We start from the raw sequence: 54,924 nt of genomic DNA, 5'->3' as shown, positions 1-54,924 counted from the left end.
CTTGTCGAATCGGTCCTGGACCATATCTCGGACGCCCTGGTAAGGGGCGAACAGGTGAAGATCTCGTCCTTCGGCACGTTCAGCCTGCGCGACAAGAACGAACGGATCGGCCGCAACCCCAAGACCGGCGAGGAAGTGCCTATCACCCCCCGCCGCGTCCTGTCCTTCCGCCCCTCGCACCTGATGAAGGACCGCGTGGCGGCCGGAAACAAGGGCTAGGGGCGTTCCGACCCGATGACGAAAGGCGCAGACGCATTCCGGTCGATTGGCGAGGTTGCCCGCCTGCTGGGCGTGGCGCCCCATGTCCTGCGCTATTGGGAAACGCAGTTCTCGCTGCTGAAGCCGATGAAACGTCCCGATGGGCGGCGCTATTACCGCCCCGACGACGTGCGGCTGGCGGCGGGCCTCTGCACCGTGCTGCGCGACGAAGGACTGACCATCCGGGGCGCGAAGATGCTGATGGCCCGCGACCGGGGCGCCGCGCTGCGGGAACGCGGATCGCTGCGCTTGGCCGATCTGCCCGAACCCGACGATACCCTGATCGACAGCCCCCAGGACGACGGCCAGCCGGACAACACCCTGCGTCAGGACGGCCCGCCGGACGATCCACAGCCCGCATCGGGGCCGAAATCCCGCCATCGCCGGCGCCCGGCGGCAACGGCCGGTCATGCGGCCCATGGTCGCCCCGCGCCCGGTTGGCTGGGACGGCTAGTGGCGATGAACGCCCGCCTGCAAGAACTTCGCCCCGCCGATCCCCTGGTCCGCACGGGACGGCAGGCCCTGGCGCAGTTGCGCGACGGCTTGGCGCGGATTTGCTGACATCTCGGGCCTTTGCGGCGCATATTTCCGTCTTGCGGGCCTTGTGCAGGCAGGCAAGATCGCTCTATACGGTGCGCGTCGGGCCGTGGCGCAGTCTGGTTAGCGCGTCCGTCTGGGGGGCGGAAGGCCGAGAGTTCGAATCTCTCCGGCCCGACCATTTCGAAAACGCCCATCCCTTGCCGGGGGTGGGCGTTTTCGCATGAAAGGTTTCGGCATGAACGGCGTTCTTCCCGACAGCGGCATCCGCGCCCTGATCCAGTCCGGCGCGATCACCGCGGACCCGGCGATCATCCCGGAACAGATCCAGCCCGCCAGCCTGGACCTGCGTCTGGGCGATGTCGCCTATCGCCTGCGCGCCAGCTTCCTGGCCGGGCGCGGCCAGCGGGTGATGGACCGGCTTGCCGATGTGCAGATGCACCAGATGGACCTGACCGGCGGCGCGGTGCTGGAACGCGGCTGCGTCTATCTGGTCCCGCTGATCGAACGCCTGTCCCTGCCCGCCGGGCTGACGGCGGTCGCCAATGCCAAATCCTCGACCGGCCGCCTGGATCTGCTGACGCGGCTGGTGGCCGATGGCGGCACCGAATTCGACCGCCTGCCCGAAGGCTATGACGGCCCCCTCTATGCCGAGATCTGCCCGCGCAGCTTTTCGGTCCTGGTCCGCCCCGGGATGCGCCTGAACCAGTTGCGGCTGCGGCAGGGCCAGGCGGTGCTGTCGGACGACCAGCTGCGCGACCTGAACGCCCGCGAACCTCTGGTCGGCGGCCAGGCGCTGATCGACAACGGCCTGGGCTTTTCCGTCGACCTGAAGCCCGGCCGGGGCGACCTGGTCGGCTATCGCGCCCGCCCCCACAGCGGGGTGATCGACCTCGACCGGATCGGCGCCTATGACGCGCGCGATTTCTGGGACGAATTGCGCGCCGACCGGGGGCGGCTGATCCTGGATCCCGGCGCCTTCTACATCCTCGTCAGCCGCGAATCGGTGGCGATCCCGGCCGATTACGCGGCCGAGATGGCCCCCTATCTGGCGATGGTCGGCGAATTCCGCGTCCATTACGCGGGCTTCTTCGACCCTGGCTTCGGCATCGGCGAGACCGGCGCCGGCGCGCGTGGCGTGCTGGAGGTCCGCTGCCACGAGGCGCCCTTCGTGCTGGAACACGGCCAGGTCGTCGGGCGTCTGGTCTATGAACGCATGGCCGCCCGCCCCGACCGGCTGTATGGCGCAGGCATCAAGTCGAACTACCAGGGCCAGGGCCTGAAGCTCGCCAAGCAGTTCCGCTAGGCCCTCTCACCTTTGTCCAAATATCCTCGGGGGGTCCGGGGGGCGAAGCGCCCCCGACCTTGGGGCTACACCATCCCCGTCTGCCACAGCCGCACCTTCAGCCCGCCATGCGCCACGACCGGACCCGATTCCAGCGGCAGGCCGGTGGCCTTGGCCAGCCCCCCTTCGCTGGTCACGATCCCCATCCGCCAGCCTTGCAGCCGTTCGCGGAACACCGCGCCCATGGCCGCGTGCAGCCCGAACAGCGGCCCCTTGTTGCCGATCCGTGCGCCATAGGGCGGGTTCACGATGACGATGCCGGGGGGACCGTCGGGGCGTTGCAGATCGCCGATGGCGCGGCAGTCGAAACGAGTCAGCCCGGCTACCCCCGCCCGCTCGGCATTGGCGAGGCTCATGCGGATGGCCCCTGCATCGCGGTCGCTGCCGAAAAACTGCGCGGGCGCCGGACGCGGCGCGGCGGCGGTGCGCATCGTCTCCCAGGCGGCCGCATCGAAGCTCGCAAGCTGCTGGAAGCCGAAACTGCGGCTGCGGCCCGGAGCCAGGCCTGCCGCGATCTCGGCGGCCTCGATCACGAAGGTGCCCGACCCGCACATCGGATCCAGCACCGGCTGGCTGCCGTCGAACCCCATCTCGCGCAGGAACATCGCGGCCATGGTCTCGCGCATAGGGGCCTTGGCGACGGCTTCCTTGTGGCCGCGCTTGTGCAGCGATTCGCCCGTCGTATCCAGGCTGATCGTCACCAGATCGTCCTCGATCCGAACCTTGACGACCAGGGCCGCGTCGGGGGCCAGCGGCGCGCCCAGTTCCTCGGCGATGGCGCGTTCGATCCGCTGGGTTGCCGCGCCCGCGTGATAGATGCGGCTGGCCTTGCAGGTGGTTTCCACCCGCACCGGCACGTCGCGCCGCAGGACCGTGGCCCAGGGGAACTTGCGCGCCCGCTTGTCCAGTTGCGCCAGATGCAGCGCGCGAAAGCTGCCCACCCGCACCAGCACCCGCGTCGCGCCGCGCAGCCACAGGTTCGCGCGCCAGACATCGGCCCAGCCGCCGGTGATCGTCACGCCGCCCGGTCCCACCACCGGCTGCCAGCCCAAGGCAGCGGCCTCGGCGGCCAGAGGGGCTTCCAGGCCCGGAGTCGCCACCAGGAAAATCTCGAATCTCTCATCCATTGCGCAGCCCTAACGCGGCCGGCCAGCAAAGGCGAGTGTCAGCGCCCGATGCGGCGGGTCAGGCGGGCGGCGCGGCGGGCGCGCTTGACCGCCTGGCGCATGTCCTTGGCCTGCCGGGCCGAAGCGCCACCGGATTTGGCAAGGCGGTCGACACCCTTGTCGATGCCCCGCCCCGCAAGGCGGCGGCCCAGCAGCCGGGACAGCAGGGCAATGAACTTGGCCAGGGTCATGGGGTCATTCGTCCTCGAACAGGTCGTCACCGGGTTCCGAGGCGCCGACATCGTCGTCCCCTTCGGGCAAGGCAAGGGGCATATGCAGCCCCTCGACCGGAGGGCGCGATTCCAGCAATCCCGCTGCGCGCAGTTCGGCCAATCCCGGCAGGTCGCGGGCCGATTCCAGGCCGAAATGATCCAGGAAGGTTTCCGTCACCACGAAGGTCGCAGGCCGTCCCGGCGTCATCCTGCGGCGGCCGATGCGGACCCATTCCATCTCGATCAACTGGTCCAACGTGCCGCGCGATACGGCGACGCCGCGAATCTCCTCGATCTCGGCGCGGGTGACGGGCTGGTGATAGGCGATGATCGCCAGCGTCTCGATGGCGGCGCGCGACAGGCGGCGCTGTTCGACGGTTTCCGTCTGCATCAGGAACGACAGGTCGGGCGCGGTGCGGAAGGCATAGCCGTCGCCGATCCGTTCCAGCACCACGCCCCGCCCGGCATAGATCCGGCGCAGCCCTGCCAGAGCGTCGGCCGGGTCGCAACCGGCGGGCAGGCGTGCGGCCAGGTCGCGCACGCTCAGCGGCTGGCCGGATGCGAACAGGATCGCCTCGACCATGCGCTCCTGCTGCGCCAGGGGCGGAAAGTCGATGTCGGCGGTGGCGGCAGCGGGATCGGTCACGGCTGGTCGGTCACGGGTTTGCGGCGAAAGCTGATCGGGGCAAAGGGGCCCGGCTGCCGTATCTCGATCCTGCCCTGCCGCGCAAGCTCCAGCGAGGCCGCGAAGGTCGCCGCCGTGGCGGAGCGGCGGCGCGCGCCCCGGCTGGCCCAGCCGTCCGGCAGGAAATCGGACAGGTCGGTCCAGTCGCCCGCATAGCCGATCAGGGCGCGCAGCCGGTCAAGCGCCTGTTCCATGGTGAACACGTCCTGCCGATCGAAGGCATAGGGGCGGAATTCGTCGCGCGTCTTCAGCCTTGCATAGGCGCGCATCAGATCGATCAGCCCCGCCTGCCATTCGGTGCGCCGCTTCTTCGCCACGGTTTCCGGCGACCCGCGCTGGAACCGGCTGATCCCCAGCCGATCCCGGCCCATCAGCTGCGCCGCCGCCTGCCGCATCGCCGCCAGCCGTTCAAGCTGAAAGGCCAGATGCGCGGCCATTTCCTCGGCCGAAGGGCCCTCGGCCTCGGGGTCGGGGGGCAGCAGCAGGCGCGATTTCAGGAAGGCCAGCCATGCGGCCATGACCAGGTAATCGGCGGCAAGCTCGATCCGCAGGCTGCGGGCCTGTTCGATGAAGGCCAGGTATTGCTCGGCCAGATGCAGGACCGAGATCTTCATCAGATCGACCTTCTGCACCCGCGCCAGCGTCAGCAGCAGATCCAGCGGGCCTTCATAGCCGTCCACATCGACGATCAGCGCTTCCTCGGCACGGCGATGCGCGACGCTGTCGGCGTCGGACGCGGGACCATGAACGGGCCGCAGATAGGGGATGTCGCTGGCGGCGCGGGCCACGGGGTTCCTTTCGGTCATGGCCGCCAGAGTCGGCCCTGCCCTGGCCGGAGTCAAGACGCCCCCCTTGCAGGGGGCTTTCAGCCCCCGTCCCTTCGAGCCTGTCCCAGAGGATGATTTCATGAAGAAGAAGCGTCAGGCGATGGCGCCGGTCAGGCTGCGCCATTCGGCCATCAGCGCGGCGAAATCCATATCCTGCGGCGCGCGGCGCTGCGCCAAAGCGGCGGCCGCGCGGCGCTGCGCGTCCGGGGTCATCGCCCCAGCGGCGGCCACCACCGGCTCCATGTCGGCGATGGTGCCGTTGCAATGCAGCACCAGATCGCAGCCCGCCGCGACGGAGGCCGCCGCGCGCTCGGCCTGGGTTCCCGACAGAGCGTTCATGGTGATGTCGTCGGTCATCAGCAGCCCGTCGAAGCCGATGCGGTCGCGGATCAGGCCGATCATCCGGCGCGAGGCGGTGGCAGGGGCGTCATCCAGGGCGGTGAAGCGGATATGCGCGGTCATCCCCATCGGCAAGTCGTTCAGCGCGCGGAACGGGACGAAGTCCATCGCCTCGAGGTCCGCCGGGGGCGCGGCCACCATGGGCAGGTCGTGATGGCTGTCCGCCACGGCGCGGCCATGGCCCGGCATGTGCTTCATCACCGGCAGCACGCCCGCCGCCAGCATCCCGTCCGCCGCCGCGCGGCCCAGGGTGGCAACGGTGTCGGGGTCGGTGCCGAAACAGCGATTGCGCAGGAACGGATGCGTATCGGCCTGCGCCACGTCCAGCGTCGGGGCGCAGTTGCTGTCGATCCCCACCGCGCGCAATTCCCGACCGATCAGGGCATAGCGCAGCCACATCGCGCGCGGCCCGACGGCGGCCTGATCCAGCGGCGCGGGCCATTCGGTCCAATGCGGGCCGCGCAGGCGCTGCACCCGCCCGCCTTCCTGATCGACGGTGACGACCGCATCGCGGCCCACCGCCTCGCGCAGGTCGCCGGTCAGGCGGCGCAACTGGTCAGGGTTGTCGACATTGCGGCCGAACAGGATGAAGCCCCAGGGATCGGCCGCACGGAAGAAATCCCGCTCGGCCGCAGTCAGTTCGGTCCCGGCGATCCCGCCGAGGATCGTGGCGTTGGCAGGCATCAGTTCAGGGCAAGGCAGTCCGTGCCGGCCGATTTCAGCGCGGCGCAGAACTGGCGCGCCTCGGACAGCGATTCGAAGCCCGCGACGCGCAGCCGCCAGAAGGTGCGGCCGTTCGACTGATGCTGCTGGATCACCTGCTGCTTGCCGCCGAAAACGACATGCTTGTTCATCAGCCGGTTCCATTCGCTGGCGGCGATGGCGTTGCTGTCGAAGGCGCCCAACTGGACCTGCGGGCCGCTGGCCTGGGAAACCGGGGCCGGGGCGGGGGCGGCCGGTTCCGGGCGGCTTTCGGCGGCGACGGGACGGGCATCGGTGGCGGTGGTCCCGGCCGAGGCGACGCGGGTGCTGCGCGGGCGCGGCGCGGGCCGGGTCGAGGCCGTCAGCACGCCGGGATTGGCCTCGGCCTGAGCCAGCGCCAAAGCCTCGGCGATGGCGGCGGCCTGGGCGGGGGCGCCGTTTTCGTCGGTCAGCGCCTCGTTCACCGGGCCTTCGCTGGCCGGGGCGTCGCTGATGGCGGCATCCTGCACGGCGCTGTCGGCCAAGGCCAGGCGCTGCGCCTCGGCCTGGGCTTCGGCAAGGGCGCGGGCCTCGCTGTCGGACAGCGGCACGATCGGTTCGCCGTCGAAGCTGAGCGGGGTTTCCGACACCGCCGAGGGCTGGCGCGGCGTGGCGCCCAACTGGCCCATCGCCACATCCTCGTCCGACAGGCCGACCGGCGCGGGGGCGATGGCGACCTGCTGGGTCGGCTGGTGATCGGCGCCTTCGGCCACGGTGTTGACCGCATAGCCGGTATAGTTCGTCAGCTCCCCGCCGGGATCCGAGGGCGCGGTGCGCGCGTCGCCGACGATGGCGCGGATCACCGGCACGCCCGACACGTCGCGCGACACCAGTTGCCAGCCCCAGACCATCAGCCCCACCATCAGCGCGACCGAGGCGACCGCGCCCAGGTAATGCGTCAGCCGGGCGAATCGGGCCGTCAGGCTGTCATTGCCCTGGGGATCGGCCGCGAATCGGGCCTGATCCTCTTGCGGCTGATCCCAGCCGCCCTGGTCATACGAGAATTCGCGCTTCACCTTGTGACGCGAGAACACATAGCCGCCTTCGCGGAAATCCATCACTGCCATAGCCTGCCTGCCTGCCGGTTGATCCGACTTGAACTTGACTGCCCGTTCCAACCGGCGGGGGCGCTTTGTGCGTTCAGCGCATTTCCTTGACCGGCGTGACCCCAAGGATAGCGAGACCGCTTGAAATAACAACGCCAACTGCACGCACCAGCGCGATTTTTGCTTGGGTCGTGTCTGGATTGCCATCCTGCACGAAGCGCAGGGACGGGTCGTCGTTGCCGCGGTTCCACAGCGAATGCAGGTCCGAGGCGATCTCATAGAGGAAAAAGGCGATCCGGTGCGGCTCGTGGGCGCGGGCCGCGTGTTCGACCAGCCGGGGCCATTCGGCGACCTTCCGCGCCAGATCCAGTTCGGCCGGATGGGCCAGCCGGGTCAGATCCGCCGATGCCAGGGCCGAATCGCTGACGTCGACCCCCGAATCGCCCGCGCGGCGCAGGACCGAATGGACCCGCGCGCTGGCATACTGGACATACCAGACGGGGTTGTCCTTGGACTGCTCCAGCACCTTGGCGAAATCGAAATCCAGCGTCGCGTCGTTCTTGCGCGTCAGCATGACGAAGCGCGTCACGTCGGCGCCCGCCTGTTCGACCACATCGCGCAGCGTGACGAAGGTGCCCGCGCGCTTGGACATCTTGAACGGCTCGCCGTTCTTGAACAGCTTGACCAGCTGGATCAGCTTGATGTCCAGCGGCACCCGCCCGTCCGACAGCGCCTTGACCGCCGCCTGCATCCGCTTGACATAGCCGCCGTGATCGGCGCCGAACACGTCGATCAGCGCATCGAAGCCGCGTTCGATCTTCGACCAGTGATAGGCGATGTCGGGCGCGAAATAGGTCCAGGCGCCGTCCGATTTCTGGATCGGCCGGTCCACGTCGTCGCCATGCGCGGTGGACCGGAACAGCAACTGCTCGCGCTCCTCCCAGTCTTCTGGCAGCTTGCCCTTGGGGGGTTCCAGAACGCCGCGATAGATCAGGCCCAGGCTTTCCAGGCGGGCGATCGCGGCCTCGATCTGGCCGGTGCCGTACAGCGCCTTCTCGCTGGAATAGACATCCATGCGCACGCCAAGCGCCGCCAGATCGTCGCGGATCATCTCCATCATCGCCTGGGTCGCGAAATCGCGGATTTCGGCCAGCCAGTCGGATTCGGGCTTGTTCAGAAGACTGTCGCCGTACTTGGCCTTCAGCGCCTCGCCCACCGGGATCAGATAGTCGCCGGGATACAGTCCCTCGCGGATTTCCGGTTCCAGCCCATTGGCTTCGCGGTAACGCTCGTAGGCCGAACGCGCCAGCACATCGACCTGCGCGCCGCCGTCGTTGATGTAATATTCGCGCGTCACCTGGTGGCCCGAGAACGCCAGCAGGTTCGCCAAGGCGTCGCCAAAGACCGCCCCGCGCACATGGCCCACATGCATCGGGCCGGTGGGGTTGGCGCTGACGAATTCCACGTTGACCTTCTGGCCCGTGCCGATGGTGGACCGCCCGAAATCCTCGCCCTCGTTCAGGGCGGCGGCGACGACCCCGCGCCAGACGGCGGGGGACAGGCGCAGGTTCAGAAAGCCCGGACCCGCGACCTCGGCCGCAGCGATGCGCGGATCGGTCAGCCGGGCGGCCAGCCGGTCGGCGATGTCGCGCGGCTTCATTCCGGCGGGCTTGGCCAGCACCATCGCGGCATTGGTGGCCATGTCGCCATGAGCCGGATCGCGCGGCGGTTCCACCGCGACATTGGCGAAATCCAGGTCCGGGGGCAGCTCGCCCGCCTGCGTCATCTGCTCCAGCGCGGCCAGCACGACGCCGCGCAGATCGGTGAATAGGTTCATCATCGCTTTCCTGACTGTCCCCTGCGGGTTAGCGTCTGGGGCGGGGCGCGGTCAACACAAAGCCCCGAACCGCGGCCTTTTACGCAAGGTTTTCCGGTGAAAACATTGACGTGGCCGTCCACTTGGTCTAAGGCGCTGCATGGTCCGCATCCGGCGGGCCGACTGAAGGGGCGTGCCAGTCTGCGTCCCATTGCAGGCCGCACCCAGCCATCCGGGCTTCGCGGCGGTGGAACGCATCGCGTCGGGGTCCGGCGCGCAAAGCCTTGGAAAGCCCCTAAATGACGAAATTCTCCGATCTGAAGCTTGATCCCAACGTGCTGAAGGCCATCGCCGAGGCCGGGTACGAGACGCCGACGCCGATTCAGGCGGGCGCCATCCCCCCCGCCCTGGAAGGCCGCGACGTGCTGGGGATCGCGCAGACCGGCACCGGCAAGACCGCCAGCTTCGTGCTGCCGATGATCACCATGCTGGGCCGGGGCCGCGCCCGCGCACGGATGCCGCGTTCGCTGGTCCTGTGCCCGACCCGCGAACTGGCCGCCCAGGTGGCCGAGAATTTCGACACCTATGCGAAACACACCCGCCTGACCAAGGCGCTGCTGATCGGCGGCGTCAGCTTCGGCGAACAGGACAAGCTGATCGACCGGGGCGTCGACGTGCTGATCGCCACGCCGGGCCGCCTGCTGGATCATTTCGAACGCGGCAAGCTGCTTTTGACCGGCGTGCAGATCATGGTCGTGGACGAGGCCGACCGGATGCTGGACATGGGCTTCATCCCCGATATCGAACGCATCTTCCAACTGACGCCCTTCACCCGTCAGACGCTGTTCTTCAGCGCCACCATGGCGCCGGAGATCGAGCGGATCACCAACACCTTCCTGCACGCCCCCGAACGGATCGAGGTCGCGCGCCAGGCCACCACAAGCGAAACGATCACTCAGAAGCTGGTCGAACTGACCCCCAGCCGCCGCGACATGGCCGCCAAGCAGAAACGCGACCTGCTGCGCGCCCTGATCGACGGAGAGGGCGAGGGGCTGAAGAACGCCATCATCTTCTGCAACCGCAAGACCGACGTGGACATCCTGGCCAAGTCGCTGGCCAAGCACGGCTACGACGCGGCGCCGATCCATGGCGACCTGGACCAGAGCCACCGGACCCGCACGCTGGACAATTTCCGCGACGGCAAGCTGAAATTCCTGATCGCCTCGGACGTGGCGGCGCGGGGGCTGGACATTCCGGCGGTCAGCCATGTCTTCAACTATGACCTGCCGTCCCATGCCGAGGATTACGTCCACCGCATCGGCCGCACCGGCCGGGCGGGCCGGTTGGGCAGCGCCTTCAGCATCGCCACCCCGTCCGACGAAAAATACCTGGCCGCCATCGAAAACCTGGTCAAGCAGACCCTGCCGCGCGCGGCCCTGCCGGAAGGATTCACCGTGTCCGAAACCGACCGCAACGCAGGCCGCGACGACCGCCGTCCGGGCCGCGACAAGTCTCGTGGCCGCGACAAGCCCCGCAGCCGGGACGAGGAACGGCGAGAGGACCGCGCGCCCGAACCGCCTCGCGAGGAAGCCCGCCGCGAACCCGTCCGCGAGGAACGGCGCGACGAGCGACCCCAGGATCGCGGCCATGACCGGCGCGACCCGTCCCGCGACCGGCGCAGCCGGCGCGAGGACAATCGTGGCCCCGCCGTGATGGGCATGGGCGACCACGTTCCCGAATTCATGCTGGTGGAACTGCGCCGCGCCCTCGCCTCGACCTCGCCGGACAGCGACGACCGGCCGCGCCCGGCCGAGGCAGCCGCCCAGCCCGAGGCGGAAGGCAAGGCCGACAAGCCGCGCCGCAGCCGCAGCCGCCGCAAGAAAGCCGAGCCTGCCGTGGAAACCGCAGCGGTCGAAACCCCCATCGACGCCGTAGCGCCCGAGGCCGCGCAGGACGCCCCCGCACCAGAAACGCCAGCAAGTGACCCCGTGGAACCGGCCGCCGAGGCGCCGACGCCCGAAGCCCCGGAAGCTGCCGCGGAACCCGTGGCTCAGGAAGCGCCGAAGCCCAAGCGCACCCGCCGCAAGAAGGCCGAGGTCGAGGCAGAGGCTCAGCCCGAAACCCCGGCCGAGCCTGCCGAAAAGCCCAAGCGGACGCGCCGCAAGAAAGCCGAACCCGCTGCGGACGCCCCCGCCCCCGAGGCGGAAGCCGAAGCGGCGCCGAAGCCCAAGCGCACCCGCCGCAAGAAGGCCGAGGAACCCGCCCCTGTGGACAGCGCCGAAGCCGAGGCCTGATTTCCCGCCAATGCCCGGCCGTCCGCCCCTGCGGCAGCTCTGGATCCCGCTGGCCCTCGGGCTGGTCGCGGCGCTTGGCCTGCCGCCCTTCGGCCTCTGGATCGCCACGCCCCTGGCCCTGGCGATCCTGATCCACCGCGCCGCGCGACGGGACGGGGTCTTCCTGCCGATGCTGGCGGCAGGGTTCGGCTGGTTCGCCCTGTCGATGTCCTGGATCGTCGAGCCGTTCCTGGTCGAGCCTGAAATCCATGGCTGGATGGCGCCCTTCGCCCTGGTCCTGATGGCCTTGGGCGGGGCGCTGTTCTGGGCCGTCCCAGCCGCGCTTGCCGCGCGCCTGACCGTGCCCGGCCCGCGCCGGGCCATCGCCATCGCGGCGGCGCTGCTGCTGTCGGACTGGCTGCGCGGCTGGATCTTCACCGGCCTGCCCTGGGCGCTGATCGGCCATGCCTGGATCGACACGCCCCTGGCGCAGACGGCGGCCTGGACCGGGGCACTGGGCCTTGGCGCGATCACCCTGACCCTGGCGGCGCTGCCCGCGCTGATCCGGCCGCTGCCCGCCGTGGTCTTGGCGGTCGCCTTGACCGGCGGGCTATGGAGCGTTGGTCTGGCACGACTGTCCCAGCCCCTGCCCCCGGACAGCCCCGCGCGCCTGCGGATCGTCCAGCCGAACGCCCAGCAGGATCTGAAGTGGGATCCCCAATGGGCGGCGGTGTTTTTCCAGCGCCTTCTGGACCTGTCGGCGGAACCCGGCCCCCGGGACGTGGTGATCTGGCCCGAAACAGCCGTGAATTTCCTGCTGGAGGATGCCGACCCGGTGCTGCCCGCGATGGCGCAGGCGGCGGGCGCGCCCCTGGTCCTGGGCATCCAGCGGCGCGACGGCAGCCGGTTCTACAACAGCCTTGTCACGCTGAACCCCGACGCCACCATCGGCGCGGTCTATGACAAGTTCCACCTTGTCCCCTTCGGCGAATACGTCCCCTGGGGCGACGCCCTGGCGCGGATCGGCATCGGCGCCTTCGCCGCCCAGCAGGGCAACGGCTATTCCGCAGGCCCCGGCCCCGTGGTTATGCAAGTCCCCGGCCTGCCCGACTTCCAGCCGCTGATCTGCTACGAGGCGATCTTTCCCCAGCACCTGCGCGGCCTGGACCAGCGGCCCGCCTGGCTGCTGCAAGCCACCAACGACGCCTGGTTCGGGAAATTCTCCGGCCCCTATCAGCACCTGGCCCAGGCCCGGCTGCGCGCCATCGAATCCGGGCTGCCGCTGATCCGCGCCGCCAATACCGGCATCAGCGCGGTGATCGACCCGCATGGCCGGATCCGCCAGTCGCTGCCCCTGGGCGTGGCGGGCAAGATCGACGCCGCCCTGCCCGCGCCCCTGCCCCAAACGCCCTGGATGCGGTGGGGCAACGCCCCGGTGGTCCTGCTGGCCGCTCTCATGCTCGGCTTGGCGATCACCCGCCGCCGGCCCGACCGAAACCTCCTCGCCTGACCGAATCTTCTGTGCCCAAATATCCGCGGGGGAGTCCGCGCAGCGGACGGGGGCGGCAGCCCCCCCGCCACCTTCAGTCCTTGAAGAACCGGCTGTCCTTCACCTGGTCCCAGGCCCAGACCACCTCGGCCAGCCGGTCCTCGTCGGAACGGTCGCCGCCGTTCATGTCGGGATGCAGATCCTTGACCAGCGACTTGTACTGCTTGCGGATCTCGACCCGTGTCCAGGTGTCCTTGGCTTCCAGAATGTCCAGGGCCTTGCGCTCGGTCGGGGGCAGCTTGCGGCTGGCCTTGGCGCGCGCCTCGGGGGCGGTGCCGTTGGCGCCCAAGATTTCCAGCGGATCGCTGACGCCGTGGCGCGCCCATTTGTCCTCGGCGGCGGCGCGGCCAAAGGGCTTGGTCGGGCGTTCCCAGACGGTCGCGTTGTCGATGAACTGCTGGAATTCCTCCTCGGACTGGCCTTGGAAGTAGTTCCAGTTCGCGTTGTATTCGCGGACATGCTCCTTGCAGAACCAGAAATAATCGTCCAGATGCCGAGGGTTCTTGGGCGCGCGGTACTGGCCAGGCTCTTCGCAGCCCTGCTTGTCGCAGATCCGGGTCGAGGTCTCGAAGGCCCCCGACATGCCGCGACGGCCCTTGGTCTTGCGCTTCTTGTCCTTCGCGGCCGAAATGTCGAAGCCGAACGGGTCGTTACTGCTCATTGTGGGGCACCTTTGCGACTCGGAGGCGGCAGTTTAGGGTTTTTGACGCGACATGAAAGGTCTTGACGAATGATTGCCGATGAAATGCGCGACAGGCTGGCCGCGCTGCGCCCCACCCGGCTGGAGGTGGTCGACGAAAGCGAAAGCCATCGCGGCCACGCCGGATACCGCGACGGCGGTCAGACTCATTTCCGCATCCGCATGGCCAGCCCCGATTTCGCCGGGCTGGGCCGGGTCCAGCGGCACCGGCTGGTGCATCAGGCCCTGGGCGACATCGTGCCCCGCATCCACGCGCTGGCGCTGGAATTGTCCGAGACCTGATCCGTTAGCGCCGACAGCCTTGCCGCTGTCACGGCGCGCGCGTAGAACGCGCCCGAACTGTCGGAAAGAGGGATCGACATGACCGCCCCCAAGGATTTCAACGACCGGATGCTTTCGCTTGGCTTGGCCCGCGTCAGCGAGGCGGCGGCCCATGCCTCGGCCCGGCTGATCGGGCGCGGCGACGAAAAGGCCGCCGACCAGGCCGCCGTGAACGCGATGCGCGACCAGTTGAACATGCTGGACATCAAGGGCGTCGTGGTGATCGGCGAGGGCGAGCGCGACGAGGCCCCGATGCTGTATATCGGCGAGGAGGTCGGCACCGGCCAGGGACCGGAGGTGGACATCGCCCTTGATCCGCTGGAAGGCACGACGCTGACCGCCAAGGACATGCCGAACGCGCTGACGGTGATCGCCATGGCCCCGCGCGGCACGCTGCTGCACGCGCCCGACGTCTATATGGAAAAACTGGCCATCGGGCCGGGCTATCCGACCGATGTGGTCAGCCTTGAGATGACTCCCGCGCAGCGGGTCCGCGCCCTGGCCGAGGCGCGCGGCGTGAAGGACAGCGACATCACCGTCTGCATCCTGGAACGCCCGCGCCACGAGGATCTGGTGGCCGAGGTGCGGTCCACCGGCGCGGCGATCCGGCTGATCACCGACGGCGACGTGGCGGGCGTGATCCACTGCGCCGAGGCCGAACTGACCGGCATCGACATGTATATGGGTTCGGGCGGCGCCCCCGAGGGGGTTCTGGCGGCCTCGGCGCTGAAATGCATGGGCGGGCAGATGTGGGGCAAGCTGCTGTTCCGCAACGACGACGAAAAGGGCCGCGCGCGCAAGGCGGGCATCACCGATCTGGATCGCATCTATGCCCGCGACGAGCTGGTGACGGGCGACGTGATCTTTGCCGCGACGGGCGTGACGAACGGGTCCATCGTGGCTGGGGTCAAGCGTGAACCCGGCTATCTGACGACCGAGACGATCCTGATGCGGTCCAAGACCGGCTCGGTGCGGCGGATGATCTATCGCAACCCGATCAGGTAAGGGGGCCTTGCCCCCCAAGAGGGTATTTGGACAAAGAAGAAGGTGCAGGCGTGGCGTTTCTGGGGATCGAGCGATCGCTGACAAATCGGCGATGGGTCGGCCCGGACGCCGAAACCGACCGGCTGGCCGAGGGTCTGGCGCAGCGCACCGGGCTGCCTTTGCCGGTGGCGCGCATCCTGGCCGAGCGCGGGGTCGAGGCCGAGGGCGCCGAGGGCTTCCTGACGCCGCGCCTGCGCGACCTTCTGCCCGACCCGCTGTCGCTGCGCGACATGGGGATCGCGGCGGAACGATTGGTCGCGGCTGCGGTCAAGGGCGAACGCATCGCCATCTTTGCCGATTACGACGTGGATGGGGGGTCGTCGGCGGCGCTGCTGCTGGACTGGCTGCGCCAGCAGGGCCGCGATGCGACCCTGTATATCCCTGACCGCATCGACGAGGGCTATGGTCCGAACGCGCCCGCCATGGCTGCCCTGGCCGCGGATCACGACCTGATCGTCTGCGTCGATTGCGGCACGCTGAGCCATGACGCCCTGGCCGCCGCCACGGGCACCGACGTGATCGTGCTGGATCACCATCTGGGCGGCGAGACCCTGCCCCCCGCCCTGGCGGTGGTGAACCCGAACCGCGCGGACGAGGACGGCTCTCTGGGTCATCTCTGCGCGGCAGGCGTGGTGTTCCTGACGCTGGTTCAGGCGGGACGCGTCTTGCGCGGCATGGGACAGCCGGAACCCGACCTGATGGCGATGCTGGATCTGGTGGCGCTGGCGACGGTGGCCGACGTGGCGCCGCTGACCGGCGTGAACCGGGCCTTCGTGCGGCAGGGGCTGGCGATCATGGCCCGCCGCCGCCGCCCCGGCCTGGTGGCGCTATCGGATGTGGCCCGCCTCGACGGGCCGCCCGCCGCCTTTCACCTGGGCTTCCTGCTGGGGCCGCGCATCAATGCCGGGGGCCGGGTGGGCCGCGCCGATCTGGGCGCGCTGTGCCTCGCCTGCCGTGATCCCCGCGAGGCGGGGCGGCTGGCCGCCGAACTGGACGGGCTGAACCGCGACCGCCGTGCCATCGAATCCGCCGTCCGCGACGAGGCCCTGGCCCAAGTCGAAGCGCGGGGTGATGCCCGCTTGTCCTGGGCCGCCGGTCCCGGCTGGCATCCAGGCGTCGTGGGCATCGTCGCCGCGCGCGTGAAAGAGGCGACCGACCTCCCCTCGGTCGTGATCGGGGTGGAGAACGGCATCGGCAAGGGATCGGCGCGTTCGGTGCCCGGCGTCGACCTGGGCCGCGCGATCCACCGGCTGGCGGATGAAGGCCTGCTGCTGAAGGGCGGCGGCCACATGATGGCCGCTGGCCTGACCGTGGCCGAGACGAAGATCCCTGCGGCGATGGAACGGCTGGCGGACCTGATCGCCGCCGATCTGGCCCAGCGGACGGGCGCGCGCGACCTGCGAATATCCGGCCTGCTGGAAGGCGCGGGCGCCACGCCGCAGATGTACCGCCAGCTTGAGGACGCCGGGCCTTACGGCCAGGCCGCCCCGGCGCCGCGCTTCGCCTTCGCCGACCAGTTGATCGACAGCGCGCAGACCATGGGCGACAGCCACCTGCGCCTGTCCTTCCGCAGCGCGGGCGGCCCGGCATTGGAGGCCGTGGCCTGGGGGGCGATGACCGGCCCGCTTGGCCCCGCGCTGATCAGCGCGCGGGGGCGGCGGTTCCATCTGGCAGGCAGGCTGGATCTGTCGACCTGGAACGGCCGCGAACGCCTGCGGCTGCGGCTGGAGGATGCGGCGCCTCTGTGACTGGTCAGCCGCGGCAAGCCCCGCTAACCTGCCCCCGACAATCGACAAGGGGACCGCGATGAAACTGACCTGGCTTGGACATTCCGGCTTTCGCCTGGAGATCGAGGATGCCGTGATCCTGATCGACCCCTGGATTTCAGGCAACCCGGTCTTCCCCGAGGACGCCCGCACTGACGCCATTGCGGGTGCCACCCATGTCCTGCTGACCCACGGCCATGGCGATCATTCCGGCGACACGCTGGCCATCGCCAAGGAACTGAAGATTCCCGTCGCGGGCATCTATGACCTGATCAACAGCTGGATCACCCATCACGACATCGAGGGCATCGGCTTCAACAAGGGCGGCACCGTCGATCTGGGCGGGGCCAAGGTGACGATGGTCAACGCCACTCATTCCAGTTCGCTGGACGGCGCGGACGGGCCGATCTATGCGGGCCACGAATCGGGCTACATGATCGCGGGCGAAGGCCATGTGATCTATGTCTCGGGTGATACCGACATCATGGCGGACATGGGCTGGATGGGCGAATACCACCGGCCCGATATCGGCATCCTGTCCGCCGGGGGCCATTTCACCATGGACATGCGCCGCGCCGCCTGGGCCGCCAGGAAATATTTCGACTTCAAGACCGTGATCCCCTGCCATTACAAGACCTTCCCCCTGCTGGAACAATCGGCGCAGGCGCTGATCGACGGGCTGCCGGGGGTGCGGGTAATCGAACCCCAGGTCATGAAGGCGATCGCGTTGTGAGTTTCCAGACCTTCGACGCCCCGGCGGGCGGCGGCGACCACGCGGCCCGGCTGGCGCAACTGCGCGCCCGGCTGGCAGCCGACGGCCTGGACGCCTTTATCATCCCCCGCGCCGACGCCCATCAGGGCGAATACGTGGCCGATGCCGATGCGCGGCTGGCCTGGCTGACGGGCTTCACCGGCAGCGCGGGCTTTGCCGTCGTGACGCCCGACCGCGCGGGCGTGTTCATCGACGGACGGTATCGCGTGCAGGTCAAGGCGCAGCTGGATCTGGACCATTTCACGCCGGTCCCCTGGCCGGAAACCAAGCCCTCGGACTGGCTGCGAGAGGCCTTGCCTGCGGGCGGACGCCTGGGCTTCGATCCGTGGCTGCACACCCGCCAGGAAATCGAGACGCTGGACAAGGCGCTTGCCGACAGCGGCATCGGCCTGATCGCGGTGGACCGCAACCCGCTGGACGCGATCTGGACAGACCGCCCCGCCCCGCCGGTGGGCCGGGCGCGCGCCCATGACGACGCGCTCGCGGGCGAAACCTCTGCCCAAAAGCGCGCCCGGCTGGCCGCGCAACTGCGCGACGAAGGGCAGGCGGCGGCGCTGCTGACTCTGCCCGATTCGATTTCCTGGCTGCTGAACATCCGGGGCAGCGACGTGCCCAAGAACCCCATCGTGCAGTCCTTCGCGGTGCTGTCGGATGACGGTCATGTCGCCCTGTTCGCGGACCCGGCCAAATTCGACGACGCCCTGCGCGCCCATCTGGGCAACCAGGTCGCGATCCTGCATCCCGAGGGCCTGCCCGCCGCGCTGCTGGATCTGGAAGGCCCGGTTCGCCTCGACCCCGCCTCGGCCCCCGAGGCGGCGTTCCGCCTGCTGGACAGCGCCAACACCCGGATCGCCCCCGCCACCGACCCGGCGATCCTGCCCAAGGCGCGCAAGAACGCCGCCGAATTGGAGGGGATGCGCGCCGCACATCTGCGCGACGGGGTGGCGATGACGCGGCTGCTGGCCTGGCTGGACGCGCAGGATCCGGCGGACCTGACCGAGATCGACGTGGTGGAAAAGCTGGAAGCCCTTCGCCGCGAGGCCGGGATTACCGATATCAGCTTCGACACGATCTGCGGCGCCGGGCCGAACGGCGCGATCGTCCATTACCGCGTCACCCGCGCCACCAACCGCCGTCTGGCAGCGGGCGAGGTGCTGCTGATCGATTCCGGCGGACAATATCCCGACGGCACCACCGACATCACCCGCACGGTGGCCCTGGGGTCGCCGCTGCGGGACGCCGTGGCCCCCTATACAGCCGTCCTGCGAGGCATGATCGCGATCAGCCGGGCGCGCTTTCCGAAAGGTGTGGCGGGCGCGCATCTGGACGCCTTGGCGCGGCAATACCTATGGTCGCAGGGCCTGGACTACGATCATGGCACCGGCCACGGCGTGGGCGCCGCCTTGTGCGTCCACGAAGGCCCTGCCCGCATCAGCCGGGCCAGTACCCTGCCCCTGGAAGCCGGGATGATCCTGTCGAACGAGCCGGGCTATTACCGCGAAGGCGCCTTCGGCATCCGCATCGAAAACCTGATCGCCATCACCGAGGCGGAATCCGAACCGGGCCGGGCCATGCTGGGGTTTCAGACGTTGACGCTGTGTCCCATCGACCGCCGCCTGATCGACATCGCGGCGCTGTCGCGGGACGAAATAGACTGGCTGGACGCCTATCACCTGCGTGTCCGCGATGGGCTGTCGCCGCACCTGAACGATGAAACGCGCCGATGGCTCGAAAAGGCGACCCTGCCCCTGGAGACTTCTTCTTTGTAAAAATACCCTCGGCGGTCCGGGCACGGGGCTTCGCCCGTTCGTCGCAGAAAAACGTCCACTGGACCTTTCCTCCGGGCGCTTCTTACCCCCCGCCACCGCGGGGCGCAAATCACAGCGCGTCGAGGATCCGTGCCGCCTCGTCCTTGCAGGGCGTCAGTGCCCCCCGATCCTCGCCCGGAAAGAACCGCGCGCGCACGGCGGTCGGCATCGGCGCGGGCTGGGCGATGACGACGCGCGGCCCGACCGCAGCGCTTTCGGCCTGCCAACTGCGGGCCAGGGCGATCTGGCCCGCCTTGGTCGCGCCGTAGGCCCCGAAGAACTTCTCCCCGGCGCGCGGATCGTCGAAGAACAGCGCGGTTCCCTGACGGGCGCGCAGCAGCGGCTCCAGCAGCGCGATCAGCCCGCGCGTCACGTCCATGTTGACCAGCACCGACTTCGCCCAGTCCTTGCCGTCCACATGCGGCGCGGGGGCCAGGGGCGCGGCGTGGACCGCGCAATGCGCCCACAGATCCAGCCCGCCCCAGCGGCTCAGCGCCGCCTGGGCCAGTTGCTGCATGGCGGGCGCCTCGGCCACGTCCATCGGCGCAAGCGTCGCGCTGCCGCCCGCGCGGCGGATGCGGTCGTCCAGTTCCTCCAGCGCGCCGACTGTCCGCGCCACCGCCAGAACGTGATAGCCGCGCGCGGCCAGATCCTCGGCCAGGGCAGCGCCCAGGCCGCGCGATGCGCCGGTGATCAGCGCGATTTTGGGTGTCTCTGTCATGGCTTGTCCCTTGCCACCGGCCCGGCGCCTTCGCAAGGCGCGCCATGCAAAAAGGCCCCCGAAGGGGCCTTTGAAAACCTGCGACCGATCAGCGCGCGCCTACGTCCACATAATCGCGCTTGCCTTCGCCCACATAAAGCTGGCGCGGGCGGCCGATCTTGTTCTGCGGATCGGCGATCATTTCCTTCCACTGCGCGATCCAGCCCACCGTGCGCGACAGCGCGAAGATCGGCGTGAACATCGAGGTCGGGAAGCCCATCGCCTCCAGGATAATGCCGGAATAGAAATCGACGTTGGGATACAGCTTCTTCTCGATGAAGTACTCGTCCTCCAGCGCGATCTTTTCCAGCTCCTTCGCCACTTGCAGCGTCGGGTTGTCACGGACGCCCAGCAGGTCCAGAACCTCGTCGGCGGATTCCTTCATCACCTTGGCGCGCGGGTCGAAGTTCTTGTAGACCCGGTGGCCGAAGCCCATCAGCTTGAACGGATCGCTCTTGTCCTTGGCGCGGGCGATGAATTCGGGAATCCGGTCCACCGTCCCGATCTCGCGCAGCATTTCCAGCGCGGCCTGGTTGGCCCCGCCATGCGCCGGACCCCACAGGCAGGCGATCCCCGCTGCGATGCAGGCGAAGGGATTGGCCCCCGACGACCCCGCCAGACGCACGGTCGAGGTCGAGGCGTTCTGTTCGTGATCGGCGTGCAGCGTGAAGATACGGTCCATGGCACGGGCCAGGGCCGGATCCACATGGTATTTCTCGGCCGGGACCGAGAAGCACATGTGCAGGAAATTGCTGGCGTAATCCAGTTCGTTCTGCGGATAGACGAAGGGCTGGCCGATCGAATATTTATAGGCCATCGCGGCGATGGTCGGCAGCTTGGCGATCAGCCGGATCGAGGCGACCTCGCGCTGCCAGGAATCGTTGATGTCGGTCGAATCGTGGTAGAAGGCCGACATCGCGCCGACCACGCCCACCATGGTCGCCATCGGATGCGCGTCGCGGCGGAAGCCGCGGAAGAAGTTGTGCATCTGTTCGTGCACCATCGTGTGACGGGTCACGCGACGCTCGAAATCCTCCATCTGCTCGGCGGTGGGCAGATCGCCGTACAGCAGCAGGTAGCATACTTCCAGGTAATGCGACTTGGCGGCAAGCTGTTCGATGGGATAGCCGCGATACCACAATTCGCCCTTGTCGCCGTCGATGAAGGTGATGGTCGAATCGCAGCTTGCGGTCGAGGTGAAGCCGGGGTCATAGGTGAACACATCCGCCTGCCCGTACAGCTTGCGGATGTCCAGCACGTCCGGTCCCTGGGTGGGATGAAGGATCGGCAGCTCGTATTCGGCGTCGTTGATCTTGAGTGTGGCGGTCTTCGCGTCGGCCATCCAAAGCGTCCTTTCCGGCTGGGCCGGGCCGACCTTTGCGCGCGCGGGGGGCGACTTCGCAGGGACGACCCTGGCATGTAAGGGCAGGCGTCAGCCTGCCAATTCCGTCTGGTCCTGAAGCCGGGCCAGCGATTCCTCGCGGCCTAGCGCCGTCATCATGTCGAACACGCTGGGGGTCGTCGTCCGGCCGGCCAGGGCGGCGCGCAACGGCGCCGCAAGTTTGCCCAAGCCCACGCCGTTCTCCTCGGCGACCCGCTTGGCCGCCCCCTCCAGCTCGTCTCGGGTCCAGCTAACATGCTGCACTGCGGCAGTCAATGTGGACAGCATACCACGGGATACCGTGTCCAGAGACTTCGACGCTTTTTCGTCCATCTCGACCGGCCGGTCGATCAGGGCGAATCGCGCCTGGTCCAGCAGTTGCGGCAGGGTTTTCGCCTTTTCCTTCAACGCCGGAAGCGCTGCGGCGACCCGATCCCTTTGACGCTGCGTCAGCGCAGGCGCCCCGGTTTCCGACAGGAAGTCGTCCAGGGCAGCCAGCAGATCCGCATCCGCCATGGCGCCGATATGGTGGCCGCTCACATGCTCCAGTTTCTTGAAGTCCAGCCGCGCGGGCGCCCGACCGATGCCCGGCAGGTCGAACCAGTCGCGCGCCTGGGCGTCGTCGAACAATTCGTCGTCGCCATGGCTCCAGCCCAGCCGCGCCAGGTAATTGCGCATCGCCGCAGGGGGATAGCCCAGGGCCGCGAATTCATGCAGGCCGACGGCGCCGTGGCGTTTCGACAGCTTCTTGCCGTCCTCGCCGTGGATCAGCGGGATATGGGCGAAGACCGGGCGCGGCCAGCCCATCGCGTCGAAGATCTGCACCTGCCGGAAGGTGTTGGTCAGATGGTCGTCGCCCCGGATCACATGGGTCACGCCCATGTCGTGATCGTCCACCACCACCGCCAGCATATAGGTGGGTGTGCCGTCCGAACGCAGGATGATCATGTCGTCCAGCTGGTCGTTGGCGACCCGGACCTGGCCCTGCACGGCATCGTCGATGACCGTCTCGCCGTCGCGCGGCGCGCGCAGGCGGATCGCATAGGGGCGGTCCGGCAGGTCGGTCGCGTCACGCCAGGGGCTTTGGAACGGCTGGCGGGGGTTGGCCTCGCGCCAGGCGGCGATTTCCTCGGGCGTGGAAAAGCACTTGTAGGCTGTACCGTCGGCCAGCATCTGGCGCGCGACGGCGGCATGGCGGTCGCGGCGCTCGAACTGGCTGATCGGATCGCCGTCCCAGTCGAGGCCCAGCCAGGTCAGCCCCTTCAGGATCGCCTCGGTCGCCTCGGGGGTGGACCGGGCGCGGTCGGTATCCTCGATCCGCAGCAGGAACTTGCCGCCCCGGCCGCGCGCGTAAAGCCAGTTGAACAGCGCCGTGCGCGCCCCGCCGATATGCAGGTATCCCGTCGGGGACGGCGCGAAGCGGGTGACAACCTGGGTATCGGACATGGCGGCCTTCCTTGGGTCGATGCGGCATTAACACTTTGGTAAGCAGTCCATGCCATCCTTCGCGGCAGGAATAGAGAAGCCGGTGCGAAAGGACAAGAATGGCCGCCGCCCAGGGCGACATCACCGCGCTGCCGGGGTTTTCCGGCGCGCGGGCCGCGCCGCGTCCTGCGGCAGCGCGGCCCGCCCGGATGGCGGCCACGCAGCGCGCCGGTCTGTTCGCCTGGGTGCCGGTCTGCATGGCGGCGGGGATCGCGCTGTGGTTCGCCCTGCCCGTTGCGCCAGGCGTCAGTATCTGGACCGCGCTTGGCCTGCTGGCATTGGTGGCGCTTGCGGCGGGACGGGTCGCGCTGCCTTGGGCCGAAGGCGGGCGGATCGGCTGGCCGCTGGCCGACGCGCTGCGGATCGGGTCCATGGCGCTGTTGCTGGTCATCCTGGGCTTCGGCCTGATCGGGCTGCGGTCGGCGATGGTTGCCGCGCCGGTGATGGAATGGCGCTATTACGGCCCCATTGAGGGGCGGCTGGTGGACATCGACCGTTCCGCCCGCGACCGGATCCGGCTGACGCTGGACCGGGTGGTGCTGCGGGACACCGCGCCCGACCGCACCCCCGACAAGGTGCGGCTGTCGCTGATGGACCAGACCGACCCGCTGCCGCCCCTGGGCCAGCGGGTGATGCTGACCGGCCATCTTGGCCCACCGCCCGCCCCGGCCTCTCCGGGCAGCTTCGATTTCCGCTGGCTCGCCTGGTTCGAGGGGCTGGGCGCGGTCGGCTATACCCGCACCCCCATCATGACGGTCGAACCGGCCGAGGGCGGGCTGTGGGCCATGCACCGCGCGCGCATGGCGGTCAGCCGGGCGATCCAGGACGGCATCGGCGGCCAGGAAGGAGCCGTCGCCTCGGCCCTGATGACCGGCGACCGCTCGGGGATCGAGGAAGCCACGAACGAGGTCATGCGGGCCTCGAACCTGTATCACATCATCTCGATCTCGGGCCTGCACATGTCGATGCTGGCGGGCTTCGTCTATACCGCCCTGCGAATGGCCCTGGTGCTGGCGCAGGGCCTGGGCGCGCCCCTGCCGCAGGCGGTCCACAAGCTTGCGGCGCTTGGCGCGCTGGCCGCGTCGGCCGCCTATCTGTGGCTGTCGGGTGGCGGGGTCGCCACCGAGCGGGCCTTCGTGATGGTCGCGGTGATGCTGCTGGCGATCATCGCCGACCGGCGGGCCATATCGCTGCGCACCATCGCCCTGGCCGCGACCATCATCCTGATCTATTCGCCCGAGGCCGTGACCCAGCCCGGCTTCCAGATGAGCTTCGCGGCCACCGTCGCGCTGATCCTGTCGGCCGGTCCCTGGGCGCGCGTGGCCCCGAACCTGCCCTTCTGGCTGCGGCCGGTGGCGATGCTGATCGTGTCGTCGCTGGTGGCATCCATCGCCACCTCGCCGCTGGCGGCGGCGCATTTCAACCGGATGGCGCAATACGGCCTGCTGGCCAACCTTCTGGTGGTGCCGGTGATGGGCGCCCTGGTGATGCCTGCGGGCGTGATCGGCGCGCTGCTGGCCCCGATCGGGCTGGCGGGTCCGGCGCTGTGGGTGATGGGCCTGGGCACCCGCTGGATGCTGTGGGTCGCGGATTATGTGGCGGGCCTGGGCGGCGCGGTCACCGCCCTGCCCCTGCCCCCCGCGCCGGTGATCCCGCTGATGTGCTTCGGCGCCACGCTGGCGGTGCTGTGCTGGCAGGGACTGGCCCTGCGGCGCAGCCTGACGGGCGCGGGATTGCTGGCCGGGATGGCGATGCTGGCGGCCTCGGGCGCGATCTGGCTAACCGCCAGCCGCCCGCTGCTGCTGGTCGCACCCGAGGGCGAGGCCGTCGGTCTGATGACGGCGCAGGGCCGGGCAGCTTCAAAACCTTCGGGCGGGGCCTTCGTGGTCACTACCTGGCTGCAAGAGGACGGCGACATCGCCACGCAAGAGCAATCGGCCGCCCGCCCCACCTGGCAGGGCGACAAGCGCGACCGCATGGCCGCGCTGCCGCAGGGCTGGCAAATCTGGCATTTCACCGGCAAGGGGGCCGAGACCCGCGCCCCCGCCGCCTGTCAGCCACGGCGCATCGTCGTGGTCGCGGCAAGGGTCAAGGGGGGCGACTGGCCCTGCCTGATGCTGGACTAGTCGCGCTTGCGGGAAACCGGGGCCATGGCCATCGGCTTCGATGACGACGGCCCGGTCCTGCGCGGCGTCAACGCCGCGCGCCGCGATCCGGGCTGATCAGATCCCCGCGTCGATGATCGCGCGGGCCAGGACCGGCACCGTATGCTGGTTCAGCCCGGCGATGTTCAGGCGCGAATCGCCGACCATATAGATCGCCGCGTCGGTTTTCAGCTTCTGGACCTGTTCCGGCGTCGCGCCCAGACGCGAGAACATGCCGCGATGCTGGCCGATGAAGTCGAAACGGTCGCTGCCCGATAGATCGCGCAGTTCGGACGCCAGTTGCGCGCGCAGCCCCAGCATGGTGTTCCGAACCTCCTCCAGCTCGGCGGCCCAGTCGGCGCGCAAGGCCTCGTCCGTCAGGATGGTGCTGACGATCCGGGAGCCGTGGTCGGGCGGGAAGGAATAGTTCTGGCGGTTCAGGAACGCCATCGAGCCTTGCGCCAGATCGCGCGCGGCACTGTTTTCCGCCAACGCGAACAGGATCCCGGTGCGTTCGCGATAGATGCCGAAGTTCTTGCTGCAGGACGCGGCGATCAGCACCTCGGGCAGGCGGGCGGCGATCAGGCGGGTCGCCTCGGCATCGGCGTCAAGCCCGTCGCCGAAGCCCTGATAGGCCAGGTCGATCAGCGGGATGGCGCCGGACTTTTCAAGGATCGCGGCGATCTCGGCCCATTGCTCCGGCGTCAGGTTCGCGCCGGTCGGGTTGTGGCAGCAGCCGTGCAGCAGCACGATGTCGCCCTTGCCGGCCTTGGCGATGTCGGCCTTCAGCCCATCGAAATCGACGCCGCGCGTTTCAGCGTCGAAATAGCGGTATTCCACGAAGGGCAGGCCCATGAACTTCATGATCGACAGGTGGTTGGGCCAGGTCGGGTTCGAGACATGGACCGTCACCCCCGGATTGGCCAGCCGCGCCAGTTCCAGCGCCTGCCGGATCGCGCCGGTGCCGCCCACCGTCGCCAGCGACGCCAGCCGGTCCGAGGGCACGTCCCGCAAAACCATCCGCGCCATGGCGTCGCGGTAATCCGTTTCTCCGGCCAGCCCCGTATAGGCCTTAGTCGTCTGGGTTTCCCAGATCCGCTGTTCCGCCGCCTTGACCGCCCGCATGACCGGCGTCACCCCCTGCGGATCCTTGTAGACGCCGACGCCCAGGTCGATCTTGCCCTGCCGGGTATCGGCCTTGAATTCCTCGATCAGCTTCAGGATCGAATCGGGGGCTTGCGGTTTGAGGTTCGACAGCATCAGGCGTCTCCGGTTGCGATGGGCAGGTCGGGGAAGCTGCCCCATTCGGTCCAGCTTCCGTCGTAAAGCGAGTGGTTGCGGTGCCCGATCCGCTCCAACGCCAGGGACAGCACGGCGGCGGTAACGCCGCTGCCGCAACTGGTGATGACGGGCTTTTTCAGATCGACCCCGGCGGCCTCGAATTCCGCGCGCAGGGACTCGGGCGCCTTCATCGTGCCGTCGGCGTTCAGCAGCCGCCCGAAGGGGACGTTCTTCGCGCCGGGGATATGGCCGGAGCGCAGGCCGGGGCGCGGCTCGGGCGCCTCGCCCCGGAACCGTTCGGCGGCGCGGGCGTCGACGATGTCGTGATCGCCCAGCTTGCTGGCGGCGGCGACCTGGGTCACGTCGCGCACCAGCCCCGCCTGGCGCTGCACGGTGATGTGGCGGTCGCGCAGGATCGGCGGCATGTCCTCGGTCGGGCGGCCCTCGGCCTGCCACTTGGCGAAGCCGCCGTCCAGCACCGCCACGTCGGTCTTGCCCATCAGCCGGAAGGTCCACCAGACCCGCGCGGCGCTGCGCACGTCGGAATTGTCATAGATGACGACCTGATGCCCGTCGCCCACGCCCATCGCCCGCATCCGGGAAATGAACAGTTCCACCGGCGGCGCCATGTGCGGCAGGGCGGACCGCTTGTCGGAAATCGCGTCGATGTCGAAAAACCGCGCGCCGGGAATATGCGCCGCGTCATATTCGACCCGGCCGTCGCGGCCGGTGGCGGGCATGTGCCAGCTTGCATCCAGGATGCGCAGGTCGGGATCGGTCAGATGCGCCGCCAGCCATTCGGTCGAGACCAGCGTTTTCGGATCGTCCTGCATGGCCCTCTCCGCTCATGATGCGGGCCTGATCTACAGGGCGATGCCCGCCCGCGCAATGGCCTGTCAGCCCTGCTTCAGCAGCCGCTGCTTCTGGCGGTTCCAGTCGCGCTTGGCGTCGGTTTCGCGCTTGTCGTGGTTCTTCTTGCCCTTGGCGACGCCGATCTTCAGCTTCACGATGCCACGGTGGTTGAAATACATCACCAGCGGCACCAGCGTCATCCCCTCGCGCCCGACGGCCTGCCACAGCCGGGCCAGTTCCTTGCGGCTGACCAGCAGCTTGCGCTTGCGGCGTTCCTCGTGCCCGAACACGCCGGCCTGCTTGTAGGCGGCGATATAGCCGTTGATCAGCCACAATTCGCCATCCTCGACCGAGGCATAGCTTTCGGCGATGTTCGACTGGCCGGTGCGCAGGGACTTCACCTCGGACCCCGTCAGGACGATCCCGACCTCGAGGTCGCTTTCGATGAAGTAATCGAAGCGCGCCCGCCGGTTCTCGGCGATGATCTTGTAGTTCTTGTCAGGATCCGTGGCCATGAAGGGTCAGATAGGGGCACGACAGGGATGTGTAAAGACAGACAGATGCGTTGCCGGACCCTGCTTTGCTACGCAGGCGCGATCCCGGCCGGTTTCTTCCCGGACCAGCCCGCCGGGAAAGAGAAAACGGCAGGCTGCAAGCCTGCCGCTTCATTTCACAGCCAGAAGGCGTCAGACGCGTTTCTTCCGGCGACGAAGTGCTGCCAGACCACCTACGCCGCCCAGCAGCAACAGGGCCGAAGCAGGCAGCGGGACCGGGGCAGGTTCATTGGCGACCAGGAACAGGCTATCGGGTCCATCGTTCAGATCCTCCCAGTTCACTGCAAAGCTTACCAGATCCGTCAGCGCATATCCGGCCAAGCTGGTAAATCCGGTAAGCAGGTAATCGGCAAACCCGACGCCGTTGTTGTTGTTCCCCACATTGCCGGTGGACCCCATGTAGCTGTCCACCACGCCGCCGTTCACGGACATCGTGAAGAAGGCAAGCGTCTGCGGCGTGTTCGTATCGTTTACGTCCACCCCGACAGCAAACCCGCCGGGGAACAGATCCAGCAGGGATCCAACGGTATAGGTGGGCGACGCCGCGCCAACCGTGTCTATGTTTCCGCCGTTGTTGTATACGGTGTAATCGAACCCTCCGGGCTGTTGCGGGCAATTGACGCCGCTGATGATGCACGGGCTGTTCTGGGCGTGCTGGTAGGTATTCTCCGTTACAGACACCAGATCCAGCGTGGCCGCATTCGCGATGTTGCCAAACATCGCAAACGCCGAGACGGCTGACGCCGCAAAAACGGTTTTCATACTAAGCACAACTAGCCTCCTCCCAGCAGTTTGCATTCTGGCAGTGTGAGGTCATATGCGCTGCCTCCCAAGCGTTAATCGTTAAAGACCCGCGTCTTGCAATCGGAAGCGGATAAATCCCGATATTTCGACCACCTCAGGGTAGAACCATGTTCATACTTATTAGCTCATATCGGAGAGACCTTCCCAATGTGGGCCAACACCCGAATCATTCAGCGACCGGCAAGCCTCTGATCCAAGTCCCGCATCCTGCATCGGGCAGAACCCAAATACCCCCGATCCAGAGGGGCAGACATGGCAGAACTGGCGGTTGAACTCGAACCACCGGCAAGGCAAGACTTGCTGCCACCATGCACCCCGGCCCTCGCAATCTCATCACCGACATCCCCGGCCTGCGCGTCGGCAATGCCGCCGATCCGCGCCTGAAATCCGGCGTCACGGTGCTGACCGGCGACAAGCCGTTCACGGCGGCCGTCCATGTCATGGGCGGGGCGCCGGGGACGCGGGAAACCCACCTGCTGGCCCCTGACAAGCTGGTAAGTCAGGCCGATGCGCTTGTCCTGTCGGGCGGGTCGGCGTTCGGGCTGGCGGCCTGCGACGGGGTGATGGCGGGGCTGGCTGCTGCGGGACGCGGCTTTGCCGTGGGCGCGGCGCGGGTGCCGATCGTACCGGGCGCCATCGTCTTCGACCTGCTGAACGGCGGCGACAAGGCGTGGACGCAGAACCCCTATCCCGCGCTTGGCGGGGCTGCCTTCGAGGCCGCCGGCGCGGATTTCGCCATCGGCACGGCGGGCGCGGGGACCGGGGCCACGACCGGGAACCTCAAGGGCGGGCTGGGATCGGCCTCGGCGGTGCTGGCCAGCGGCGCGACGGTGGGCGCCCTGGTCGTGGTCAACGCACTGGGCCGCGCCACGGTCGGCGAGACCCGGCATTTCTGGGCCGCACCGTGGGAACTGGATGCGGAATTCGGCGGGCTTGGCCTGCCAGCCGTCTTTCCGGCCGATCACGAGCCGCAGCCCGCCAAGCGGATGGGAGAGGCCACCACCATCGCCATCGTGGCCACCGACGCGGCCTTGGACAAACCCGCGCTGCAACGGCTGGCGACCGCCGCGCATGACGGCATGGCGCGCGCGCTTGTCCCCAGCCATACGCCCCTCGACGGCGATCTGGTCTTTGCGGTCTCGACCGGCGCAAGGCCGCTGGCCGATCCGGTCGCCGATTCGTTCCTGCTGGGCCATGCCGCCGCATCCTGCCTGGCGCGGGCGATTGCGCGGGCGGTCCATGCCGCCAGCCCCCGGCCGGGCGACGGCCAACCCTGCTGGCGCAACCTGCGCGCCTGAAAAGGGCGACGTGCAAGCCGCACGCCGCCCCGTCAGAGAGAGAGGGTCGCCAAGAGGGAAGCTTGACGATGCCTGTCCAACGCAGCCGATTGCCATTGGTTCACCGCTTTCGCCCTATGCGCGATTTTTTTCCGATCCGCGCGGCCCTGCGGCGATCTTTTGACATCGCCGCGACCGCGTGCTGATCATGGGCCAACCCGAGGAGAAGCCCGATGACCAAGCATTCAACCGACCTGAAGACCCTGCTGCGCGACCCCTCGCTGCTGGAAACCCGCGCCTTTGTGGCGGGCGAATGGGTCGATGCGGCGGACGGGGCCACCTTCGACGTGCGGAACCCCGCGCGCGGCGACGTGATCGCCCAGGTCGCCGACCTGAGCCGCGCCGAGGTCGCCCGCGCCATCCAGGCCGCGGCCGAGGCGATGAAGGGCTGGGCGGCCCGCACGGCCAAGGATCGCGCGCAGGTGATGCGCCGGTGGTTCGACCTGATGATGGCGAACCAGGACGACTTGGCGCGCATCCTGACCGCCGAAATGGGCAAGCCCTTCCCCGAGGCCAAGGGCGAGATCGCCTATGGCGCCAGCTTCATCGAATGGTTCGGCGAGGAAGCCAAGCGCGTCTATGGCGAGACGATCCCTGGCCACTTGCCCGACAAGCGCCTGACCGTGATCCGCCAGCCGATCGGCGTGGTGGGATCGATCACCCCCTGGAACTTTCCCAACGCCATGATCGCCCGCAAGGTCGGTCCCGCCCTGGCCGTGGGCTGCGGCTTCGTCGCCCGCCCCGCCGCCGAAACCCCGCTGTCGGCGCTGGCGATGGCGGTGCTGGGCGAACGCGCGGGGCTGCCCAAGGGGATCCTGTCGGTCGTCACCTCGTCACGGTCCAGCGAGATCGGCAAGGAGTTCTGCGAAAACCCGCTGGTGCGCAAATTGACCTTCACCGGCAGCACCGAGGTTGGGCGGATCCTGCTGCGCCAAGCCGCCGACCAGGTGCTGAAATGCTCGATGGAGCTGGGCGGCAACGCGCCCTTCATCGTCTTCGACGACGCCGATCTGGACGCGGCGGTCGAAGGCGCGATGGCGTCGAAGTTCCGCAACAACGGCCAGACCTGCGTCTGCGCGAACCGCATCTATGTGCAGGCCGGGGTGTATGACGCCTTCGCGCAGAAGCTGGCGGCGGCGGTCGACACACTGCGCGTGGGCGACGGGCTGGAGGACGGCGTGACCACTGGCCCGCTCATCAACGAGGACGCCGTGGAAAAGGTCGAGGAGCATATCCGCGACGTGCTGGACGGCGGCGGTCAGGTCGTCACTGGCGGCGAACGGATCGGGGGGCTGTTCTTCAAACCCACTGTCTTGACCGGCGTCACCGAGCGCATGAAGGTCGCGACCGAGGAAACCTTCGGCCCCCTCGCCCCCCTGTTCCGCTTCGACACCGAGGACGAGGTGATCGCCAAGGCCAATGACACGATCTTCGGCCTGGCCTCGTATTTCTACGCCCGCGACATCGGCCGCATCACCCGCGTGCAGGAAGGGCTGGAATACGGCATCGTCGGCGTGAACACCGGCATCATCTCGACCGAGGTGGCGCCCTTCGGCGGCGTCAAGCAGTCGGGCCTGGGCCGCGAGGGCAGCCGCCACGGCATCGAGGACTATCTGGAATTGAAATACATCTGCCTGTCGATCTGACAGATCGCAACGATTTCCGCCGCTTGAGGGAACACAAGGCGGGCCGGGCGCATTGACAGGCGAAGCCCCGCCCGTCCGGTTCCAGCGGGGTCATCTGGAAAAAGGGGAAGTGCATGGAAGGTTTTGGCTGGATTCTGTCGATCATCCTGGGCGCCATCGCGGGCTGGATCGCGGAAAAGATCATGAAAAGCGACCACGGCCTGCTGCTGAACATCATCCTGGGCATCGTCGGCGCGCTGCTGGGCAACTGGCTGGCCCGCGCGATCTTCGGCACCACGGCAGGCGGCGCCATCGGGCAATTGGTCATCGCCGTCATCGGCGCCTGCATCCTGATCGCCCTGGGCAGGCTGATTCGCCGCAACACCTGAAGCAACAGGATGGAAAAAGGCCGGTGCGGAACGCCGCACCGGCCTTTTTCATGCGCGGACGGGATGCGCGATCAACGGTCCCGGCCGTCCTCGTCCTCGTCATCCTCGTCCCGGTCGGGCAGGTTGAAGAAGCTGTCGGCGTTCAGATCAGGCTCGGGCGCCTTGTCCTCGTCCCGCGTCAGCGAGAAATTCTCCAGCCCCGCGATGGACGAGGGCAGGCGCGGCTCGTCGCTCATGGCCAGCGAGGTTTCGGTGCTGACCAGCTTGCGGCGTTCGTCATCGCTCATCACCTCGCCCGAACCGCTTTTCTTGGCGGCCTTCTGGACGGCGGCGTCCAGTTCGGTCTGGCGGCACAGGCCGAGGGCCACCGGGTCGATGGGCTGCATGTTCTGGATGTTCCAGTGCGTGCGCTCGCGGATCGAGGCGATGGTCGGCTTCGTCGTGCCCACCAGCTTGGCGATCTGCGCATCGGCCAGCTCGGGGTGGAACTTCACCAGCCACAGGATCGCATTGGGGCGGTCCTGCCGCTTGGACAGCGGCGTATAGCGCGGCCCGCGGCGCTTTTCCTCGCCCTCGGCGGCGGGGTTGTGCTTCAGGCGCAGGACATAGGTCGGGCTGGCCTCGCCCTTGCGGATTTCCTCGGCGTCAAGCTGGTTCGAGGCCACCGGGTCATAGCCCTTGACCCCCGCCGCCACGTCGCCATCGGCGATGCCCTGCACTTCCAATTCGTGCAGGCCGCAGAAATCGCCGATCTGCTTGAAGCTCAGCGTGGTATTGTCCACCAGCCAGACGGCGGTCGCCTTGGCCATCAGCGGCTTGCTCATGTCAATCTCCTTCGCATGTCTGCCCCGAACAATAGGCGGCTTCGCCGGAAAAACGGCTTTTGGCGGCTGCCATTCCTCGTTTTCGGGGGGAATTGACAGGTGATATAGCGATTCTGCCGCGCGGGGAAAAGAGGATTCGCATCCTCGCCATGGACGACGCCCCCGCCGCCATGCAAGGTGGCGGCATGAAACACGCGCTGCTGTTCCTGATGCTGCTGGCCGGCCCCGCCCGATCCGACGGGGTGGCGGGGGATTTCGACTATTACGTGCTGTCGCTCAGCTGGCAGCCAAGCTGGTGCCGCACCACCGGCGACGGGCGGGACGCGCGCGAGTGCCGCCGGGGCAGCGGCCGGGACTTCACCGTCCACGGGCTCTGGCCGCAATACGAACAGGGCTGGCCGGATTACTGCAGCACCGACGAACGCGACCCGTCCCGACGCGAGACGCAGGCGATGGCCGACATCATGGATCCGGGCCTGGCCTGGCATCAGTGGCAAAAGCACGGCCGCTGCTCGGGCCTGTCGGCGCGCGACTATTATGCGACGCTGCGCGCGGCTGCCGAAGGGATCGCCATCCCCGCGCCCTTCGACGATCTGCCGCGCGACATCACCCTGCCCCCCGCCGTGGTCGAGGACGCCTTCATCGAGGCGAACCCGGATCTGGCGCTCGACGGCATCACCGTCACCTGCAAGGCCGAAGCCCTGGCCGAAGTCCGCATCTGCCTGACCCGCGACCTGCAACCGCGCGACTGCGCGCCGGACGTGCGGCGGGACTGTTCCCGGCCGCGCGTCCTGATGGAACAGGTGCGCTGAAACAGGGGGGCGCTGCCCCCGTCCTTCGGACTCCCCCGGGATATTTTCGCACAGAAGATGGTGGCGTTCAGAATTTCTTAATCTGTTGGCGTGATCATGGGCGGGCGGTACAGGCGGGGACGCCGATGACCGCCACAGGAGATGCCACAGACCTTGGGGACGAGCGCCCGCAAGGTCTGTGTGCGTGCCTGCATCTTCTGTGCTTCAAATATCCCCGCCGGAGGCTCCTGCCGGTGCCTCAGTCGGCATCGCCCGCCACCTTCAGCACGATCTTGCCGATGTGCTGGCTGCCTTCCATGCGCCGATGGGCCTCGGCCGCGTCCTTCAGCGCGAATTCGCTGTCGATCGTGACCCTGACAGTCCCGGCCGAGATCAGCGGCCACAGGCTCTTGCGCAGCGCCTCGGCGATCTCGGCCTTGGCGGCATCCGATTGCGGGCGCAGGGTCGATCCGGTGACGGTCAGGCGCTTGGCCATGATCTGCGCAAAGTTCAATTCGACCTTCGGGCCTTCCAGGAAGGCGATCATCACCAGCCGCCCGTCCGGGGCCAGGGCACGGATGTTCCTGGGGATATAGCTGCCGCCGACCATGTCCAGGATCAGATCGGCGCCGTCCTCGGCCGCGATGACCTTGGTGAAATCCTGCGTGCGATAGTTGATGGCGGTAGCGCCCAGGGCCGCGATGGCCGCGCATTTCTGGTCGCTGCCCGCCGTGGCGAAAACGCGGGCGCCCAGGGCACGGGCGACCTGGATCGCCATCATGCCGATGCCCGACGTCCCGCCATGGACCAGGAAGCGCTCGCCCCCGGTCAGGCGGCCGCGCGTGACCACGTTCGACCAGACGGTGAAGGCGGTTTCCGGCAGGCAGGCGCCGTCGCGCAAGGACAGCCCATAGGGGATGCGCAACGCATGGTCGGCATGGCAGACCGCATATTCGGCGTAGCCGCCGCCCGGCAGCAGCGCGCAGACCTGTTCGCCCTTTTTCCAGCGGGTCACGCCCGCGCCCATGCCGACGATCTCGCCCGAGGCTTCGAGCCCCGGCAGGTCGGAGGCGTCGGAGGGCGGGGCATAGCTGCCCTGGCGTTGCAGCACGTCGGGGCGGTTGACGCCGGCATAGGCCACCCGGATCAGAATCTGGTCGTGGCGCGGCACGGGGACCGGACGGCTGGTCACGCGCAGCATGTCTGCATCGCCGGGAGCGGCGATCTCGACCGCGGTCATGGCGTCGGGGAACATTCTCTCTCCTTACGGGCGGGTACGGCCGGGCAGGTCTCGCGACTGCGGCGCGCGGATCCAGCCCAGGGTCATCGAGGCCAGCGTCGCCGCCCCCGGCAGCTTGCGCAAGGTCGATTTGACCTGTTCGAACCGCATCACCCCGTCGATGCGGCGGTCGATGAAGGCGCGGGTTTCCGCATGGTCCGGCGAATCGTCGCCCAGCCAGAACAGCACCGTGGCGCTGATCACCGCCGACAAGGTGGCGCGCTTGGAGTACCAGTTCACGTCGCGCGAGGTGTCGCCGAGACCCGTCCAGATCACATCCGCCGTTTCCCAGACCAGCCGCGCGGCCAGCGCCGCGTTCTGCGGCAGCGACAGGGTGGCTGCGCCTGCGCGCACCAGTTCGGCATCGACCAGCACCAGCCGCCGCCAGATCGCCTCGGCCACGCGGTCGCGGAACCGGCCGCCCGGCGGGGTCTGGGACAGGCTGTCGCGCAGCATCGCGTCCGCGCGGCGGTGATAGGCGGCGGCCAGCCCCGCGCCGCCTTGCGGGAAATGCACCCGCGCCAGGTCGGGCGACATGGCCAGGTCGCGCGCGCCGGCCATCAGGGCGCGGTCGTTCATGCCTTCGAACGGGACATGGGTCAGGGCGGCGTCAAGAAGCGCGTCGCGGTCGGTCCGGGTCATGGCAACCTCTCTGGTCTGGACAAGGGCGCCCGGCTTTGATAGGGGGGCGCATCCTGCAATCTTGCAACTCTAACCTAGGAAGGTGGTGACAACCACATGCAGGTCAATGTTCGCGACAACAACGTCGAACAGGCGCTTCGTGCCCTGAAGAAAAAACTTCAGCGCGAGGGTGTGTTCCGCGAAATGAAGCTCAAGCAGCATTTCGAGAAACCGTCCGTGAAGAAAGCCCGTGAGCAGGCCGAGGCCGTGCGCCGCGCCCGCAAGCTGGCGCGGAAGAAGGCGCAACGCGAAGGCGCTCTCTGAACGCAGCGCGAAGGCGTCCTGTAAGACGACGCGATCTTCGTTTCAGTCAGACCCCCGCGGCATAAGCTGCGGGGGTCTGCGTATCGGCTCCCTACCGAAGCAGGTGCAGGTCCAGGGCATCCGCCGTGGACGGCCCCATCAGAGAGCCGTGGTTTTCCTGCGGATAGGGGCGATACATCACGTCCAGTCCCCGGATTCCCGACAGGATCCGCACCAGCGATGTCGGATCGTGGGGGTGGTTCTGCCGCGCCCGGCCTGCCTGGGCGATCATCACCTGGACCCCAGGATCGACCCGTCCGCCCGCCGCCGCGACGCCCCCGGCGAAAGCCGCCGCCTCGCGCTGCGATTCGCCCGCGTTCCACCAGACCGAGGGGTCGGCGGCGACATGGCGGGCGAACAGATGAGGACGGTTGAACAGCGTATGCAGCACGAACAACCCGCCCAGCGAATGGCCGTAAAGGGTCATGTCGCCCTGATCCAGCGGATAGCGGCGGGCCAGTTCCGGCAGAAGCTCGTCCCCGATCATCGCCAGGAACGCCTCTCGCCCTCCGGTCAGGCGGTCGCGCGGCGCGCTGCGATACCCCAGGATCGGCAGCACCGGCGCCATCGCGCGCGAAGTCAGATCCACCCAGCGGCGGTTGGCGCCTTCATAGCTGATGCCGAACAGGATCACCGGCGCGCCCGGCGCGCGGGTTTCCCGATGGGTCCAGAACTGCGGGAAGGTGGTGGCCCCGTCCAGCGACAGGATCACGGAATAGCCCTGCTGCGGCGGCGGCGCGTCGGGCAGGCCCACGAAGATGCGCCATTGCCTGCCTTCAGGACCGAAGGCGAAATGGCTGGCGCGGGGATGGTCGATTTCCGGGGGCGGATCGTGGCGGCGCGGCTGGGCTTTCGCGGGGGTTGCCGCCGTGGCGGCCAGCAGGACCAACAGATGACGGCGGATCATGGATTACACCGGGATCGCCGTGGTGCGGAACACCGTGCGCAGCGCGAAGGACGAATGCATCTGCGCCACGCCCGGCAGGCGGGCCAGGTGCTGGCGGTGGATGCGGGCGAAATCGTCGGTATCCTCGACCACGATCTTCAGCAGGTAATCGGCGGATCCGGCCATGAGGTGGCATTCCAGCACGTCGGGGATCGCCCGCACGCCCTTTTCGAAAGCCTCCAGCACCTCGTCCGCCTGGCCGGACAGGGTGATTTCCACGAAGACGGTGGTCTGGCGGCGCAGCTTGCGCGCGTCCAGCAGCGCCACATAGCCGTGGATCACGCCCGCCTCCTCCAGCCGCTGGACGCGGCGATGGCAGGCGGACGGCGACAGATGCACCCGCAGCGCCAGTTCGGCGTTGCTGATTCGGCCTTCCTTCTGAAGCAGGGCCAGAATGCGGCGGTCTATTGCATCGAGATCGGACATGGCGGGATAATCTTCGACCCAGCGGGAAGGTGCCAGGGTTTTTTCGTCGTCAGCGACCTGGGCCGCGCCTAATCTCCGCAACATCATGCGGACGGTCGGTGCCACACTGGCTCAAAACAAGGGAGGATGAACATGAAGATCGGTTGCCCCAGGGAAATCAAGCCGCAGGAATTCCGCGTCGGCATGACGCCCGCCGCCGTGACCGAGGCCGTCGCCAGGGGTCACGATGTCGTCGTGGAAACCGGCGCGGGGCTAGGCGCGGGCTTCACGGACGAGGATTACGCCGCAGCCGGGGCCGGGATCGCGCCGGACGCAGCCTCGGTCTTTGCGGCCGCCGAGATGATCGTCAAGGTCAAGGAGCCGCAGGCCGCCGAACGGGCGATGCTGCGCGACGGGCAGGTGCTGTTCACCTATCTGCATCTTGCCCCCGATCCCGAACAAACCCGCGACCTGCTGGCCTCGGGCGTCACCGCCATCGCCTATGAGACGGTGACGGACGCGCGCGGCGGGCTGCCTTTGCTGGCGCCCATGTCCGAGGTCGCCGGGCGGCTGGCCCCGCAGGTCGGATCCTGGGCGCTGCAAAAGGCCAATGGCGGGCGCGGCGTCTTGCTGGGCGGGGTGCCGGGTGTGCGGCCCGCCAATGTGGTGATCATCGGCGGCGGCGTGGTCGGCACGGCGGCGGCGCGGGTGGCCGTGGGCATGGGCGCGAATGTCACCGTCACCGACAGATCGGTGGCGCGGCTGTCATACCTGGACGACATCTTCATGGGGCGGCTGACCACGCAATATTCCAGCGCGGCGGCCACGGCCGACCTGATCCGCACGGCGGACATGGTGATCGGCGCGGTGCTGATCCCTGGCGCGGCCGCGCCCAAGCTGGTGACGCGCGACCAGCTGTCCACCATGCAGCCCGGCGCTGTGCTGGTGGACGTGGCCATTGACCAGGGCGGCTGTTTCGAGACATCCCGCGCCACCACCCACCAGGATCCCATCTATGAGGTTGACGGCATAGTGCATTACTGCGTGGCCAACATGCCGGGCGCGGTGGCGCGCACCTCGACCCAGGCGCTTGGCAATGCGACGCTGCCCTTCCTGCTGGCCCTGGCCGACAAGGGCTGGCGGCAGGCGGTGCAGGACGATCCGCATCTGCGCGCCGGGCTGTCCACGCATGGCGGCCGCCTGACCTCGGCCCCGGTGGGCGAGGCCCTGGGGCTGGAGGCGATCACCCCCGACCGGCTTCTGGCGCAGTAGGCAAGGCGCCCGGCGCGGGCGAACCGCGCCGGGCAATGGGTCAGGCGCGGGGGATCAGGCGCGGGGCGCCGGGTGGTCCTGCCAGCCGGTGCGGTCGGCCAGCAGGTCGCGGATCTGCGCCAGCAGTTCTTCCTGCGTGGGGGCCGCCACGACGACCTCTTCCTCTTTCGGTTTGGCGGCGATGGTCTGAAGGCGGTTCACGGCCTTGACCAGCAGGAACACCGCCCAGGCGATGATCAGGAAGTTCAGCACCGCCATCGCGAAGGAACCATAGGCAAAGACCGCCGCGCCGGAATCGCGGGCCGCCGCCAGGCTGGCGCCTTCGGGAACATTGCCCGACAGGACGAAATACTTGTTGGTGAAATCGACACCGCCGGTCAGCAGGCCCAGGATCGGGTTGATAAGATCGGCCACCACGGAATTCACGATCGCTGTGAAAGCCGCCCCGATGATGATGCCGACGGCAAGGTCGATGACATTGCCGCGGGCGATGAATTCCCGAAATTCTTTGATCATGACGCTGTCCCTTGTTAACGCGCGCGTTCGCCATGCACAAAGCATGGGGCGCGCGACATCAAAAGGCAATTCCGCACGATTTGCATGGGAAAAACGTGCGGCGTCAGGCCCGCCTTGTGTCAGGCGGGCCACATGCGTCAGACGGGTGCGGTCAGTTCGCCGGGGCGGGTTCGGCCTCGGCCAGCTTGGCGTCGATGACGGCCTTCATGTCGTCCCAAGGCTGGTTCTGGACCTTTTCGCCGCCGATGATGAAGGTCGGCGTCGCCTCGATCCCGTCGGCGGTGGCGTTCTTCTGGAAGGTTGCGATCAGCTGTTCGGCCTTGGCGGTGTCTTCCCAGCAGGCGGTCATCTGGTCTTCGGTCATGCCCGCCTTCAGGCCGATCTTGCGCAGGTTGGCCGCGATCTCCTCTCCGGTGCCGCCGGCCAGCCAGTCCTTTTGTTCGTCGAACAGCATGTGGGATACGGGATAGAACTTATCGTCGCCGCCGCAGCGCGCCAGGACGCCCGCCCACAGGCCAGGCTGGTCGAAATACACGTCGCGCTGGATGAACTTCACCTTGCCGGTATCGACATACTCGGCCTTGAGCTTCGGCCAGTTCTCGGCATGGAAATTGGCGCAATGGCCGCAGGTGAAGCTGGCATATTCGACGATGGTCAGGGGCGCGTCCTCGGATCCCATGGCGATGTCGGGCAGGGTCGCGGTCGCGTCGGCGTCCTGGGCCATCGCGGCGGGGGCGGCCAGGGCAAGCGCCAGGGCCGCGACGGCGAAACGGGTCAGCATGGAAAATCCTTTCGGTGGTTCCGGTGTCGTTTGGTTTCGATGTTCAGGGCCAGCAGCGCCATCGCCTGCGCCAGGGCCGGATCCTGGAACTGACGGCCGATGCGGTCGGCCTTTTCGACGATCTGCGGATCGGGCGGCGCGGCCTGGACGGGGGCCGGGGCAAAGACCGCCTGCCCTTCGGCGAACCCGCTGGCCGCCGTCTGGGTCAGCACGATCCGCTGCACCGCGTTATAGCCATAGCAGGCGTTCACCCGGTCGCGCAGCTGCGGCAGCTGCATTTCCACCAGCGGCGCGACGGGGCCGGCGGTCAGCAGCGTCAGGGTGGCGCCGAACCCGCCGCGCGCGTGGCTGATGCGCACCGGCCGGGTCATCCCGGCAAGCCGGGGACCGGCGATCTCGGGCCAATTGGTCAGCAGACGGGCCATGGCGAATCCCCGCCCCTCGGCCGCCTTCTGCACCCGGTCGGCCAGCAGCGCCGACGCTTGCTGGAAGCCGCGCCTGCGGCTTGCCTGGGGGTTGCGGGGACGGTCGGACGCTTTTGCCATCTTTGCCTGGTGCATTGTCACCCCCATATCCTTAATCAGCCCCGGCGCGGGATGAAAGCGCGTCCGGAAAGCGAGGGACTGAATATTGCGTGACACCAAGGTGATCGCCCCGCATCTGCTGGACTGGTACGACCGCCACGCGCGCGTCCTGCCTTGGCGCGTCCCGCCGGGCGGCGGGCCGAATGGGGGCGCGGCCGACCCCTATCGCGTCTGGCTGTCCGAGGTGATGCTGCAACAGACCACCGTCGCGGCGGTCAAGGCCTATTTCGAACGATTCACGACGCTGTGGCCCAGCGTGCAGGATCTGGCCGCCGCGCCGGATGCGCAGGTGATGGCCGAATGGGCGGGGCTTGGATACTATGCCCGCGCCCGCAACCTGCTGGCCTGCGCGCGGGCGGTGACGGCCGCTGGCGGGTTTCCGGACACGCGCGACGGGCTGCGGGACTTGCCGGGGATCGGGGCCTATACCTCGGCCGCGATCGCGGCGATCGCCTATGACGCGCCGGAAACGGTGGTGGACGGCAATGTCGAACGGGTGGTGGCGCGGCTGTTCGCGGTGGAAACGCCCCTGCCCGCCGCCAAGCCCGAACTGGTGGTCCTTGCCGAAACGCTGACGCCCCGCAATCGGCCCGGCGATTACGCGCAGGCGATGATGGATCTGGGCGCGACGATCTGCACGCCGCGCAACCCGGCCTGCGGCATCTGCCCGCTGATCGACGATTGCGACGCCCGTGCCGCAGGCATCGCCGCCAGCCTGCCGCGCAAGACGCCGAAGGCTGCCAAGCCCGACCGCAGCGGCATCGCCTGGGTCGCCCGCCACGGTGACGCCGTGCTGTTCGAGGAACGCCCGGCCAAGGGCCTGCTGGGCGGCACGCTGGCCTTCCCCTCGGCCCATTGGGACGGGCGCGACCTGCCGCCGCCCGGCATTGCCGCCTGGCGAGAGATCGGCCATGTCCGCCATGTCTTCACCCATTTCACCCTGTCCTTGCAGGTGATGCTGGGCGATCTGGACGGCCCGCCCACGCGCGGCCGCCTGGTGCCCCTGCGGCATATCGACCGCAGTTCCCTGCCCGGCCTGATGCGCAAGGTCTGGGATATGGCGCGCGCCGACATCGCTGCGTAATGTCCTGTGGATGAGCGATTCAACCCCCAGCAGACTGCCCGCCGCCGCGCCCTTCTGGATGTCGGTGGTGATGCTGCCGCTGGTCGCCCTGGCCGCCTGGAACGGCGGCTTGTGGTGGATGCTGCTGCCCGGTTACGCCTGGTATCTGACCATCGCGCTTGACGGGGTGCTGGGCCTGAATCCGGCGAACCCGGATCCGGGGACCGAAACCCGCGCCCTGTTCTGGCACCGCGCCGTCACGGTGATCTGGTTCCCGCTGCAATTCGCGGCGATCTTCGGTTCGATCTGGTATGCGGCCCATTCCGGGCATCTGTCGGGGCTGGAAAAGCTGGGCCTGTTCTTTGGCATCGGCGTGCTGTCGGGCAGCATCGGCATGGTTTACGCCCATGAGCTGCTGCACCAGAAGACCGCCGTCGAACGCTGGATGGGCGACTTGCTGCTGGCATCCACCCTGTATTCGCATTTCCGCACCGAGCACCTGCTGGTCCATCACGCCTGGGTCTCGACCCCGCGCGACGCCGTGTCGGCGCGCTATAACGAGGGGTTCTATCGCTTCTTCGCGCGGGTGCTGCGCGACGGCCCGCGCAGCGCCTGGCGGGCGGAAACCCGGCTGCTGGCGCGGGCGGGCCGCAGCCCCTGGGACCGCCGCAACCCGTTCTGGCGATACGCCGCGCTGCAAGGGGCGATGATCGCGCTGGCCTTGGCGCTTGGCGGGGCGCAGGGGCTGGCGCTGTTCCTGTTCCAGGCCTTCGTCGCGATCTGGCAGCTTGAACTGACGAATTACGTCGAACATTACGGCCTGACCCGCAAGCATCTGGGCAAGGGGCGATACGAGCCTGTCCTGCCGCGCCACAGCTGGAACGCCAGCCGTAGGGCGTCGAACTGGCTGCTGATCAACCTGCAACGCCATTCGGATCATCACACCAAGCCCGACCGGCGGTTTCCGCTGCTGCAAACCTATGGCGCGAACCAGGCGCCGCAACTGCCGCTGGGCTATCCGGCGATGACCTTCGTCGCCATGGTCCCGCCCTGGTGGCGGCGTCGCATGAACCCGCGCGTCCGGGCGTGGCGGCGGCAGTTTTACCCCGAGGTGACGGATTGGGGACCGTATAACCGGGGCGAACTGCCGATGCCGAGGAATGCGCTGTAGCAGCCCATGACTGGCGAAGGCCATCGCCTTCGCCACGCCGCGACATCGTCACCGGAACCGCCGGGCCTCAAAGGCCCGGCCAGCGCCCGCCCCGCCCCCGGCGGGCGCCGGCCTCTCGTGGTCGCGGGACGGCACCGTCCCTGATGGCAAGGTCGCATGGCGGACGGGGGAAACGCAGTGCGTTTCCTTGTCCCGTCCGGTCAACGTCACGGCACAATCACCCGCGTCCCCGGCGCAGCCCGCCGGGCGATCCACATCAGATCCCGACGCGCGAAGGCAATGCAGCCCTCTGTCCCGAAACCGGGCCTGCGCCACTGATGCAGGAAGATCGCCGATCCGCGCCCCGGCACCGCATCGGGCCAGTTCCAGTCGGTGGTCAGGATCAGGTCATACAGCGGATCCGCCCTCCGCAGCCGTTCATGGCTGGCGGCCAGCGGGGCGCGGGCATGATGGTTATACCCCGGATGATCCGGCGCATCGCACCACAGATCGCCCGGCCCGATGGGTCGCGCCCAAGGCGCGGGCGGGGGCAGACGGTCGGGGCGGTACCACAGCCCGGTGATCCGCCAGATCCCGGCGGGGGTGGCGCCGTCGCCCTCGCGCTTGTCGCGGGTCACGCCGCTCTTGCCGATGCTGCAAGGAAACAGCCGCCCCCGGAACCGCACCCCCTGCGGCGTCAGGACCAGATCGCCCGGCGTCACAGCAGATGCCCCGATTTCGCCGCTTTGGTGTCCAGATAGCCGGTGTTGAAGCGGTTGCGGCCGACCACCAGCGGCACCCGTTCCGCCACGGCGATGCCGTGGCTTTCCAGCATGGCCACCTTGCGCGGGTTGTTCGTCATCAGCCGCGCCGCCGAAAATCCCATCCGCCGCAGCAGCGCCGCGCCGATGCGGAAATCGCGTTCGTCATCCTCGAACCCCAGCCGGTGGTTGGCCTGCACCGTATCGAACCCCTGGTTCTGCAACGCATAGGCGCGCATCTTGTTGGCCAGCCCGATCCCCCGGCCTTCCTGGTTCAGATACAGCAGCACCCCCTGCCCCGCCTGACCCATCGCCGCCAGCGCGGCATGAAGCTGCGGGCCGCAATCGCATTTCAGGCTGCCCAGCACATCGCCGGTGAAGCAGGCCGAATGCAGCCGCGCCAGGACCGGGGCGTCCCTGGGGGGATCGCCGATCTCGATGGCGTAATGTTCGGCCCCGCCATCGTCGGGGCGGAAGATGTGCAGGCGCGATTTCTCGGCCGCGGCCAGCGGCAGGTTGGCGGCGGCGACCGGGGCCAGGGCCGCCTCATGCGCAAGCTGCGCCAGCAGCGGGCCGGGCGCGACCTGGGTCAGACCGGGCAGCGGCGCGCTTGCCACCACCAGAACGGCGGGCAGAAGCTGCGCCGATTTCGCCAGCGCCAGTCCGGCCAGATGCGGCGTCGCGTCGCCGTCGCGTTCCGTGAACAGCGGCCCCTTCATCGGCGTCATCAGATCGCCCGAGGGATCGGCCAGCGCCCGCAGCCAGGCATGGTCGGCCTCCGGCGGCACGATCACGCGGGCCAGCCCGTCGTCATAGGCCCGCGCCTTCAGCGTCTCGGCCCGGCGCTCGGTCAGGGCCAGCACGGGCCGGCCCAGGGCGCGGATCGCGTCCAGCCGTGCGGGCGACAGCGTTTCCACCGCCGCGAGCAGGTGCCCGCCGATCATCACCGGCAGGCCCATGCGCAGATCGGTCCGCGCGCGGGACACGACCTCGGTCAGGGTGGGGATCAGGCTCATGGACGGTCCCGGAGTTTTGAAACAATTTGAAACATAAGCATCCATGCCGACAACTCCATGTGAGATTTCCGACATGATGCTGGACGGGCGGCGCGGCCTCGCCCACGTCTTTGCGCAACAAGAGACAGGAGGCAACATGCCCGGACTGAAAAAAATCCTGCTGGTCGATGACGAGGAAGACCTGCGCGAGGCCCTGGCCGAACAATTGACCGCCACCGACGACTTCGATGTGACCGAGGCCGGCAGCGGCGCGGCCGCCGTCGAGGCCGCCAAGGGCGCGATCTTCGACCTGGTGATCCTGGACGTGGGCCTGCCCGACACCGACGGGCGCGAGTTGTGCAAGAAGCTGCGCAAGCTGAACGTCAAATGCCCCATCGTGATGCTGACCGGCCACGACACCGACGCCGACACCATCCTGGGCCTGGACGCCGGCGCCAACGATTACATCACCAAGCCGTTCAAGTTCCCGGTCCTGCTGGCCCGCCTGCGCGCGCAGCTTCGCACCCATGAACAGTCCGAAGACGCGATCTTCCAGTTGGGCCCGTACACCTTCAAGCCGGCGATGAAGATGCTGATCGACCAGAAGGACCGCAAGATCCGCCTGACCGAGAAGGAAACCAACATCCTGAAATTCCTGTACCGCGCCCAGGACGGGGTGGTGGCCCGCGACGTGCTGCTGCACGAGGTCTGGGGATACAACGCGGGCGTGACCACGCATACGCTGGAAACCCACATCTATCGCCTGCGCCAGAAGATCGAACCCGATCCCAGCAATGCGCGCCTGCTGGTGACGGAATCGGGAGGCTATCGGCTGGTGGCGTGACGTGGCTTAACGGTCAAGTCATACCGCCGCAATTCGTCCATCAATGCCGCCGTCCCCCGGTGTCGTCGCTGGCCGTCCGCGCGCTGCGGCGACACCGATCTGCGCGTCCATGCAAGCTTGCCCATTGACGGCCTCGTCGGGGTTCCGCCGTTCTCGGCGGACGCCTGACGCTGCGTCGCAGGCGGCAAAAACTTGCCCAGGCTCCGGGAGGCCCGCATCCGTGCGCGTCAGAAATCCAGGCCCAGATCCAGCACGGGCACCGAATGGGTCAGCGCGCCGACCGAGATATAGTCGACCCCCGTCGCCGCAACCTCGGCGATGCGCGGCAGGCGCATGTTGCCCGAGGCCTCCAGCACCACGCGGCCCTGCGCCATGGCGACCGCGCGGTGCAGCGCGGCGGTGTCCATGTTGTCCAGCAGGACCACGTCGGCGCCGCCCTCGTCCAGGACTTCGGCCAGTTGGTCCAGGTCGTCGACCTCGATCTCGACACGCATCATGTGCGAGGCGCGGGCCTTCACGGCCCCCAGCACGGCGCGGATGCCGCCGCCTGCCGCGATGTGGTTGTCCTTGATCAGGATCGCGTCGGACAGCGAAACGCGGTGGTTGAAGCCGCCGCCATGCAGCACCGCCTGTTTTTCCACCAGACGCAGGCCGGGCGTGGTCTTGCGGGTGCAGGTGATGCGGGCGGCGGTGCCGCGCGTCTCGGCCACGAAGGCCGCCGTCATGGTGGCGATGCCCGACAGGCGGCCCGCGAAATTCAGCGCCACCCGCTCGGCCGACAGGATCGCGGCGGCGTCGCCCTCGATCCGGGCCAGCGTGTCGCCGGGGGCGAAGGCGGCGCCGTCGGGGACCAGAACCTCCAGCCGCAGGGCCGGGTCGATCAGGCGGAAGGCCAGCGCGGCAAGCTGCATCCCCGAGGCGGTGCCCGCCTGGCGCGCGCGGATGGCGCCGCGGGTGCGGGTGCCCTGCGGGATCACCGTGCGGGTGGTGATGTCGCCATGCGCGCCCAGATCCTCGATCAGGGCCGCGCGGACCAGGGGTTCCAGGATCAGGTCGGGCAAGGGCGGGGTCATGACGGCTCCGGTTCGGGGATGGGGCGTAGCGCCAGGGCCTCGGCCAGGGTCATGCGGCTGCGGCGGGCATCGGGCAGCGGGTCGGGGAAATCGGTGCGGCAATGGGCGCCCCGGCTTTCCTGGCGGGCCAGGGCGGCGGCGCAGATCAGCGTGGCGGTGGCGGTCATGTTGGCCAGGCGCGGACAGTCGGGCTGTGCGGCCTCGATCCGGGCGATGCCGCGCAGGGCTTCCGTCAGGCCCTGGGCGTCGCGCAGGACGCCCGCGCCTGCGGTCATGGCCTGGCGCAGGCGCGCCACCAGGACGGGATCGGGCGGCGCGGCGGGGGCCGGATCGGGCAAGGCGACCGGGGCGGCAGGCGGGCCGTCGCGGCCGATCGACAGCGCCGCCCGGCGCGCGAAGACCAGGGCCTCCAGCAGCCCGTTCGAGGCCAGGCGGTTCGCGCCGTGCAGCCCGGTCGAGGCCGCCTCGCCGCAGGCCCAGAGGCCGGGCAGGCTGCTGCGGCCATCCAGATCGGTGGCGATACCGCCCATATGGTAATGCGCCGCCGCCGCGACCGGGATCGGCCGGCGCGCAGGGTCGATGCCCGCCCGCGCGCAGGCCGCCGCCACGGCCGGGAAATCCGCCGCGATGCGGGGTCCGAGCGCGCGGCAATCCAGCGCGGGACGGCGGCCCGCCCGGGCCTCGGCGTAAACGCCGCGGGCCACGATGTCGCGCGGGGCCAGTTCGGCATCGGGATGCAGCGCGGTCATGAAGCGGACGCCATGGGCGTTGACCAGATGCGCGCCTTCGCCGCGCAGCGCCTCGGTCGCAAGGGGCGCAGGATCGGCGCCGCTGGCGATGGCGGTGGGGTGGAACTGCACGAATTCCGCGTCCGAGATCACCGCGCCCGCGCGGGCGGCCATGCCCAGGGCCTCGCCCCGGATGCGCGGCGGATTGGTCGTGACGGCGTAAAGCCCGCCCGAGCCACCGCCGGCGATCAGCACCGCCGGGGCCGCGACCGTCACCGTTGCCGATCCCGAGGACCGCGCCAGGTCGATCCCCGCCACGCGGCCGCCGTCCGTCCGCAGCCCGGTCGCCACCCAGCCCTCGGCCACCTGGACCGAGGGCGTGGCCCGGATGGCGGCGGCCAGGGCGCGCATGATCTGCGCCCCCGCCTGGTCGCCCTGGACGCGGACGACGCGGGCCAGGCTGTGCGCGGCTTCGCGCGACAGGACATAGCCGCCCGCCGCGCCGCGGTCGAAGGGCGTGCCCAGCGCCGTCAGGCGCAGGATGTGGTCGCGCGCCTCGGCCGTGACCAGCCGGGCCACGTCGGCATCGACAAGGCCCGCCCCCGCCCGCAGCGTGTCGGCGGCGTGCAGCGCGGCGCTGTCGGCCGGGTCCATCGCCGCCGCGACCCCGCCCTGCGCCCAGGCGGAACTGGCCCCCTGGCCCAGCGGATCGGGCGAGATCATCAGCACCGGACGCGGCGCCAGCACCAGCGCCGCATACAGCGCGGCCAGCCCCGCGCCGACGATCACCACGCGGTCGGTGCGGATCATCGGATCAGGCCGCCAGTTGCCGCGACAGGTCGATCATCCGCTGCACCGCCCGGCGCGCGGGGGCGGCGACGGCTGGGTCCACCTCGACCTGGCCGGTCATGGAATGCAGCGACCACAGCACCTTTTCCAACGTGATCTTCTTCATGTGCGGGCACATGTTGCACGGCCCCAGGAATTCGACCTCGGGGTGGGCGTCCGAGATGTTGGCCGCCATCGAGCATTCCGTGACCAGCATCGCCTGCCGGGGCCGTTCGCGGCCCACCCAGTCGATGATATGCGCTGTCGAGCCTGCGAAGTCGGCCTCGGCCACCACGTCGGGCGGGCATTCGGGATGGGCGATGATCTTCAGCCCCGGATGCCAGTCGCGGAAATCGCGCAGATCCTGGGGCGTGAAGCGTTCGTGGACGATGCAGGCCCCGTCCCACCAGACGATGCGCTTCTGCGGCACCTGCTTGGCCACGTTCTGCGCCAGCCATTTGTCGGGCGTCATGATGACCGTGTCGCCGGGCATCGCCGCAACGATCTGCGCGGCGTTGGACGAGGTGCAGCAGATGTCGGACGCGGCCTTCACTGCCGCCGTGGTGTTGACATAGCTGACCACCGGCGCGCCGGGATATTGCGCGCGCATCTGCGCGATCCCCTCGGCGGTGATGGATTCGGCCAGGGAACAGCCCGCCTCCATGTCGGGCATCAGCACGGTCTTGGCGGGGTTCAGGATCTTCGAGGTTTCCGCCATGAAATGCACGCCGCATTGCACGATGATGTCGGCATCGACCCGCGTCGCCTCGATGGCCAGTTGCAGGCTGTCGCCCACCACGTCGGCGATGCCGTGATAGATGTCGGGCGTCATGTAGTTGTGCGCCAGCACCACCGCGCCCCGTTCCGCCTTCAGCCGGTTGATCGCCGCCACATAGGGCGCGGCCATGGCCCAGTCCGGAAAGGGCATCACCCGGTCCATGCGGGCATGGATATGGGCCATGTCGCGGGCCAGATCGACCGAGGGGGCCAGATCGTAATGGGCCGCCAGTTCGGCGCGGATGGTCGTCACGTCCAGCAAGATCGGCTCCTCCCGGCGGCGCCGATGACGGCGCGGCCCCGATTGATGGTGGCTGGCGGCTGTCCTAGCGGTTCATTGACGCTGCGGCAACGATGATCGTTTTCGGGGTCTTGCCCGGCCTGCGGATCGGTCATCGGGCCTTCACAAGCCTCAACAGCGTCATCATGCCCAGGGGCGGCAGGGTGCATTCCTCGGCAAGGGTCAACCGCGCCTCGCCCAGCACGCGGCTGCGGTCAAAGTCCGAATGCCAGCCCAGCAGGTCGGCCAGCGGCGCGGCGATCCGTTCGGCCCAGGCCAGCGCACCCGCCTTGCGCGCGAAATGGTTGACGATCACCACGCTTCCGCCGGGGCGCACCACGCGGGCGATCTCGGACATGACCTTTTCCGGTTCCGGCACCACCGAGATGACATGCATCGCCGCGACGTGATCGAAGCTGTCATCCGGGAAGTCCAGGTCGCGGGCATCCATCCGGTGCAGCGCGGCCACGTTGCGCAGCCCTTCGGCGGCGACCTTGGCGCGCGCCTTGTCCAGCATCTCGGCGCTGTAGTCGACGCCGGTGACCGCGACGCGCCCGTCATAGTGGCGCAGCGCCAGGCCGGTGCCCACCCCCACCTCAAGGACGGAACCGCCCAGGTCGCTCAGCAGCGCGGTGGCCCTGCGGCGCCCGACCTGCGTAACCGCCCCGAAGGTGCGGTCATAGATCGGCGCCCAGCGGGCATAGGATCGTTCGACTGCCTGAAGTTCCATTCATTCCACCTTTCGTGCGGACCGCCGCCGACGTCTGGTCCATTCCCGCGCCAGCAGCAGCAAATAGCCAAGGTCCAGAAGCACCAGCGTCAGCCAGGGATAGGTCAGCAGCGCCGCCCCCAGCGCCACCACGGCCAACAGCAGCAGCCGCGCCTGTTCGGGGCGGATGCTGACCGGGCGCAGCGCAGGAGTCGGCAGGCGGCTGATCATCAGCGCCCCGACCGCCATCATCCACAGCGCGCAGGCAGGGCCGGGCAGGACCGCGGCGGGGATGAGCTTGGCCAGGAAGATCGGCAGCAGGGCCAGCATCGCCCCGGCGGGCGAGGGCACGCCCGCGAACGAGGTCTTGGGAAGGGCCGACGCCAGCGGGTCGCGGCTGCCGATGTTGAACCGCGCCAGCCGCAGCACGCAGGCCACGGCATAGAGCAGCGCGGCGATCCAGCCCGCCCCCCCGGTTCCGTCGAAGGCCCAGAGATAGAGGACCAGCGCAGGCGCCACCCCGAAATTGACGAAATCGCACAGCGAGTCCAGTTCCGCGCCCATCGCGCTTTCGCTGCGCAGCCGGCGGGCCAGCCGTCCGTCAAGGCCGTCCAGCATGGCCGCCAGCAGGATCAGGGCCGCCGCCTTGTCGAATTCCCCGGCAATGGCCAGGCGGATCGCCGTCAGGCCCGCGCAAAGCGCCGCAAGGGTCAGGGCGTTCGGCAGCAACTGCACCACGGACAATCGGGGACGAGGGTCCGGGCGGGCGTTCATCCTCAGTCCACCAGGGCCGGACGCGCGGCCTCCCTGCGCGCCAGTTCGGCGATCACCGTCTCGCCCGCGACCATGGTCTGTCCCACGGCAACCAGCGGCGACACCCCTGGCGGCAGATAGACATCCAGGCGCGACCCGAACCGGATCAGCCCGAAGCGTTCGCCCGTCCGCAGGCTTTGGCCTTCCTTGGCCCAGCACAGGATGCGCCGCGCCACCAGACCGGCGATCTGCACCACCGCAAGGCGGCGCCCGTCGGCCAGTTCCAGGCACAGCCCGTTGCGCTCGTTATGCTCGCTGGCCTTGTCCAGCGAGGCATTGAAGAACTTGCCGGGCCGATAGGCGACCGACAGCACACGCCCCGCCGCCGGGGCACGGTTCACATGACAATTGAACACCGACATGAAGACGCTGACGCGCGTCAGCGCCACGGCCTCCATCCCCAGCTCGGCGGGCGGCACGGCCGGTTCGATCAGCGACACGACACCATCGGCGGGGCTGACGATCAGCCCCTCGCCCTGCGGGACGGCGCGGCGCGGATCGCGGAAGAAGTAATAGCACCAGACCGTCAGCCCCAGCCCCAGCCAGCCAAGCGGTTCCCACACGAGGAATAGAACAAGCGTGACAAGGGCGAAGACGGTCAGGAAGCGATAACCTTCCGGGTGCATCGGCTTGAGGAAGGTGCCCCACATCGTCATGCGTCCGTATTCCCCTTCCCAACCCCCAGTCCGGCGCCCATAGCACCCTGAGAAAATGGGGTCAAACAAAGACGACGCTTTATCCCTGTTTTGCGACATGCGCTGCCGGGAAGCCAGCCGCCGGGAACGAACCGGCCCCCGAAGCTTTCGCCGCCGCGCCTGGGGCTTCGGATTTCGATCAGGGGCCGTCCCGGTCAGTCACGCTCGCTTTCTCGGCCGCTCAGCCCCGGCGCGAATCGCGCAGGGCGGATTGCAGGGCGCGGAAGGTCGCGAAGCGGGCGTCGTGGGTCCGGGTCGCCGCAGCGTCGGGCCGGTATTCCGCCGCGGGGCGCGACATGGCCGCCATCGCATCACGCATGTCCGCGAACCGGCCTGCGGCGACGGCGCCCAGGATGGCCGATCCCAGCAGGACCGGCTCGGCGGCCTCGCTGCCCAGGACCGGCTTGCCGGTGCCGTCGGCCAGCAGTTGCCGCACCAGGTCAAGCTGTCCGGCGCCGCCCGAGATGACGATCCGTTCGATCGGCGCGCCGGCCTTGTCCTGAGCCTCGATGATCTGGCGCAGGCCATAGGCGATCCCGCACAGGCCCGCGACATACAGCGCGACCAGACTGTCCAGATCCCGCTCCATCCCCAACCCCGCAACGATGGCACGGGCGTGCGGGTCGGCGAAGGGCGCGCGATTGCCCAGGAATTCGGGCACGACATGCAGGCCCCCGGCCAGCGTCACCACCGGGGACAGGCTGCCCGCCTTGTCCTGCGCGCGCGCCGCCAGCCAGACCGGCAGCGGCTGGCCCGCGGCCCTGGCAGTTGCCCCGGCCTCGGCTGCGGCGGGGTGGAAGGACAGAAGCTGTTCGATCGCGGCACCGGCGGCGGACTGGCCGCCCTCGTTCAGCCACATGCCGGGGACCATGGCCTGATAATACGGTCCCCAGACCCCCGGCACGAAGACCGGATCCCGCGTCGTCGTCATGGTGCAGGACGAGGTGCCGAAGACATAGGCCAGGTTGCTTTCGGCCCCGCCCGCCATGCCCACGGTGCCGATGCCGCCCGCATGGGCATCGATCAGCCCGGCCGCGACCGGAATGCCGGGCGGCAAGCCAAGGTCGGCGGCCGCCGCCGCGCTCAGCCCGGACCCCAGCGGGGTGCCGGGCGCGACGATCCGCTGGCCAATCCGGGCGAAGCCGTCCTCGGCCAGATCGCCCAGGCCGATGCTGCGGAAATAGTCGGGATCCCAGCGATCCTCATGCGCCAGATAGGTCCATTTGCAGGTGACGGTGCAGCTTGACCGGGCCAGGTCGCCGGTCGCCCGCCAGCCCAGATAGTCGGCCAGGTCGAAGAACTGCCAGGCCTCCGCATAGGTCCGGGGCATGGTCTCGCGCAGCCACAAAAGCTTCGGCGTCTCCATCTCGGGCGAGATCACGTCGCCGACATAGCGCAGCACTGAATGGCCCTGGGCATTGATCCGTTCGGCCTGGGCGACGGCGCGGTGGTCCATCCAGACGACGATGTTGCGCGCATCGTCGCCCGAGGCGCTGACGCTGATCGGCTGGCCGCCCGGCCCCAGCACCACCAGCGAGCAGGTGGCGTCGAAGCCGATGCCTGCAACCCGCGCCGGATCGATCCCGGCCACCGCCTCTCGGGTCGCGGCGCAGACGGCAGACCAGATGTCGTCGCTGGACTGTTCGGCGATGTCGGCGCCCTCGCGCCACAGCAGGATATCGCGTTTCGCACTGGACAGCATCCGGCCGGCGGCATCGAACAGGCCCGCACGGGCGCTGCCGGTGCCCACGTCGATGCCCAGGAAGATCGGATCCTTCATCCCAGCCCCCTTACAGATCGACGCTGTTCGGCAGGATCACCAGGTCGCGGATCACCACGCCGCGCGGACGGGTCAGCATGAACATCACCGCTTCGGCGACCTCGACCGGCTGCATCAGCGACCCGTTGGCAAGCGCCTCGTCCATCTTCGCCTTGGGCCAGTCGTCCAGCAGGGCCGTCACCACCGGGCCGGGCAGGACCGCGCCCATGCGGATGCCATGCGGCGCGACTTGCCGCCGGGTTGCGTGCAGGAACGCCTGAACCGCGAACTTGGAGGCCGTATAGACCGGCTCCCACACCACCGGGACGACGCCCGCCACCGACGAAGTGAAGATCACGTCGCCGGTCTTGCGTTCGATCATCCCCGGCAGGACTGCGCGGACGCTGCGGAAGGCCGCGTTGATGTTGAGGTTCAGCATCCGGTCCCAGGCGTCGGGATCGCCCTCGGCCGCCGGGCCGCCGATATAGGCCCCGGCATTGGCGTGCAGGATGTCCAGCGGCCCGGCGATCTCCTCGATCCGTGCGGCGATGCCGTCCACCTGCGGACCGTCCAGCAGATCGACGACCAGCGGATGCGCCATCGGCCCAAGTTCCGCGCAGAGGCTTTCCAGCCGGTCGGCGGCGCGGTCGATCAGCACGACCGCCGCCCCCGCCCCCAGCATCGCGCGGGCGCATTCCAGCCCGATGCCCGATGCCGCGCCCGTCACCGCCGCGACCTTGCCCTTCAATTCGTCAGCCATGTCCGTTCCTTCCTTATCCGCGCCCGTGGCTTGCCCGCGACTGACGCGCCAGCGAATCGACGATCACCGCGATGGCCAGGACCGCGCCGGTGATCATGTAGCGCAGCGACGAACTGAGATTCAGCAGCGTCAGCCCGTTGGAAATCGCCTGGATCACGATCACCCCCAGCAACGCCGACCAGGCCGACCCGCGCCCGCCGAACAGCGATGTCCCCCCGATCACCGCCGCGGCGATGGCGTTGAGGTTCACGTCGCCCGTCCCCGCCTGCTGGCTGGAGGATGCCAGCCGCGACGCCGCCAGCATTCCGCCAAGCGCGGCAAGGGTCGAGCACAGCATGAAGGCCGACATGCGGATGCGGTGGACATTGATCCCCGACCGGCGCGCGGCCTCGCGGTTGCCGCCGACCGCGAACATCGCTCGGCCCCATTGCGTGCGGGTCAGGGCATAGTTCATCGCCACGACCAGGGCCACGAACAACCCGAACATCCACGGGATGCCGCGCCCGCCGTTCAGGTAATGCACCGCGACCAGCAGCAGCACCGTCAGGATGCCCGCCTTGGCCAGCAGCACCGACAACCCGCCGGGGTTCGACAGGTTGACGGCGGCGCGCCTGCGCATCCGGTCCAGCCCCAGCCACAGCATCAGCCCGCCGGGCAGCACCGCCAGCAGATAGCTGAACCAGGCGGGCATGACATGGATCTGCCCGAACCGGACCAGGAAGGACGCATAGGGCAGGTTGATCGATCCGGTCGATCCCAGCAGGTAAAGCTGCAACCCCAGCATCGCCAGCAGCCCCGCCAGCGTAGAGACAAAGCTGGGCATCCCGAAGCGGTTCAGCAGCGTCGCATAGACCAGCCCCATGAACGCCCCCGCCCCCAGCGCGACCAGGATCGCCAGCGGGACCGGCAGGCCCATCTGCACCCACATCACCCCCAGGATGGCCGAGGCAAGCCCGCTCATGGACCCGACCGACAGGTCGATCTCGCCCAGGATCAGGACACAGACGATGCCCAGGGATATGCAGCCCACTGCGGCGGCGTCGAACAGAAGGTTCGCCAGGTTGTTGGGCGCCAGGAAGACCGGGTTCAGCGACCAGAAGACCGCCGCGATCAGCACCAGGCCGACGATGACGGGCAGCATTCCCAGATCTCCAGACCGGACCCGGTCGAAAAATCCGCGGATCGCGCCGACGATCCCTTCGTCATGGCGCACCCGGCTGTCGGATCGGTCCAGGGCCACTTGGCTGTTCGGATCGCTCATCTCACCGCTCCACGTCTTCCAGCTTGCGCGCCTGCCTGCGCGACACGGCGTTTTCCGTCGCGCCGGTGATGGCGGCGATCAGGTCGGCATTCGAATCCTCGGGGGTGAAAACGCCATTGTTGCGGCCCAGGCGCAGCACCACGATGCGGTCGGCGACCGCGCGCACATC

The 54,924-nt window shown here is 68.6% G+C and carries 54 protein-coding genes, 1 tRNA gene and 1 pseudogene (2 of these 56 only partly in view); 21 read left to right on the top strand and 35 right to left on the bottom strand.

Annotation, left to right across the window (positions count from 1 at the left end):
* The 4 genes from ihfA to PARHAE_RS05980 all read left to right on the top strand — a co-directional run.
* Positions 1–219 carry the 3' portion of an integration host factor subunit alpha gene (ihfA, locus tag PARHAE_RS05995; protein ID WP_126153693.1) on the top strand. 84 nt of this gene lie to the left of the window's left edge, so 219 of the gene's 303 nt are visible here — the last part of the coding sequence; its start codon lies beyond the left edge, outside the window; the stop codon is at positions 217–219.
* Positions 220–234: 15 nt separating this feature from the next.
* Complete coding sequence (locus tag PARHAE_RS05990; RefSeq protein ID WP_126153692.1) at positions 235–819, top strand: MerR family transcriptional regulator; 585 nt, start codon at positions 235–237, stop codon at positions 817–819.
* Positions 820–898: 79 nt separating this feature from the next.
* A tRNA-Pro gene (locus tag PARHAE_RS05985) sits at positions 899–976 on the top strand.
* A gap of 57 nt (positions 977–1,033) precedes the next feature.
* Entirely contained in the window at positions 1,034–2,101 is a 1,068-nt protein-coding gene (locus PARHAE_RS05980; RefSeq protein ID WP_126153691.1) for a 2'-deoxycytidine 5'-triphosphate deaminase, read from the top strand.
* A 65-nt stretch (positions 2,102–2,166) separates the two neighbouring features.
* On the opposite strand, the gene PARHAE_RS05975 is transcribed toward PARHAE_RS05980, so the two are convergent.
* From PARHAE_RS05975 to argS, 7 genes are all read right to left on the bottom strand, one after another.
* Positions 2,167–3,267 carry a THUMP domain-containing class I SAM-dependent RNA methyltransferase gene (locus tag PARHAE_RS05975; RefSeq protein WP_126153690.1) on the bottom strand — a complete coding sequence of 367 codons (1,101 nt, stop codon included), beginning with the start codon at positions 3,265–3,267 and terminating at the stop codon, positions 2,167–2,169.
* A 38-nt stretch (positions 3,268–3,305) separates the two neighbouring features.
* Positions 3,306–3,497: a hypothetical protein gene (locus PARHAE_RS05970; protein WP_126153689.1), complete on the bottom strand. Its 192-nt coding sequence runs from the start codon at positions 3,495–3,497 to the stop codon at positions 3,306–3,308.
* Positions 3,498–3,501: 4 nt separating this feature from the next.
* Positions 3,502–4,101, bottom strand: a complete 600-nt coding sequence (gene scpB, locus PARHAE_RS05965; protein WP_126153777.1) for an SMC-Scp complex subunit ScpB — start codon at positions 4,099–4,101, stop codon at positions 3,502–3,504.
* A gap of 59 nt (positions 4,102–4,160) precedes the next feature.
* Entirely contained in the window at positions 4,161–5,009 is an 849-nt protein-coding gene (locus tag PARHAE_RS05960) for a segregation and condensation protein A (protein ID WP_126153688.1), read from the bottom strand.
* 114 nt (positions 5,010–5,123) lie between these two features.
* Complete coding sequence (gene nagZ / locus PARHAE_RS05955) at positions 5,124–6,113, bottom strand: beta-N-acetylhexosaminidase (protein WP_126153687.1); 990 nt, start codon at positions 6,111–6,113, stop codon at positions 5,124–5,126.
* Complete coding sequence (locus PARHAE_RS05950) at positions 6,113–7,228, bottom strand: SPOR domain-containing protein (protein ID WP_241232686.1); 1,116 nt, start codon at positions 7,226–7,228, stop codon at positions 6,113–6,115. Before PARHAE_RS05950 ends, nagZ begins: the two co-directional genes overlap by 1 nt.
* An 82-nt stretch (positions 7,229–7,310) precedes the next feature.
* Positions 7,311–9,053, bottom strand: coding sequence for an arginine--tRNA ligase (gene argS, locus PARHAE_RS05945; protein WP_126153685.1), 1,743 nt, complete (start codon positions 9,051–9,053; stop codon positions 7,311–7,313).
* Positions 9,054–9,331: 278 nt separating this feature from the next.
* Between argS and PARHAE_RS05940 the strand changes: the two are divergent.
* Positions 9,332–10,879: pseudogene (locus PARHAE_RS05940) on the top strand (DEAD/DEAH box helicase); the annotation flags it as partial.
* 457 nt (positions 10,880–11,336) lie between these two features.
* On the top strand, positions 11,337–12,815 hold the full coding sequence (gene lnt / locus PARHAE_RS05935; RefSeq protein ID WP_126153683.1) for an apolipoprotein N-acyltransferase: 1,479 nt from the start codon (positions 11,337–11,339) through the stop codon (positions 12,813–12,815).
* Between the two features lie 73 nt (positions 12,816–12,888).
* On the opposite strand, the gene PARHAE_RS05930 is transcribed toward lnt, so the two are convergent.
* Complete coding sequence (locus PARHAE_RS05930) at positions 12,889–13,515, bottom strand: J domain-containing protein (RefSeq protein WP_126153682.1); 627 nt, start codon at positions 13,513–13,515, stop codon at positions 12,889–12,891.
* Between the two features lie 69 nt (positions 13,516–13,584).
* On the opposite strand from PARHAE_RS05930, the gene PARHAE_RS05925 reads away from it, so the two are divergent.
* The 5 genes from PARHAE_RS05925 to PARHAE_RS05905 all read left to right on the top strand — a co-directional run bounded on the left by PARHAE_RS05925 (position 13,585) and on the right by PARHAE_RS05905 (position 19,226).
* Positions 13,585–13,836, top strand: a complete 252-nt coding sequence (locus PARHAE_RS05925; protein WP_126153681.1) for a BolA family protein — start codon at positions 13,585–13,587, stop codon at positions 13,834–13,836.
* A 78-nt stretch (positions 13,837–13,914) separates the two neighbouring features.
* Positions 13,915–14,880, top strand: coding sequence for a class II fructose-bisphosphatase (gene glpX / locus PARHAE_RS05920; protein WP_126153680.1), 966 nt, complete (start codon positions 13,915–13,917; stop codon positions 14,878–14,880).
* A 50-nt stretch (positions 14,881–14,930) separates the two neighbouring features.
* Positions 14,931–16,667, top strand: a complete 1,737-nt coding sequence (gene recJ, locus PARHAE_RS05915) for a single-stranded-DNA-specific exonuclease RecJ (protein WP_126153679.1) — start codon at positions 14,931–14,933, stop codon at positions 16,665–16,667.
* A gap of 58 nt (positions 16,668–16,725) precedes the next feature.
* Positions 16,726–17,418 carry a metal-dependent hydrolase gene (locus tag PARHAE_RS05910; protein ID WP_126153678.1) on the top strand — a complete coding sequence of 231 codons (693 nt, stop codon included), beginning with the start codon at positions 16,726–16,728 and terminating at the stop codon, positions 17,416–17,418.
* Positions 17,415–19,226, top strand: a complete 1,812-nt coding sequence (locus PARHAE_RS05905) for an aminopeptidase P family protein (RefSeq protein WP_126153677.1) — start codon at positions 17,415–17,417, stop codon at positions 19,224–19,226. Before PARHAE_RS05910 ends, PARHAE_RS05905 begins: the two co-directional genes overlap by 4 nt.
* 109 nt (positions 19,227–19,335) lie before the next feature.
* Here the strand turns inward: PARHAE_RS05905 and PARHAE_RS05900 are convergent, their stop codons facing one another.
* The 3 genes from PARHAE_RS05900 to gltX form a co-directional block, all read right to left on the bottom strand.
* Positions 19,336–19,986: an SDR family NAD(P)-dependent oxidoreductase gene (locus PARHAE_RS05900; protein WP_126153676.1), complete on the bottom strand. Its 651-nt coding sequence runs from the start codon at positions 19,984–19,986 to the stop codon at positions 19,336–19,338.
* Positions 19,987–20,074: 88 nt separating this feature from the next.
* Complete coding sequence (gltA, locus tag PARHAE_RS05895; protein WP_126153675.1) at positions 20,075–21,367, bottom strand: citrate synthase; 1,293 nt, start codon at positions 21,365–21,367, stop codon at positions 20,075–20,077.
* 90 nt (positions 21,368–21,457) lie between these two features.
* Positions 21,458–22,852 (bottom strand): glutamate--tRNA ligase, encoded by a 1,395-nt coding sequence (gltX, locus tag PARHAE_RS05890; protein WP_126153674.1) that lies wholly within the window; start codon positions 22,850–22,852, stop codon positions 21,458–21,460.
* A gap of 98 nt (positions 22,853–22,950) precedes the next feature.
* Between gltX and PARHAE_RS05885 the strand changes: the two genes are divergently transcribed.
* Positions 22,951–25,017: a ComEC/Rec2 family competence protein gene (locus PARHAE_RS05885; protein ID WP_126153673.1), complete on the top strand. Its 2,067-nt coding sequence runs from the start codon at positions 22,951–22,953 to the stop codon at positions 25,015–25,017.
* 96 nt (positions 25,018–25,113) lie between these two features.
* Here the strand turns inward: PARHAE_RS05885 and PARHAE_RS05880 are convergent, their stop codons facing one another.
* The 4 genes from PARHAE_RS05880 to PARHAE_RS05865 form a co-directional block, all read right to left on the bottom strand.
* Complete coding sequence (locus PARHAE_RS05880) at positions 25,114–26,295, bottom strand: amino acid aminotransferase (protein ID WP_126153672.1); 1,182 nt, start codon at positions 26,293–26,295, stop codon at positions 25,114–25,116.
* On the bottom strand, positions 26,295–27,149 hold the full coding sequence (sseA, locus tag PARHAE_RS05875) for a 3-mercaptopyruvate sulfurtransferase (protein ID WP_126153671.1): 855 nt from the start codon (positions 27,147–27,149) through the stop codon (positions 26,295–26,297). The genes PARHAE_RS05880 and sseA overlap by 1 nt, the downstream gene beginning before the upstream one ends.
* A 63-nt stretch (positions 27,150–27,212) precedes the next feature.
* Positions 27,213–27,683 (bottom strand): SsrA-binding protein SmpB, encoded by a 471-nt coding sequence (gene smpB / locus PARHAE_RS05870; RefSeq protein WP_126153670.1) that lies wholly within the window; start codon positions 27,681–27,683, stop codon positions 27,213–27,215.
* 171 nt (positions 27,684–27,854) lie between these two features.
* Positions 27,855–28,484, bottom strand: coding sequence for a VPLPA-CTERM sorting domain-containing protein (locus tag PARHAE_RS05865; RefSeq protein WP_241232685.1), 630 nt, complete (start codon positions 28,482–28,484; stop codon positions 27,855–27,857).
* Between the two features lie 350 nt (positions 28,485–28,834).
* Here PARHAE_RS05865 and PARHAE_RS05860 point away from each other — a divergent pair, with 350 nt between their 5' ends.
* The 3 genes from PARHAE_RS05860 (at position 28,835) to PARHAE_RS05850 (ending at position 31,877) form a co-directional block, all read left to right on the top strand.
* Positions 28,835–29,824, top strand: coding sequence for a P1 family peptidase (locus PARHAE_RS05860; protein WP_126153668.1), 990 nt, complete (start codon positions 28,835–28,837; stop codon positions 29,822–29,824).
* Between the two features lie 212 nt (positions 29,825–30,036).
* Positions 30,037–31,509, top strand: a complete 1,473-nt coding sequence (locus PARHAE_RS05855) for an NAD-dependent succinate-semialdehyde dehydrogenase (protein WP_126153667.1) — start codon at positions 30,037–30,039, stop codon at positions 31,507–31,509.
* 113 nt (positions 31,510–31,622) lie between these two features.
* Complete coding sequence (locus PARHAE_RS05850) at positions 31,623–31,877, top strand: GlsB/YeaQ/YmgE family stress response membrane protein (protein ID WP_126153666.1); 255 nt, start codon at positions 31,623–31,625, stop codon at positions 31,875–31,877.
* Positions 31,878–31,948: 71 nt separating this feature from the next.
* Here PARHAE_RS05850 and PARHAE_RS05845 read toward each other — a convergent pair whose 3' ends face one another.
* The gene (locus PARHAE_RS05845) at positions 31,949–32,701 is read right to left on the bottom strand and encodes a DUF1013 domain-containing protein (RefSeq protein WP_126153665.1); all 753 of its coding nucleotides are present in this window, start codon (positions 32,699–32,701) and stop codon (positions 31,949–31,951) included.
* Positions 32,702–32,850: 149 nt separating this feature from the next.
* Between PARHAE_RS05845 and PARHAE_RS05840 the strand changes: the two genes are divergently transcribed.
* Positions 32,851–33,513, top strand: a complete 663-nt coding sequence (locus PARHAE_RS05840) for a ribonuclease T2 family protein (protein ID WP_420899389.1) — start codon at positions 32,851–32,853, stop codon at positions 33,511–33,513.
* Positions 33,514–33,751: 238 nt separating this feature from the next.
* On the opposite strand, the gene PARHAE_RS05835 is transcribed toward PARHAE_RS05840, so the two are convergent.
* Together PARHAE_RS05835 and PARHAE_RS05830 are read right to left on the bottom strand one after the other, a co-directional pair.
* Positions 33,752–34,747, bottom strand: a complete 996-nt coding sequence (locus PARHAE_RS05835; protein WP_126153664.1) for an NAD(P)H-quinone oxidoreductase — start codon at positions 34,745–34,747, stop codon at positions 33,752–33,754.
* A 9-nt stretch (positions 34,748–34,756) separates the two neighbouring features.
* Positions 34,757–35,413, bottom strand: coding sequence for a COQ9 family protein (locus tag PARHAE_RS05830; protein WP_126153663.1), 657 nt, complete (start codon positions 35,411–35,413; stop codon positions 34,757–34,759).
* Between the two features lie 96 nt (positions 35,414–35,509).
* Here PARHAE_RS05830 and rpsU point away from each other — a divergent pair, with 96 nt between their 5' ends.
* Positions 35,510–35,716, top strand: a complete 207-nt coding sequence (gene rpsU, locus PARHAE_RS05825) for a 30S ribosomal protein S21 (RefSeq protein ID WP_126153662.1) — start codon at positions 35,510–35,512, stop codon at positions 35,714–35,716.
* A 91-nt stretch (positions 35,717–35,807) separates the two neighbouring features.
* On the opposite strand, the gene PARHAE_RS05820 is transcribed toward rpsU, so the two are convergent.
* Positions 35,808–36,662 carry an alpha/beta hydrolase gene (locus tag PARHAE_RS05820; RefSeq protein ID WP_126153661.1) on the bottom strand — a complete coding sequence of 285 codons (855 nt, stop codon included), beginning with the start codon at positions 36,660–36,662 and terminating at the stop codon, positions 35,808–35,810.
* Positions 36,663–36,665: 3 nt separating this feature from the next.
* Positions 36,666–37,127 carry an Lrp/AsnC family transcriptional regulator gene (locus PARHAE_RS05815; protein WP_126153660.1) on the bottom strand — a complete coding sequence of 154 codons (462 nt, stop codon included), beginning with the start codon at positions 37,125–37,127 and terminating at the stop codon, positions 36,666–36,668.
* Between the two features lie 132 nt (positions 37,128–37,259).
* On the opposite strand from PARHAE_RS05815, the gene ald reads away from it, so the two are divergent.
* Positions 37,260–38,378 carry an alanine dehydrogenase gene (gene ald / locus PARHAE_RS05810; protein ID WP_126153659.1) on the top strand — a complete coding sequence of 373 codons (1,119 nt, stop codon included), beginning with the start codon at positions 37,260–37,262 and terminating at the stop codon, positions 38,376–38,378.
* A 54-nt stretch (positions 38,379–38,432) separates the two neighbouring features.
* Here ald and mscL read toward each other — a convergent pair whose 3' ends face one another.
* The 3 genes from mscL to PARHAE_RS05795 all read right to left on the bottom strand — a co-directional run bounded on the left by mscL (position 38,433) and on the right by PARHAE_RS05795 (position 40,220).
* Positions 38,433–38,894 (bottom strand): large conductance mechanosensitive channel protein MscL, encoded by a 462-nt coding sequence (gene mscL / locus PARHAE_RS05805; RefSeq protein ID WP_126153658.1) that lies wholly within the window; start codon positions 38,892–38,894, stop codon positions 38,433–38,435.
* 151 nt (positions 38,895–39,045) lie between these two features.
* Entirely contained in the window at positions 39,046–39,675 is a 630-nt protein-coding gene (locus PARHAE_RS05800) for a DsbA family protein (RefSeq protein ID WP_126153657.1), read from the bottom strand.
* Entirely contained in the window at positions 39,669–40,220 is a 552-nt protein-coding gene (locus PARHAE_RS05795) for a DUF721 domain-containing protein (RefSeq protein ID WP_126153656.1), read from the bottom strand. Before PARHAE_RS05795 ends, PARHAE_RS05800 begins: the two co-directional genes overlap by 7 nt.
* 85 nt (positions 40,221–40,305) lie before the next feature.
* On the opposite strand from PARHAE_RS05795, the gene PARHAE_RS05790 reads away from it, so the two are divergent.
* Both PARHAE_RS05790 and PARHAE_RS05785 read left to right on the top strand, forming a co-directional pair.
* Positions 40,306–41,343, top strand: a complete 1,038-nt coding sequence (locus tag PARHAE_RS05790; protein WP_126153655.1) for an A/G-specific adenine glycosylase — start codon at positions 40,306–40,308, stop codon at positions 41,341–41,343.
* 10 nt (positions 41,344–41,353) lie between these two features.
* Positions 41,354–42,493: an alkane 1-monooxygenase gene (locus tag PARHAE_RS05785; protein ID WP_126153654.1), complete on the top strand. Its 1,140-nt coding sequence runs from the start codon at positions 41,354–41,356 to the stop codon at positions 42,491–42,493.
* A gap of 206 nt (positions 42,494–42,699) precedes the next feature.
* Here PARHAE_RS05785 and PARHAE_RS05780 read toward each other — a convergent pair whose 3' ends face one another.
* Entirely contained in the window at positions 42,700–43,194 is a 495-nt protein-coding gene (locus PARHAE_RS05780) for a L,D-transpeptidase family protein (protein WP_126153653.1), read from the bottom strand.
* On the bottom strand, positions 43,191–44,249 hold the full coding sequence (ribA, locus tag PARHAE_RS05775; protein ID WP_126153652.1) for a GTP cyclohydrolase II: 1,059 nt from the start codon (positions 44,247–44,249) through the stop codon (positions 43,191–43,193). The genes PARHAE_RS05780 and ribA overlap by 4 nt, the downstream gene beginning before the upstream one ends.
* 136 nt (positions 44,250–44,385) lie before the next feature.
* On the opposite strand from ribA, the gene PARHAE_RS05770 reads away from it, so the two are divergent.
* Positions 44,386–45,072, top strand: a complete 687-nt coding sequence (locus PARHAE_RS05770) for a response regulator transcription factor (protein ID WP_126153651.1) — start codon at positions 44,386–44,388, stop codon at positions 45,070–45,072.
* Between the two features lie 227 nt (positions 45,073–45,299).
* Here the strand turns inward: PARHAE_RS05770 and nadC are convergent, their stop codons facing one another.
* The 10 genes from nadC to PARHAE_RS05720 form a co-directional block, all read right to left on the bottom strand.
* Entirely contained in the window at positions 45,300–46,145 is an 846-nt protein-coding gene (gene nadC, locus PARHAE_RS05765) for a carboxylating nicotinate-nucleotide diphosphorylase (protein WP_126153650.1), read from the bottom strand.
* A complete protein-coding gene (locus tag PARHAE_RS05760) occupies positions 46,142–47,683 on the bottom strand; it encodes an L-aspartate oxidase (protein ID WP_126153649.1) in 1,542 nt (513 codons plus the stop codon). Before PARHAE_RS05760 ends, nadC begins: the two co-directional genes overlap by 4 nt.
* A 4-nt stretch (positions 47,684–47,687) precedes the next feature.
* A complete protein-coding gene (gene nadA / locus PARHAE_RS05755) occupies positions 47,688–48,740 on the bottom strand; it encodes a quinolinate synthase NadA (protein ID WP_126153648.1) in 1,053 nt (350 codons plus the stop codon).
* Positions 48,741–48,870: 130 nt separating this feature from the next.
* On the bottom strand, positions 48,871–49,488 hold the full coding sequence (locus tag PARHAE_RS05750) for a class I SAM-dependent methyltransferase (protein ID WP_126153647.1): 618 nt from the start codon (positions 49,486–49,488) through the stop codon (positions 48,871–48,873).
* The gene (pssA, locus tag PARHAE_RS05745; RefSeq protein WP_126153646.1) at positions 49,489–50,241 is read right to left on the bottom strand and encodes a CDP-diacylglycerol--serine O-phosphatidyltransferase; all 753 of its coding nucleotides are present in this window, start codon (positions 50,239–50,241) and stop codon (positions 49,489–49,491) included.
* A 2-nt stretch (positions 50,242–50,243) separates the two neighbouring features.
* A complete protein-coding gene (locus tag PARHAE_RS05740; RefSeq protein WP_126153645.1) occupies positions 50,244–50,936 on the bottom strand; it encodes a phosphatidylserine decarboxylase in 693 nt (230 codons plus the stop codon).
* Positions 50,937–51,156: 220 nt separating this feature from the next.
* Positions 51,157–52,755, bottom strand: coding sequence for an FGGY-family carbohydrate kinase (locus tag PARHAE_RS05735; protein ID WP_126153644.1), 1,599 nt, complete (start codon positions 52,753–52,755; stop codon positions 51,157–51,159).
* A 10-nt stretch (positions 52,756–52,765) separates the two neighbouring features.
* Positions 52,766–53,494, bottom strand: coding sequence for an SDR family oxidoreductase (locus PARHAE_RS05730; RefSeq protein ID WP_126153643.1), 729 nt, complete (start codon positions 53,492–53,494; stop codon positions 52,766–52,768).
* A gap of 13 nt (positions 53,495–53,507) precedes the next feature.
* Complete coding sequence (locus PARHAE_RS05725) at positions 53,508–54,755, bottom strand: sugar ABC transporter permease (RefSeq protein ID WP_126153642.1); 1,248 nt, start codon at positions 54,753–54,755, stop codon at positions 53,508–53,510.
* 1 nt (position 54,756) lies between these two features.
* Positions 54,757–54,924 carry the 3' portion of an ATP-binding cassette domain-containing protein gene (locus PARHAE_RS05720; RefSeq protein WP_126153641.1) on the bottom strand. Its footprint extends 624 nt past the window's final position, so only the last 168 of its 792 coding nucleotides appear in the window; the start codon falls outside the window, past its right edge; it ends in the stop codon at positions 54,757–54,759.

It is taken from the genome of Paracoccus haematequi, assembly GCF_900631945.1.
GTDB classification, from domain to species: domain Bacteria; phylum Pseudomonadota; class Alphaproteobacteria; order Rhodobacterales; family Rhodobacteraceae; genus Paracoccus; species Paracoccus haematequi_A.
This window is presented reverse-complemented; position numbering and strand designations above follow the sequence as displayed.

Excerpts from the sequence above, each read along its gene's own strand:
- PARHAE_RS05990 (WP_126153692.1), top strand. The coding sequence starts at position 235 with ATGACGAAAGGCGCAGACGCATTCCGGTCGATTGGCGAGGTTGCCCGC.
- PARHAE_RS05980 (WP_126153691.1), top strand. The coding sequence starts at position 1,034 with ATGAACGGCGTTCTTCCCGACAGCGGCATCCGCGCCCTGATCCAGTCC.
- PARHAE_RS05975 (WP_126153690.1), bottom strand. The coding sequence starts at position 3,267 with ATGGATGAGAGATTCGAGATTTTCCTGGTGGCGACTCCGGGCCTGGAA.
- PARHAE_RS05970 (WP_126153689.1), bottom strand. The coding sequence starts at position 3,497 with ATGACCCTGGCCAAGTTCATTGCCCTGCTGTCCCGGCTGCTGGGCCGC.
- scpB (WP_126153777.1), bottom strand. The coding sequence starts at position 4,101 with ATGGTCGAGGCGATCCTGTTCGCATCCGGCCAGCCGCTGAGCGTGCGC.
- PARHAE_RS05960 (WP_126153688.1), bottom strand. The coding sequence starts at position 5,009 with ATGACCGAAAGGAACCCCGTGGCCCGCGCCGCCAGCGACATCCCCTAT.
- nagZ (WP_126153687.1), bottom strand. The coding sequence starts at position 6,113 with ATGCCTGCCAACGCCACGATCCTCGGCGGGATCGCCGGGACCGAACTG.
- PARHAE_RS05950 (WP_241232686.1), bottom strand. The coding sequence starts at position 7,228 with ATGGATTTCCGCGAAGGCGGCTATGTGTTCTCGCGTCACAAGGTGAAG.
- argS (WP_126153685.1), bottom strand. The coding sequence starts at position 9,053 with ATGAACCTATTCACCGATCTGCGCGGCGTCGTGCTGGCCGCGCTGGAG.
- lnt (WP_126153683.1), top strand. The coding sequence starts at position 11,337 with ATGCCCGGCCGTCCGCCCCTGCGGCAGCTCTGGATCCCGCTGGCCCTC.
- PARHAE_RS05930 (WP_126153682.1), bottom strand. The coding sequence starts at position 13,515 with ATGAGCAGTAACGACCCGTTCGGCTTCGACATTTCGGCCGCGAAGGAC.
- PARHAE_RS05925 (WP_126153681.1), top strand. The coding sequence starts at position 13,585 with ATGATTGCCGATGAAATGCGCGACAGGCTGGCCGCGCTGCGCCCCACC.
- glpX (WP_126153680.1), top strand. The coding sequence starts at position 13,915 with ATGACCGCCCCCAAGGATTTCAACGACCGGATGCTTTCGCTTGGCTTG.
- PARHAE_RS05910 (WP_126153678.1), top strand. The coding sequence starts at position 16,726 with ATGAAACTGACCTGGCTTGGACATTCCGGCTTTCGCCTGGAGATCGAG.
- PARHAE_RS05900 (WP_126153676.1), bottom strand. The coding sequence starts at position 19,986 with ATGACAGAGACACCCAAAATCGCGCTGATCACCGGCGCATCGCGCGGC.
- gltA (WP_126153675.1), bottom strand. The coding sequence starts at position 21,367 with ATGGCCGACGCGAAGACCGCCACACTCAAGATCAACGACGCCGAATAC.
- gltX (WP_126153674.1), bottom strand. The coding sequence starts at position 22,852 with ATGTCCGATACCCAGGTTGTCACCCGCTTCGCGCCGTCCCCGACGGGA.
- PARHAE_RS05885 (WP_126153673.1), top strand. The coding sequence starts at position 22,951 with ATGGCCGCCGCCCAGGGCGACATCACCGCGCTGCCGGGGTTTTCCGGC.
- PARHAE_RS05880 (WP_126153672.1), bottom strand. The coding sequence starts at position 26,295 with ATGCTGTCGAACCTCAAACCGCAAGCCCCCGATTCGATCCTGAAGCTG.
- sseA (WP_126153671.1), bottom strand. The coding sequence starts at position 27,149 with ATGCAGGACGATCCGAAAACGCTGGTCTCGACCGAATGGCTGGCGGCG.
- smpB (WP_126153670.1), bottom strand. The coding sequence starts at position 27,683 with ATGGCCACGGATCCTGACAAGAACTACAAGATCATCGCCGAGAACCGG.
- PARHAE_RS05865 (WP_241232685.1), bottom strand. The coding sequence starts at position 28,484 with ATGAAAACCGTTTTTGCGGCGTCAGCCGTCTCGGCGTTTGCGATGTTT.
- PARHAE_RS05860 (WP_126153668.1), top strand. The coding sequence starts at position 28,835 with ATGCACCCCGGCCCTCGCAATCTCATCACCGACATCCCCGGCCTGCGC.
- PARHAE_RS05855 (WP_126153667.1), top strand. The coding sequence starts at position 30,037 with ATGACCAAGCATTCAACCGACCTGAAGACCCTGCTGCGCGACCCCTCG.
- PARHAE_RS05850 (WP_126153666.1), top strand. The coding sequence starts at position 31,623 with ATGGAAGGTTTTGGCTGGATTCTGTCGATCATCCTGGGCGCCATCGCG.
- PARHAE_RS05845 (WP_126153665.1), bottom strand. The coding sequence starts at position 32,701 with ATGAGCAAGCCGCTGATGGCCAAGGCGACCGCCGTCTGGCTGGTGGAC.
- PARHAE_RS05840 (WP_420899389.1), top strand. The coding sequence starts at position 32,851 with ATGGACGACGCCCCCGCCGCCATGCAAGGTGGCGGCATGAAACACGCG.
- PARHAE_RS05835 (WP_126153664.1), bottom strand. The coding sequence starts at position 34,747 with ATGTTCCCCGACGCCATGACCGCGGTCGAGATCGCCGCTCCCGGCGAT.
- PARHAE_RS05830 (WP_126153663.1), bottom strand. The coding sequence starts at position 35,413 with ATGACCCGGACCGACCGCGACGCGCTTCTTGACGCCGCCCTGACCCAT.
- rpsU (WP_126153662.1), top strand. The coding sequence starts at position 35,510 with ATGCAGGTCAATGTTCGCGACAACAACGTCGAACAGGCGCTTCGTGCC.
- PARHAE_RS05820 (WP_126153661.1), bottom strand. The coding sequence starts at position 36,662 with ATGATCCGCCGTCATCTGTTGGTCCTGCTGGCCGCCACGGCGGCAACC.
- PARHAE_RS05815 (WP_126153660.1), bottom strand. The coding sequence starts at position 37,127 with ATGTCCGATCTCGATGCAATAGACCGCCGCATTCTGGCCCTGCTTCAG.
- ald (WP_126153659.1), top strand. The coding sequence starts at position 37,260 with ATGAAGATCGGTTGCCCCAGGGAAATCAAGCCGCAGGAATTCCGCGTC.
- mscL (WP_126153658.1), bottom strand. The coding sequence starts at position 38,894 with ATGATCAAAGAATTTCGGGAATTCATCGCCCGCGGCAATGTCATCGAC.
- PARHAE_RS05800 (WP_126153657.1), bottom strand. The coding sequence starts at position 39,675 with ATGCTGACCCGTTTCGCCGTCGCGGCCCTGGCGCTTGCCCTGGCCGCC.
- PARHAE_RS05795 (WP_126153656.1), bottom strand. The coding sequence starts at position 40,220 with ATGGCAAAAGCGTCCGACCGTCCCCGCAACCCCCAGGCAAGCCGCAGG.
- PARHAE_RS05785 (WP_126153654.1), top strand. The coding sequence starts at position 41,354 with ATGAGCGATTCAACCCCCAGCAGACTGCCCGCCGCCGCGCCCTTCTGG.
- ribA (WP_126153652.1), bottom strand. The coding sequence starts at position 44,249 with ATGAGCCTGATCCCCACCCTGACCGAGGTCGTGTCCCGCGCGCGGACC.
- PARHAE_RS05770 (WP_126153651.1), top strand. The coding sequence starts at position 44,386 with ATGCCCGGACTGAAAAAAATCCTGCTGGTCGATGACGAGGAAGACCTG.
- nadC (WP_126153650.1), bottom strand. The coding sequence starts at position 46,145 with ATGACCCCGCCCTTGCCCGACCTGATCCTGGAACCCCTGGTCCGCGCG.
- PARHAE_RS05760 (WP_126153649.1), bottom strand. The coding sequence starts at position 47,683 with ATGATCCGCACCGACCGCGTGGTGATCGTCGGCGCGGGGCTGGCCGCG.
- PARHAE_RS05750 (WP_126153647.1), bottom strand. The coding sequence starts at position 49,488 with ATGGAACTTCAGGCAGTCGAACGATCCTATGCCCGCTGGGCGCCGATC.
- pssA (WP_126153646.1), bottom strand. The coding sequence starts at position 50,241 with ATGAACGCCCGCCCGGACCCTCGTCCCCGATTGTCCGTGGTGCAGTTG.
- PARHAE_RS05740 (WP_126153645.1), bottom strand. The coding sequence starts at position 50,936 with ATGACGATGTGGGGCACCTTCCTCAAGCCGATGCACCCGGAAGGTTAT.
- PARHAE_RS05735 (WP_126153644.1), bottom strand. The coding sequence starts at position 52,755 with ATGAAGGATCCGATCTTCCTGGGCATCGACGTGGGCACCGGCAGCGCC.
- PARHAE_RS05730 (WP_126153643.1), bottom strand. The coding sequence starts at position 53,494 with ATGGCTGACGAATTGAAGGGCAAGGTCGCGGCGGTGACGGGCGCGGCA.
- PARHAE_RS05725 (WP_126153642.1), bottom strand. The coding sequence starts at position 54,755 with ATGAGCGATCCGAACAGCCAAGTGGCCCTGGACCGATCCGACAGCCGG.